Origin of the sequence: Oscillatoria sp. HE19RPO, assembly GCF_024220515.1 — a bacterium.
In the GTDB taxonomy this organism is placed as follows: domain Bacteria; phylum Cyanobacteriota; class Cyanobacteriia; order Cyanobacteriales; family Laspinemataceae; genus Laspinema.
The window spans coordinates 1-41,141 of record NZ_JAMXOT010000080.1 but is presented as its reverse complement, the minus strand read 5'-3'; the positions used below and the strand labels follow the sequence as shown (position 1 = coordinate 41,141).

Sequence of the window (41,141 nt, the reverse complement as noted above, 5' to 3'; positions counted from 1 at the left end):
CTTTTGGGCGCAAGCATTGCGCCCCTACACATACCTTTGAACGTTTGGAGGATTTATATTTTGCGATCGCCTTATAGGGAGTTGTGGAGTAATACCAAATCCGGTTGGTAAAAGTCGGTTTTCCCTTTTAGCCCGCGCAGGCACCGCTTCGTCCGTATAGCCCCACCGTTGACGGGTGCGGGTTTTTACAGACCTTTGACAACCGGATTCCGTATAACCTAAAAAACCATTTCTCCCTCTCCCTCTTCTCCCCCTTCCCTCTCAGGGAAGGGGGTTGGGGGGTTAGGTCACTCTGAGCGATCGAGCAAACATGATATAATCGTAGAAGGGAGCAAGATGCACCCACTCCTGAATTTTAGGTTCAGAATGATTTAGACGGGCCGAGATAGCCAGTTTCAGACTACTGCGCGATCGCCGGGAAGTAGTCCGGATTCACAACTTTCCAGGTACTCGCTAACGCTTCAGCGATCGCACCTGTAATAAAGTCATTGCTCCAATAGCCGACATGAGACAGCGGATTCCAACTGGTTAATACATTCCCCACATTCACCGGCCAATCTGCCGTCACCACCTGTTCATATTCAGGACTCAGGGGTTTGAGCGGATAGGAAATAATATCATTGGGGTCATAAAAATTAACCCATTCACCGACTAAATCCGGATGATAAGTCGATAACTGCTTCGCTGGAACCTGGATGGGACGGTCAAACTTTTGATGCAAACTCCACAGGGCGATCGGACTTCCGAGACTATAAAATAAACTCAAGGTTTCCCCCCGTTCTAACGGGGTATTTTCCATCTGATTCCTCACGGATTCAGGCATCAGCACTCTACTCCCCTGGGTCCGCCGAAATTCCTGAAGATCGTAAAAGTAATTGCTGGCAATCACCGACCCCAAACTATGAGCAACGGTGCAGAGGGGGGCGGTGGGACCCGCTTTTTCCGCTAAAGTTCGCAAACTGTCCGCAACCCTGCCGTGAATCCGATCATACAGACGGCGATCGCGTTCCGAGGTGACTTGATAGGCGATCGTATCTCCTATAACATTGATGAAAAAAAACCGCAACCATTCAAACCGCAAATTCTCTCCCTGCACTTTGTCCCATAACTCCCGTTGTTCCGGTTGCAGCAACGGTGCCCAATAAATATATTCAAACACTAATCGGGATTCCGCTTCTTCTGGGGAAATTTTCAACTCCTGGGCAAATCTTTCAATGATTTTACGGGATAATCTGCTAAAATATTTTGGTTGTTCTAACCTCCCTTCATCCACATCCAGATCTCCCGAACCCATGCCATGAATGACGGCAACGGCTATTTTTTGAACTGACATGATGCTAACCCTTTTGGCAAAATTGGCAAACTTTTCCATATCATAAACGCGATCGCCTTTTTCGTGGGCCTACTTTCGGCTGATATTTGAAATCAGGAACAGGCTTGAACGGCACAGAAATCTCAGGAAATCTCCTCATTTCAAGGGGGTTCAGGGTTTAACAAAATATAAATTCTGACCCGGTGAAGAGGTAGCCCTGAATTGGTGATAAATTTAATGACAAAAAATCGTTATGTCATGTCGGAGTAAATGCTTGCGCCCTCCGGAGGGCGCAAGCATTTACTCCGACAAATACACCTTGACAGGGCTACCCTTCACCGGGTCAGAGTTGACCGAGATGGCGATCGCCCCCTAGCTTACTCTTCTATCTTTAATTCAGCCACAACCCGCAGCACTTCTGCCACCGTCCACGCTTGAGCGAAAGCCCCATTCGGGGTCATCGGCGCATCTCCGTCAAAAATCTCACTGAGATTACCGATACAAGCTTCTAACAAATGATTGGCAAGGGGAGTAAGAAATGTAGCCGCAGTTTTCGGGTCCTTTGTGACACGCAGATAGGCTGAAATATAAGGTCCAATTAGCCATCCCCAGACAGTTCCTTGATGGTAAGCGCCATCCCTTTCCAGGAGGGTTCCCCCGTAATGTCCGATATAATTGGAGTCCGTCGCTGCCAGACTCCGTAATCCGTAAGACGTGAGCAGCGATCGCCCACAAGCCTCAACCACCGCTCTTTGACGGTTCCCCGGTAACGGACTATCGGGTAAAGATACCGCAAAAATCTGATTCGGGCGCAAGGATGCATCATTGCCATTGGCTGTATCAATCACATCGTAACAATATCCCAACCCTTCATCCCAGAAGCGATCGAATCCCGCTAGGGCGCGATCGCCTAACTTCCGATAGTCTCCCTCGGGCTTTCCTAACTTCCGGGCAAACTCCGCCATTGTCCGCAATGCATTATACCACAACGCATTCACCTCTACGGCCTTACCCTGACGCGGAGTCACCACCCACTCGCCCACTTTCGCATCCATCCAAGTCAGTTGCACTCCTGCTTCCCCGGCATAGAGCAATCCATCTGCCGGATCCATCTGAATCTGATATCTTGTGCCTTGTTGATGCCAGTGGATAATCTCTTTCAATACCGGCCATAATTCTTTCAGCAGCTTTTTATCTTTTGTAGCATGATAGTAGGCCCGGATGGCTTGAAAATACCACAGAGTCGCATCCACGGTATTGTAATCCGGGGTTTCTCCATGATCGGGAAACCGATTGGGCAACATTCCCTGATCCACATACTGGGCAAAGGTTTGCAGAATCAATTTGCCAATCTCTGGACGCCCGGTACAAAGGGTTAAACCGGGCAAGGCGATCGCCATGTCCCGTCCCCAATCCCCAAACCAAGGATATCCGGCAATAATGGTTTTGCCATCGGGATTGTCTGGGTAAGGGCGATCGACAATAAAGCGATCGGCAGCCAACACAAGCTCACGCACCCACTCCGGGGATTTTCGGGACAACTGATACACTTTTCCTTTTTTGCCTTTGAGTCCTTTCCCTTTGAGGGCGCGTTTGATTAACTGTTGATCCAACTCCCTGCGAGACTGTAAGGCGCTTTCTACTCCTAAACGGGCATTGCAATCCGTACTCACGGCGATCGCCAAAGATTGTCCCGGTTGTAACTCACCTTGAATGGTTGCCACTTGCAGTAAATCTTCCAGGCAGTCCCCTCCGCGACTCTTTTCCACCGCCAAATCAAACCCATAATGCCACTGATGCGCTGGACTGACTGCGCCTCCAACGGCATACAAATAGAAGGGAACCGCCCCGGGAAAGGCCGTAATACACAGACCCGACTTCACCGACTCCACCTGCATCAACCAGCTATTTTCTTGGGTGGTATGATGGCGATCGCGATAAGTCGCAAACCCTTTCATCGTCAAAGTAATCGGCAAACTGGACCGGCGTAGGGTATAAGAAATATAAGTAGTATTTTCCCCCTGCTGCATCCAAATCCGCTTTTCTAACAACGCATCCCCAAACCCATAACTCCACACCGGAATAGAACCCTCTAAATGAAACCGTTCTATAACCTGATATCCTCGCGGTTCTACCGTCCCATCCGCCCATCGATTCGTAAATAAAGGATAATCTTCACTCCCATAACTCGCCACTTCATCCAGTTTAGAAAACAGCAGGGTATGACCCAAAGGCGGATGAAGTGCCGCCATCAGTAATCCGTGATAGCGGCGTGTTAGCAGTCCGGCAACCGTACCCGATGCATAGCTGCCTGTCCCATTGGTAACCAGCCATTCGCGAGATTCAGCCGTTGCTAACTCGCCACACAGTTCTCGACCCAATTCACTTTTGAGCATCATGTTCTTGCGTTTATTTTGGTTAAATGATTTTGATTTCAAGACTGAAATAGAAACAACGATGTCTTAGAGGCAGTCTTAATATCCTGCCCCCAAAGATCGGGTTATCTCCCCCTACAGAACTTACGCAATTTTTAAAGTTAATTCCTAAAATGTAGAGGCGATTCGCGAATCGCCTCTACATTTTAAGGGGGTTTTTCAACATCTAGCCCTGTCAAGGTGGTAAATTTAATGACGAAAAATCATTGTTTCTTGTCGGAGTAAATGCTTGCGCCCTCCGGAGGGCGCAAGCATTTACTCCGACAAATCAATGCACCTTGACAGGGCTAGTTTTCAACCTCTGGGTAAATCCTGTCCCTATTTTCGTTGGTCCTAGATTTAATCATCTATTTCCTGAATAAATGTGAGAAAAGTATTCGGGACTTGTCCCCTCGCTTCATCCTTCCGCAGAAACGGGAGTCGTTACAGAGTCCGAGGATTTGGGGAAAAACTTTTCTGTGACCCCGGCAGTAACCAGATGAGATAACAATCCCATCGGACCTGCAAACAAGCATAACAGCAGGGAGTGCGCCGTCCAAACCCCGGTTTGCTGTCCTTGCCAATAGATCCAACGACCTACAAACAAGTCCATGACTAAATAATGAGTCCAGCCCGTAGCTGCGGCCCCTTCATTGCCAAAAAACCGGGCAATATCCGCCAGAGTGGGATTAGACATGGCTTGGGCGGTTTCTGCATCCACTTGTCCGAAAAATAGATAAATATACAAGAGGGCGAGGGGGACAAAGGGCAGATAGGATTCCATCACTTTGCGGCTGACTTTCCAATTGGGTAAGACAATCATTAATAACCAGAAGGGCAAGACAAAGAGGTTACCGGCATTAAACAAGAGTTCGAGGTTCATGGTTCGCTGTTTTTTCTCTCAATTTGACAAAATGTTACAGTAAAACCACTGCCGCACAAAATTCAGCGGGAGAAGTTTGGAGGGGCAATCCCCGGGGGTTGCCTCGGACAAAGGGTTCGGTGCATCGAGGCAACCCGTGCTAAGATCAGCGAAAACTGCCGCTTATACCAAATCCGGGACTCGGAGGTCTGCAAAAACCCGCACCCTCAAGGGTGGGGCTATACGGACAAAGCCCGCCTGCGCGCGCTAAATCAGGAAAGTAGGTCTTTGAGAACTGGATTTAGGATTAACGGTCCCTATCAAATTCCAGGAGAAATCTGATGACTGTTCATGATTTATTAATGCTTGTGCTGTTACTTTCCCCCGGTTTAGCGCTTTCTGCTTTGGTGATGGTCGCTTTTGCGGCTGGGGGTTGAGGTCCGGTAAATGCCCTAGAGACGCGATTGATTGCGTCTCTATTTTTTTCTACAGGGGAATTTCCTGGGGATGAAAAGGGTTCTGCTCTAAAATAGAATCGTCCTGTTTCACGGGTCTCACAAGCTACCCTTTGAGATCTGCCTCTGGGGAAGAGGTGACGCCTTTGAACCCGGGGCGATCGCCTCCCCTAGAATTACCTCCAAGGCATTTTGTATCCTCAGTTACAACTTTTGAATCAAGCCTAGGCTAACAGTGAAGAACACTGTTTTGTTAGAATGCACTCTGGTCTTAAAGTTGAGGATAAACCGACAATTGATTGAGCTGAAACTCTTTCTTGCTAAGGATTCCAGTCCAAAACTCCCCTGATTGCCATTCACCTCTTCCTGGGAAATGTTAATTTTTGTAAAAAGCCGTTGTAGGGGTTCCCATTTTGACCAAAGCGTGCTAATATGTCTGTCGAGAGTGAATTCGGTAGTAGCGTTTGTTTCTGGTATTGAGTAGGTATTTCCCTTTTCGTATTGGCAGCTTCTCTCCGAAATCTCAAACTCTACAACTCGTGAATTTTGGAGACATCCCATGTCTATTTATGTAGGCAACCTTTCTTACGAAGTAACCCAAGAAGATTTAAGTGCTGTTTTTGCTGAATATGGTTCGGTCCAGCGAGTTCATCTTCCGACAGACCGCGAAACAGGCCGTCCTCGCGGCTTTGCCTTTGTGGAAATGAAGAGTGAGACTGAAGAAACTGCGGCAATTGAAGCACTCGATGGTGCAGAATGGATGGGTCGCGATATGAAGGTCAACAAAGCCAAACCCCGGGAAAACCGGAGTTCCTTCGGTGGCGGTGGCGGCGGTGGTCGTCGCAACAGTAACTTTTCCTCTAACCGTTACTAATACCGGCGATCGCATCACACAGTAATTCAACCCTTTGAATTCTATCTGAAAACCCTGAGGCACTTGCTCAAGTGCCTCAGGGTTTCCTGTGGGCCGGATCTGTAGTCCGGCGCAAGATGCTCCCGTAGGACTTACGCAGATTTTGAAAATTGCCCCTAAATGTAGAGGCGATTCGCGAATCGCCTCTACATTTAGGGTTTAATGTTAACGATTGCGTAAGTCCTGTCCCACTGATGTCAATTCTATTGGCGTCATAATTTAGACTCGCGACATCACCCTTCTTCCCTTTTAAGTTATCCCCGAATAATTGTAAATTATAGTCAATAAAATAAGTTTAAGAAATAGTCGCGGCTGATTTCTAGGGATAACCCCACTGTACCCTGTCGTTAAAAATCAGAAATCAGCCCCGAAAAAAGCACGTTGAATTAGGGCTTTTCAGCAGCGATCGCCAATTTTGCCCCTTCAATGCGACGCACCCGATCCATGACTGCCACCACCTGTCCATGTTCCACGGTTTTATCCGCTTTTAACACCACCACCGAAACAGGTTCAGCCTTCATGCGATCGCGCACCGCTTGCTCTAAATCCTCCAAGGCAACTGCCTGTTCATCCAGCATCAACACTCCCTCAGCATCAATAGAAATCGTCAATTTCACCGTCTCCGTTTGCACCGCCGCCGTAGATGCCTGGGGCAAATTCACCGGCAATCCTTCGGATTTCGATAAAAACATCGAAGAAATGATAAAAAACGCCAAAATACTAAAAATGACGTCAATCATCGGGACAATATTAATCTGAGCTTGAGCTTCCGGTTCATCGGGTAGACGCATACTTTTGTTCTCCTCGTTCTCTTTCATAACGATGACGATAGAGTAACTCAAGCTGACCCCCAACTTCTTGAATTAACGCAATCTGTCGCACATAAAAACTGCGAAACGTATTGGCAAACAGCAGGGTAAAAATTGCCACCACTAATCCCATCACTGTCGAAACGAGGGCCTCGCTAATCCCCCCGGTTACCCCGGTGGTATCGCTACCTCCCACGTCTCCGAGTCTCAGGGAGCCAAAGGATTGCATCAAGCCTAAAATCGTTCCTAATAACCCCAATAACGGGGCGACATTAATAATCGTTTCAAACACCATATTGAAGCGCTTGAGCAGAGGAAATTCCGCCTGAGCCGCACTTTCTAGGGCCAGTCGAAACTCTTCCGGATTGGGGTCATCTAACTCCAGTGCCTCTAAAAAAATTCGGGCGACTGGTAAATCTGCATTCAGTTGCAGCTTTTTCATCGCCAGATCGGGGTCTTGGCGGTAGAGTTGCAAGACTTCTCGGATCATTCTCCCCTGGCGGCGATTCACCCGAAACCAGAAGAATAGACGCTCTGCAATCAGCGCTAATGCCAGAATTGAAGCAATCAGGAGCGGTACCGAGACTATCCCGCCCGCAGCCATTAAATTACCCATGTCGTTTACGTTCCTCGAACCCACAACAGAAACCCTGGCGGGTCCTGATGCTGTTATTTGATAAAGATTCTCAAAAAGCCTATATCAAATTTAGAGAGTTTGTCAAGAGGGTTTGTAAAATTGAGGTAAAAGAAACCGACGAGGGTTCATATCAAGTCAGGGACGGGAGTTTCAAGGGACTGGCAGATTCTCCCCGTCTGTTTCTCCTCTTTAAAAATTATTGCTAATAAATACCAGTTATTGATAGTCACCCTCAGAGGTGCTTCCCCGGAACTCTGCTCAAACCCCTCGGTCTGTGCCAGAATAAAACAGGCGATCGCCTCATGGAGTATCCATGCTCCTGGACTATCCACAAGATAGGGAGATTCACGCTGTGCGACCGGACCTCAAAGAGTTACCCATCCCCAAAACTGAACTCAAACGATTGAGTGGTTTGGATATTGAAGCGGTTAACCACTTTTCTATCCCGACCCTCCTCAGTTTAGATCCCGGACCCGATTCACCGGGTTTAATTCGCTATTTACTGTTTCTAGTCGCCTTTGCAGTCGGCTTAACCTATCCCGTGGCGATCGCCCTTTTAAATCTCACCTTTCCCTTCCATGGGTTATTCCTGAACACCCAACTGATTGGGGGATTATTTCTCACAAAACTGGTCCAGTTTTTCTGGGTGAAAAAGCACGTCGGCCAATCTCTGCCCGGATTGTTGCATGAAGTAGAGCGATTTAATGATATCATCCGCGTCATTGATATCAACGATCGCCTCGAAGAAGTGGGAAATCCCGACGTTCATTTACGCGATCGCGAACAAGTGATTCAAGCCCTTCAATTAACCAAAGAAGATTTAATTCGCGCCTTAAGAACTGAACGAATTCTCCGCAAACATAAAAGTTTCATCGCCCGAAATCCCGAAATCTTTGCCAACAACTTGACCGCTTTAGCTGCCTTACAAGTCACCGACAAAGCCAGCGAACATGGACGCCTGCTCAATGAAGCCTTGCAAATTGCCCTCAGTGCCCATGAGGAAATTGGCAAATTGTCCCCTAGACCCCCATCCCCTTCTCCTCACAGTCCCGACTCGACCTAAAACCATCATCAGATCCGGCACAGAAAGCCCATCCCTGAGTTTGTTAAGATAGCGAACAGTGCAAGGATACTCTGAGCTAATCCCCCTGACTGGAATGATCAAGTAGCAATTTTATCGATAGGAGCATCACACCGTGCGACGAGATTTACAAGGCTTAGAAATTAGCAAAGGAGAACTCAGACGCCTCAGCGGGGTGTCCGTAGACGAGTTAATTCGACCTTCGACGATGGAAAATCCTAACAGAAGGTCAAATTTTTTATATAAAGAGACGTTACTCATTAGTTGTTTAACCATTATTTTATTTATCGCCCTCTTAGCCTTGGGAGATTGGATTGCCTGGGAAATTAGAGGAGTTCCCCTGGATTTAGCGTTTAATAATGCGCCATCTTGGATTGTTTTGGGAACCCTAGCGAGTACCACCTGCATCGTAGCGATCGCCACCCGGTTTATGTGGCTGAAAAATAATACTCGGAAAGGGGATTCCCTTCTGGGACTTCTCGATGATGTCGAAAATTATAATGATTTAATTAAGGCGATCGACCTCAATGACTCCCTGGAAGATGTGGGAAATCCCGGAGTCCGACTGAGCAACCGCGATGACATCATTGATGCCTTAAAACTCACCCGCCAGGATTTAATCCGCGCCTTAAGAACCGAACGCATTTTAAGAGAAAACCGCAACTTTATCGAACGCAATCCTGAATTATTTGCCAATAATCTAAATGCGATCGAAGCCTTGCAAGTGAGCGACAAAGCCAGCGAACGGGGACGATTGCTGAATGAAGCCTTGCAGATTGCTTTAAATACTCAAGGAGAACTTAGAAAACTCCAAGATAGACGGCATCATTATTAACAGGTTTTTAAATACCACGCAAGAAACTCGCGCTCTCAAACTCTCCGGGTTGGGTTGTTTTTACAGCAATTGGGTTCGAGGGTGTCGCCAGCTTTCTCCAGGAATTGCATCCAATCTGGGTTGAATTGCGATCGCCTGTTCCCCGAAGATGAGAAAATGGCAACAATCGCGTCAAAAATAACCATGAACACTCAACCGAAAATTATCGTTCTCGATGACGATCCCACAGGTTCCCAAACCGTCCACAGTTGCCTCTTGCTGACTCAGTGGGATGTAGAAACCTTGCGCCTGGGGTTGCGCGAGGAAGTCCCCATCTTCTTCGTTCTCACGAATACGCGATCGCTGACCCCGGATCAAGCTGATGCCACCACGCGCCTTGTCTGCCAGAACCTCAAACAAGCACTCGCAGCAGAAAATATCTCCGACTTCCTGGTTGTCAGCCGTTCCGACTCCACCCTCCGGGGACATTATCCCATCGAAACCGATGCGATCGCCGAAGAACTCGGTCCCTTCGATGCACATTTCCTCGTCCCCGCCTTCTTTGAAGGGGGACGCATCACCAAAAATAGTACCCATTACCTGATCATTGATGGGGTAGAAACTCCGGTTCACGAAACCGAATTTGCTAAAGATTCAGTGTTTGGATATCAATATAGTTATCTTCCCGATTATGTGGCCGAAAAAACCAAGGGACGCATTCGGGCCACCGAAGTTGACTGCTTTTTAATCTCGGATTTGCGTTCCTCTGAAACCGGCACAAATCCTTCCCTTCAAGAACGGTTAATGCAGTTATCCGGTAACCGATGTTGTGCCGTGGATGCAGAAAATCAAGGGGATTTGGACTCTTTTGCTACGGAGGCGATCGCTGCTGCCAGTCAAGGGAAACGCTTCCTCTTTCGCAGTGCAGCCAGTCTTCTGACCTCCCTCGCCAATCTCGGACCCCAACCCGTTCCCGCCACCGACATGGGTCAATTTGTGCGCCAAGCCAAACCCGGGGCCATTATTGTCGGTTCTCACGTCAAAAAAACCACCCAACAATTAGAAAGGTTACTCCTAGAAACCTCCGTCACCGGCATTGAAATTGACGTCTCTCATTTACTCGAAGAATCCCCCACCCAACGGGAACAATTATTACAAACCATTCTGGAACAAGTCCAGAAAGCGCACCAGGCGGGAAACACTCCCGTAGTTTATACCAGTCGCCAAGAACTCGTCTTTCCCAATGTCCAAACCCGCTTAGAATTTGGCGTCGCCGTTTCCACCTTATTAATGGATGTCGTGCGCGGTTTGCCTAAAGATATCGGATTTTTAATTAGCAAGGGAGGCATCACCTCCAATGATGTTTTAAGTACCGGATTAGCCTTAACCAGCGCCCGTCTCCTCGGTCAAATTATTGCCGGATGTTCGATGGTTCAAACTCCGGAAAATCATCCTTTATTTCCCAATTTACCCGTGGTTTTATTTCCCGGTAATGTGGGCGATGCTGATGGATTAGTGACGGTTTACCAGCGACTTACTCATGCTTCTTAGCGGATTGCAAAATATAAATCATCCAACCATTCAACTGAAAGGAAGGTATCTGTAGGGGCGCAATGCTTGCGCCCCTACATTGACGGGGCTACTCCGTTGATCCGTCACTACGAACGTTTTGGAGATTTTATTTTTTGGAGTTCCCTTAACAGAAAATTACGAGTAGAATTCCCAGATTTATGACTGCCGGGAAGTCAAATTTCCGGCGGTTACTACTATGAATTTTTGGCATTTGCTACTTTTTCATCCCTATGAATCAAATTCAAGCAATTTCTATGACTGAATCCGGACAACAAACGGCATTTCTATATCAACAAGCTCAGAGGCATCTCCAGGAAGGAAATTCCCACCAGGCAAGGTTACTTTTTCAGGAAATCATCAAACTCCAGCCGGATTTTGCCCTCAGCTATCAAGGGTTAGGAGAAATTTGGCGATCGCAAGGTAATCTGTCCCCCTCTCTGCGATGCTACCTGAAAGCCCTAGAACTCCAACCGGATTTAATCGGTGCGGATTTTTTATTAAATTTAGGCAGTGAATTTTCTGAAAATAACCAGGTAGAAGAGGCAATTTTATGCTATAATAAAGCCTTGCAAATTGACAACAATCATACCAAATCTTACTTAAACTTGGGAGTGATGTGGCGAAAAAAAGGGGAACCAAGCAAAGCCCTAGCCTTATATCAACAAGCCCTAGCCTTGGACCCAAACTTACCATCTGCCTATTTTAACTTAGGCAATGTCTTCCTAGAACAAGAACGGCTGGATGAGGCGATTGTTGCCTATCTTGAAACCTTAATGATTCAGCCCGATTTTGAATCGGCTTATCTGAATTTAGGACAAGCATTAATTCGCAAAAATCGTATAGGAGAGGGTTTAGCCTGTGCGATTCATCTCATCACTCACTCGCTCCTGACAGAGTTTATCCCCTCGGTTTCTGATACTGCTATCTCCTCTAAATTTACCACGTACCGAAATGGTCAATATATAGAAATTAATCTCAAAAGTCCAGTCAAACTCTGGCCCCCCAAAACATATAATAACAGCCTTCATTCCTATTTTAGGTGGGAAATCTATCAGAATCCCGAAACATTTGTCACCTGGATTCCTTCCGGACGCGCTTGGGGGGATTCCTACTCCACCGCAGTGATTAACTCAGAGGGTCGCTTCATCGACCAACTTTGTCAAGGCAGCGCCTCAACCCTGGCTATTTCCGAAAAATTACCCCCACCCACTCCCCTAGAAGGAACGACCGCCTTTTTATCCGTGAGAGGAGGCAATACTTACTATCATTGGATGGCGGATTTATTGCCCAGGATAAAGTTATTAGAGCTGGCAGGAATTAAATTAGAAACCATTGATTTTTTCGTGGTTAATAGTCGTCATTTACACTTTCAGCGAGAAACCTTAAATCTGCTGGGAATACCGAATCACAAAATTATCGAGAATTCTCAATTCCCCCATATCAAAACCCCCAACTTAGTCGTTCCCTCCTTACCGGGAGACGTGGGATTAATGTCTCCCTGGACTTGTCAGTTTATGCGAGAATCCTTTCTACACAAAGCAGCAACCCAGGGACTACAGACCCCCGATCGCATCTATATCAGTCGTCGCCATGCCAGTTATCGCCGCATCCTCAATGAAGATGAAACCATCGCCCGGTTATCCCCCTACGGTTTCGTTCCCATTGTCCTAGAATCTCTCTCCTTTCTCGAACAAGTCGCCTTATTTGCCAATGCCAAAGCCATTATCGCTCCTCATGGGGCTGGATTAACCAATACAGTCTTTTGTAATCCCGGAACTCAACTGATAGAAATTTTCGCCCGAGATATGGTGTCAGTAAACTACTGGGTCGTTAGCAATATTATCGGCTTAGACTATGCTTATTTAATCGGAGAAAGTTTAGACGAGTATAAAACTCCCACATCAATCCCGAGACGGTATTACAATCATCCCCTCTATGAAGATATTCTGGTCAATCTCGATTCCTTGGTCAATCTCATGCACTATTCAGGAATGATTGAGAACCGCAACCGCAGCGACTGCCACAGGACCCATTCCTCCGGGTGACCCCAATTCGTGGCGATCGCCCCCAGTTAAAGCCACCCCAACAATCCCAAAGCGCTCAAGTCCCGTCAAATATGTTAAAATCCATGCGGATCGAAAGTACAATCCCATCAACGGGATGGCAATAGGCAATATTTGGCATGAGTTCTGATACGTCACTCTCTCCTATCGAATCAACCGAATCAACCGTTTCCGAACCGGGGGATCTTCTTTCCACCAACTCGGACAAGTCCATCCTGTCTGAACCGGCAGAGTCCCAAGATAAACCAGCCGAGTCCACTGTTTCCGAACCGGGAGAACCGAAGGAAACCGAACCCGAAGCGATTTCCGAGATCAAGGCGATCGCCCCTAATGCACAAGTTCGGTTTAAAACCCAAGAGGACGGCACCCTCTTACTCCTATTGCCCAACGAAAGTAGCAGTAACGATGCCAATACCACAACCCAGGTGACTTGGACCGAAATTTTACAACAGATTCGACATCGCCTGAATGCAGGCGATCGCTTTTGGCAAGCAGACACCTCCGTGCAGTTAATCGCTCAGGACCGCTTATTAGATGGCAGACAACTCCAGGCGATCGCTGAAGCCCTCGCCGCATCCAAACTCAAACTAGAACGCATCGAAACCTCTCGTCGTCAAACCGCCGTTGCCGCCGTCACCGCCGGATATTCCGTCGAACAACGCACCACGGTTACTCCTTTTAATCCCAACCCCGTCGCCACGGGAAAAGCCCTCGCCGACCCCCTGTATCTGGAAACCACCTTGCGATCGGGCGTCGAAATCCGTCATCCGGGTAACGTCATCCTCGTCGGCGATGTCAACCCAGGCGGATCTATCATTGCCGATGGCGATATTCTAGTTTGGGGACGGTTGCGCGGACTTGCTCAAGCCGGTGCCAATGGCAACGAGCAATGCATCGTCATGGCACTCCAAATGGAACCCACCCAAATTCGGATTGCCGACTGGGTAGCGCGCGCACCGGAACCCCTCCCTGACTTTTATCCAGAAGTCGCCTACGTTTCTCCCGAAGGGATCCGAATTGCCAAAGCTGCTGATTTTTCTAAAGCTCAGTTGGAATTAAAATCTTAAGCGATCGCATTCCACTCAACCAAGGGTTCCGCGATCGTGCTAAATTAAATCGGCTCGTTCGATCGTGACAGCCTTCCAAAAGGTCCGTCGCTTTGCCTCTCTTCTTTAAGATCCGGGAGAGTCAGACACACCAACCGATCCACTAGCAGTTAGTTGTAGAGTCGTCTTCATTACATGAGTCGCATTATAGTCGTCACATCGGGTAAAGGGGGAGTGGGCAAAACCACCACCACAGCCAATCTAGGTATGGCTCTAGCAAAACGGGGCCGCAACGTTGCTGTTGTGGATGCCGATTTCGGCCTGCGAAATTTAGACTTGCTTCTGGGATTGGAAAACCGGATCGTCTACACTGCCGTCGAGGTACTCGCCGGTCAATGTCGCTTAGAGCAGGCATTAGTCAAAGATAAGCGGCAGCCCAACCTATCCTTGTTACCAGCAGCCCAAAACCGCATGAAAGATGTGGTGACCTCGGATCAGATGAAGCAAATTGTCGGCCAATTAGTCGGGAAGTATGACTACATTGTGATCGACTCTCCCGCTGGGATTGAGATGGGCTTTCAAAATGCGATCGCCGCCGCCACCGAAGCCATCATCGTCACCACCCCCGAAATCGCCGCTGTTCGAGATGCTGACCGGGTTGTAGGCTTGCTCGAAGCCAATGGGGTCAGGAAAATTAATCTGATTGTCAACCGCATCAAACCCGCAATGGTCGAAGCCAATGATATGATGTCCGTCGAGGACGTTCAGGAAATTCTCGCCGTTAACCTCCTCGGGGTGATTCCCGACGATGAACGAGTCATTGTGTCTACCAATCGCGGCGAACCTTTAGTATTAGCCGATCAACCCTCCGTGGCAGGAGTTGCCTTCGACAACATTGCTCGCCGTTTAGAAGGTGAAAAGGTTGAGTTTCTGGATATGCGCGTTCCTCAGGACAACTTTTTTAGTCGTCTGCGGAAACGGATTTTCGGGTAAGATAATGTAAGGCTCTACCACACCCCTAGCACCATGATTAGCGAACTTATCGAAAGACTTTTCCCTCGAACTGGCGATGACAATAGTCGCGAGGAGGTCAAGCGTCGTCTAAAACTGGTGCTGGCTCACGATCGCGCTGACCTCGACCCGGATACCGTCGAGGCGATGCGAAAGGAAATACTTCAGGTGGTCTCTCGCTACGTCGAACTCGACCTGGAAGGGTTGGATATTTCCCTGGAAAACAACCAGCGTGCCACAGCCTTAATTGCTAATCTCCCCATCCGCAGAGTCAAAGAGGAAAACCCTTCACCCTCATTTACCCCATCTTCCGCCTCTCCCTCATCCCCCCCATCCCCCCCATCTTCCGAATCTTCCGAATCTCCCGAATCTCCCCTATCTTCCGAATCTCCCCTATCTTCCGAATCTCCCCTATCCCCCCTATCCCCCCCATCCCCCGAATCTCCCCCATCCTAATCCCAACTTCTCCCGGTTGCTTCAGATGGGCGATCGCATCCCCCTCCCAGTTGGCTTCTTGATTGAGGCCCGCTTTTTTTAGTCTAGATAGAACTTACGCATATTTTGAAAACTAACCCTAAATGTAGGGGGGATTCGCGAATCTCCTCTCTCGATCGGCATGATTGATTATTCTCTATCTTTTATCTCATCTGAGCCAAAAGGAACAAGAAACCGGGTTTTTGGCCCAGATTGGGTGGTGTCACCCCAGAGATGATGTGAACAACCCCGTTTCTAACCCCTACTGTACCTCCAGACTAAAAGGGCGATCGGTCGCGGTTAACAACCCAATTTCTTCAGAATATTTCTAAGGAATTGAGAGTCTCATCCAAAATCTAACGGACAAAATGCTTGACAAGATTGCCACAGCAGAGGTGGGAATTGTTTAGATAGCCACCCCTTTTTCCCTTTGAGGTGAGCCTATTTAATCCCGAGACAGTTCTCAACAAAATCCCGAAACCCTACCCTTTTTATTTCTCGTATTACCCGGATTTTTACAAAATTTCGTGAAGACTTGAAATCACCCGTTTGATGGAGATAAGGGGACATTAAACTACAGCCCAGGCAAATCACAGAGGCCCAATCCTAACCCCTTGTAAAGTTTTCATGTTGCTCTTATATTTTTTCTGTAAAGTTAAGACAAAAAAACGAGCGCAGGCAACTCCGGATTTTTACGGAAATATGAAGAAAAGTAAATTTTTTGAAGCCGATAGTTTCTTTTCCTTAAAAGGAAACTCCCTCAGAGCCTTCTCAATCCAGGATTTGAACTGAAATCCCTCAATTGGAGATAGTTTGAGTTAGGATCTAAGGTGGGAAACAATTCACCCAACCTTTAATTCTCAATCTCAATCCATTAAGGGTGTGTCAACAGGTATCCCAGGTTTCTGTGAGTTGCCACACATACTATCTAATGCTTCCACTTTTACTGTCTACCTGGCTCCTGATGGGTTTTGGGGTAGATGAACCCAACATCAAACTCTGCGGGTCCAATTGGCATCAACCCCAACTGGATCGCTCCTCATCTTCTCATCAGTACATCGAAAAACCCATTTCTTCCCACTATCGCGGCAGTGCTAGGGATCGCGATTAACTCCCCTATGGTGTTGCATTTCGCTCTCGATCCGTCGAGTATCCCTGACGAAAATCCCACAGGTTAACCCCTTTTCCCACTGGCCATATCCCTAAAACTGGAGGCGTAGAATCTGTTGACCCTGACATCAGCCCTGATGATACCTCGGTCAAGTCGGCTAACCTTTTTGGATTCTTAAATTTTCAGTAGATCTAGTGAGTTTGAGGTAAAGTAAAGTTAACCCAAACTTGAATCATATATTCTTCCAATCCGATCATGAATCTTTACAGAAACTTTACAATTGCAGCAGCACTGACATCAGCCGCTGCTATAACTTTCTTTAGCCCCTCGGCTAAAGCCTTTACGATTACCTCGACTAACAATACCCAAACTTTGCTGGATGCACTGCTTGGTCAAACCTATGGATTGAGTAATTTCTCAATGATGATCGAGGGCGAGTCAAAAGCAATGGGTTTATTTGAAAATGACCCCTTTGGCTTAGGTTCAGGCATCGTCCTCAGTACGGGTCAAGTCAGCGAAATACCAGGTCTAAATACTGTAGATCGCGAATTGATCACTTCGAATACTTCGAATACTGAGTTGCTCGGTGACCTGAGTACATATTTTTTCCATAAAGACACCCCTGACTTGGTTTCTCTAAAGATCAGCTTTGATGCGGACCAGACCGCTAGTAAGTTATTCTTCCAATATGTGTTTGGTTCTGAGGAATTTGTAGAATATGGAGGGAGTGGATTCAATGATTCCTTTGAGTTGTTGCTCAACGGAACCAATCTTGCCAAGCTGAGTGATGGTAAAAAGGTCACGATTAACAATCTAGTGCCTAAGCCGGAAGGGCCTTTTCACCCGGACTATATCAACAATCCGGCTGGATCTGACACCTTAACTAAACTGGATGGCTTTACCCAAACCCTGACCTTTGAGGGACTACTGCTGCAAAATGCCAGAAATACTCTCACGATTAATATCAAAGATGTTGGAGATGGCCAACTGGATTCCGCTGTTTTCTTGAAAGGTCGGTCGTTGGGAACGGCCCTACCCCCAGACTCGGAGAAAGTTCCAGAACCGGGTTTAGCGATCGCCTCCTTGGTTATGGGGGGTCTCATCCTCCGCAAGGGCCGCAAATCCTCCTCCCGTTCCCAGGACTAAAATACTCTATAAAGCTGACTTGATGGTTAACGGCTGAATCCACCACCGATTGCTCTGACTCTCAGGGTGCAATAACTATTCAGGGGCGATTCTTCTTCGGGTTTCACTTCAGGGCGATCGCACTCCTGGGCATTGGGTCACTCTTGAAGTCACTTTTTCGCTAAAACTATCATGACCCCGGGTAATACCCAGAGGCTCAAGATCTAACCGAACCTTTCCTCTATTCAACCTATCTATTGTCTTCCTATATTTCTAATTAATAATTTGCAATACTTCTAGGCAACGCTCAGAAATATGTCCCGCCCCTTGGTTCTTAGCCGGACTAAAAAAAGTGACTTCAATTCACCAAAACTATCACCAAAAATAGAAGTGTCAGGCGATCCCAATTAGTGATACCCTTGAGGATGGCAAAAATAACGCTAACTCAGAGCGTCAGAGCGGATCCCTTTAGCTAGAATTATCGAGAAAGACCCAAGCATGGTAGCCACCGCAGAAAAAACCAACGTAGGACACATCACCCAAATTATCGGCCCCGTTATAGATGCAAAATTTCCCGCCGGGAATATGCCACAGATCTACAACGCGCTGAAAATTTCCGGTAAAAATGATGCCGGACAAGAAGTTGCCGTCACTTGCGAAGTGCAACAGTTACTTGGTGACAACCAAGTTCGTGCCGTTGCCATGAGCGGAACCGACGGATTAGTTCGCGGCATGGAAGTCGTGGACACCGGCAAAGCCATCAGCGTTCCCGTGGGAACCTGCACCCTAGGCCGAATTTTCAACGTCATTGGCGAACCCGTAGATAACAAAGGGCCAGTCAATGCCGAGCAGAACTTCTCCATCCACCGTTCAGCCCCCGCCTTCACCGAACTCGAAACCAAACCTTCGATTCAAGAAACGGGCATCAAAGTCATCGACTTACTCGCTCCCTATCGTCGGGGTGGAAAAGTCGGTTTGTTTGGTGGAGCCGGAGTCGGCAAAACCGTGATCATCCAAGAGTTGATCAACAACATCGCCAAAGCCCACGGCGGCGTATCCGTCTTTGGTGGGGTGGGTGAGCGCACCCGTGAAGGAAATGACCTTTACAACGAATTTATCGAATCCAAGGTTATTAACATCGATAACCTCAGCGAATCGAAAGTGGCCCTAGTCTACGGTCAGATGAACGAGCCCCCGGGTGCCCGGATGCGCGTCGGTCTTTCGGCCCTAACGATGGCGGAATATTTCCGTGACGTTAACAAGCAAGACGTGCTGTTGTTCATCGACAACATCTTCCGCTTCGTGCAAGCCGGTTCCGAAGTATCCGCCCTGTTAGGCCGGATGCCTTCTGCTGTGGGATATCAGCCCACCTTGGCCACCGAGATGGGTGAACTCCAAGAGCGGATTACCTCCACCACGGAAGGTTCCATCACCTCGATTCAAGCGGTTTACGTTCCTGCGGATGACTTAACTGACCCCGCACCGGCGACCACCTTTGCTCACTTAGATGCCACCACCGTGTTATCTCGGGGCTTGGCATCCAAAGGGATTTACCCGGCTGTGGATCCGTTAGATTCTACCTCCACCATGCTGCAACCCAGCGTTGTGGGTGCAGAACACTACGATACCGCCCGTGCCGTGCAAGCCACCTTGCAGCGCTATAAAGAACTGCAAGACATCATCGCCATTCTCGGTTTAGATGAATTGTCCGAAGATGACCGCTTGACTGTGGCGCGGGCTCGGAAAATTGAACGGTTCTTGTCCCAACCCTTCTTTGTGGCAGAAGTGTTCACCGGCTCTCCCGGTAAATATGTGAAACTGGAAGACACCATTAAAGGATTCCAGATGATTCTGTCAGGAAAACTGGATGACCTGCCGGAACAAGCCTTCTATTTGGTGGGCGATATTAATGAAGCGATCGCCAAAGCCGAAAAAATGAAAGGCTAATTGCTTAAACGCGCGCTCTTGCTAGTGGTTAATAACAATTAGACGCTATTAACCATTAGCTCGGGTGAATTCGCGAGTAACTCTTGACAATTGAAAACTGGAATATGACATTAACGGTTCGCGTGATTTCCCCAGATAAAACGGTCTGGGATTCTCAGGCTGAGGAAGTGATTCTGCCAAGTACCACAGGACAACTGGGTATTCTCAGCGAACACGCTCCTTTGCTAACTGCCCTCGATGTGGGTGTAATGCGGGTTCGTGCCGATAAAGATTGGGTGGCGATCGCCCTGATGGGGGGTTTTGCTGAAGTGGAGCAAAACGAAGTCACCATCCTGGTTAACGGTGCTGAACAGGGCGACAAAATTAACCTAGAAGAAGCTAAAAAAGCTTATTCAGAAGCAGAAACCCGTCTGAATAGCTCGACCACGGGTACCCGTCAAGAGCAAATTCAGGCCAAACAAGCCCTCAAACGAGCTAGAGCTCGGGTCCAAGCCGCAGGCGGCATGGGTTAACTGATTAACGGTTTAACTGATTCAATCAAAATCGATTGGGGTGAAGGCGGCAACAGTCATGACTGGCTGCTTCACCCTTCACCTTTTTTATCCTGTAAATTTTATACCCTAAATTAGACTCCCACACTGTCGAGTAAAGGCTGAATCGTCTCCCAAGTCAGTCCTTGTTCAATATAGTCGGGGTTTTCTGGATTTAAGGGACTTTTAATGCGATCGATTTTAATAATTTTACCCGAGTCCGGTAAGATGGGCACATCGGGATCGAAAGCCGTGGGACGGGTTAAAGAACTGGAAAATCCCTTGAAAATTGTAATTTCATCCTGTTCTTGATCAATTTCTGCCGTCACGATCAAGACTTCCTGGGGACGTTTTTGAGTATATTTTTCGAGACGTTGACCCGCAGAGAGAGTGATTGCCATCGTTCAAGTTTCAGTCGAGTTTAAAATGAGCGGGGATTTCAGAATCATCTGGGGCGATCGCAAGGGGGGAAATCGCCCCTTGCTCTACAACCCGGTCCAAACCAGCCAAAACAGCATTATTGACCCGTTGCCGATCGCCCTTGCTTACCCAGACGAATCAGAACAAAGTAAGCAAAACAAACCACATAAAGGACTAAACCCACCAGTCCCCAAAATCCTAATAAACCGGGGTCGCCATTGGGATGCAAAATTTCTTTAAAACCCCAGGGGGGATCTAGCCAAACTCGGCAGGAAGCGTTATTTAGGAGTGCCGATTGATTAGAGAACGCACAACCTAAAAAGGGGATTTGAATTAAAGTTCCCACTGCCATATAAATGGAAATCGCCCAACGCCAGGAGGTAAAGACCAGCTTTAACGGAGACTGAGGGCGATCGTCCAAATCTTCATTGAGATCGACCCAAAACCACAGAGAAAGCGGAATTAAAAAGCGAGCTGCGAACGCCGAAATAAAGCTCAGAGGCACCGCCCCAATCATCAGATAGACCGTAATGGCAAGTAAGCTCGAAACCCGCCAATAAATTATCATTAACCGCTGAATGGAATCGGCATTCTGAGTCAAAGACCAGATCAGGAGAATCAGCGGCAGGATTACTGCAAATAAGACAGCTAGTCGGTAATCCATCCAGACTAGCGGTTGAAACCAAGGTTGCTCCATTGTGGATTTCATGACCATCGAACGTTAGCATTGTACCGTTGGTCAATAGACGACCCCGGGCGATCGGCTATTTTGAACACCAACAAGCAGAAGCAACTGGACCCTCTAACTAGAGAGTTCCAGTTGCCAAAAAAAAGAAATTGCAATCGAGGTTAAAGCCCTTTATCCAGAGTTATTCCCTTGCAAACTCTAATTTATTCGTCATAGATCCGGCATTCAGCCGCATCCGGGTTGTCATCACAATATTTCTCTAAAGAGCTTTTGGGCTTTTGTTGCCGCTTGTGGGCTGCTTCGGCTTGCACTTCTTCAGCCGCATCCCAGGCTGCTGCACACTCTTGGGAGTTGGCTCCGCTGGTATCGCAGACAGCGCGGGCATTTGCAAGCTCTTGTTCGATTTGTTCTTGGATATTGCTCATAGCTTTTTGTTTTCTCAACAACTTTGGCACTATGGAAACTATGGAAAAGGTTTCCGCTCAATCTTAGCGCTAACTTCTTTGGGTGGGTCTGGTAGAGGGCTGGGAACCAACCGAAGACCTTAGAAGGGGCCTGGTTTGGACAGAACGCTAATTTCTTTTACCAGAGATACAGGAAACCAGGGCTGTGGCATTGTATCCGTTGTTATTTTTTAAGATTCTGCGGTTTGACCCATTCCCCCCTCAGTAGATACTCTACTGTCTTATTCCCTAGAAATGTTAAATTATTTTAACACAAGCCTCGATAGCCTTGCAGATCTAGGCTTGGAGGGGGCGATCGCCACAGGTCAGTTGGTTCATGGAGACGCTTTAGGGCAGTTGGCCCCCAAAAATCCGCTAAAAAATAAATATCTTTAACACTCAAAATTTTAGGACTCTCTCAAAAAGGTGGAACCCGTGGCAGACGAGATGAAGTGGGCAAATGCATTGTCAACCCGTCCTTCATTGGAAGGGGCGGTATTCGAGGTCGTCGAGCGATCGCAGCAGCTATTATCAGCCCCAGCGGATCTGGGCTTTGTATTTATTTCCTCAGCTTTTGCCAGCGAATATTCGCGGCTGATGCCCTTACTGCAAGAGCAGTTAGGGGTTCCCGTTCTCATTGGCTGTTCCGGTAGCGGGATTATTGGGATGGATGGACAACAGGCCGCCCGAGAACTGGAAGAACAGCCCGCCTTGAGTCTAACCTTAGCCTGTTTGCCTGGAGTCCAGGTAGAAGCCTTTCATTTGGATGGGGAAGAACTACCGGATTTAGATAGTCCTCCCGATGCCTGGGTAGAGGCCATTGGGGTCCCCGCAAGTAGTCACCCCCACTTTGTCATTCTGGCTGATCCATTTACGTCAAAAATTAATGACTTATTGCAGGGGTTAGATTTTGCTTACCCTGGGTCGGCTAAAGTCGGGGGATTAGCCAGTGGGGGAGCAATGGGAAACACGATGGCATTATTTAGCGGCGATCGCCTCTATCGAGAAGGGGCCGTGGGCGTGGCTTTGAGTGGCAATATTGTCCTAGAAACCATTGTCGCTCAGGGTTGTAAGCCGATTGGCCATCCCTTTACCGTCAAAGAGTGTGAGCGCAATATTCTCCTAGCCCTCGATGCCGGTCCTTGTGGTTCAGGGGTCTCTCAAAGACCCTTAGAAGCCCTCAAAACCGTGATTGAACACCTCAACGAATCAGACCGGCAGTTGGCCCAGCATTCCTTGTTTATTGGCATTGCCCGGAATGAATTTAAAGATGAATTGGAACAGGGGGACTTTTTAATCCGCAATGTCTTGGGAGTGGACCCCAGAGAAGGAGCCATTGCCGTGGGCGATCGCCTCCGTCCCGGCCAACGCATCCAGTTCCATCTCCGAGATGCCCAAACCTCTGCCGAAGACCTAGAAATGCTCCTGCAACGGTATCAGAGCAGTTTTTCGGGTTCCAGTTCTTCCGTGGGAGCATTAATGTTTGCCTGCCTCGGGCGCGGTGAGCAGCTTTATGGTCAGCCTGATTTTGACTCTCGTCTATTTAGGCAATATGTCGGGAACATCCCCGTGAGTGGCTTTTTTTGCAACGGTGAAATTGGCCCAGTGGGGGGTGGAACCTTCCTTCATGGATATACGTCCGTATTTGGAATATGTCACCCTCTCTAAAAGCTATCCATCCGTCGATTAACTGAGTGTTCGCTCACCCCTTAGGGGAAACGCCATCGCAGTTATCGATTTCTTGAATGCTGAGTTGGGCTGACCGTAATTACCTTCCTTCAACGGAGGGAACCGCTGCCAATTGGTGAAAGTCTTTCACCTCTTTTCTAAAGTCAATTTAGAAAATTAAGAGCTGGAAACGGTTTGGCCCCGATTTCTGGGGGAGTTTTTACTTTTTAAATCCCCTATCACCGGGATAAAAACAGTAAAATTCCCTAAATTCACGGAGATTTTAGGAGACAAAAATTAACAAAAAATTTCATGTTCAAACCGAACATTTAGTTGATTTGTTTTGTGCTATGTTAGCGATTAGCAGATAAAAATTCTGCTAATTTTACCTTCGTCTAGGCAACCCGCATTGATCCGGGAGTTTAAATTTTAAAAAATAAAAAAACTCTAGGATTTGCATCCATTTATTGGATGTCTGGCTTTTCTTTCCCATCCATCCCATGCTGTGGATTTGTCTGCCAACCCTCCCTTTTTCATCCAAATCTGGGCGGTTGAGACTAAGTTCAAGACAATCCAATGGGAAACAAATGAGCAAGTTTCCTCATCGAAAATTTTATGAAGATTTGGCCTGTCCAACCTGCGATGCTCGCGATCGCATTATTAGGACCTCTCGGGTGGAGTACCAGCGCGATCGCGCAAACCCTAAGCCCCTTAAACCTTGACGCTCCCACCCAGGACTGTCAAGCCTGCTTACTCGATCGCCTGACCACTCCCACCCTGGGTTTCCCCCTTGCTCCCAATCATACCGACCTCTCCCGGACCAGTCCGGAAATGAGGTCCCAAACCTCTGATAATCCCACCGGGCAAAACGTCAGAGCAAAAACTCAGCAACTTCAGCAGCGCCTACAAACCCTGCAAGAAGTGCCACTGCAACAAATCTATCTCGGAGCACCGGGAACCAGTTCTAATACCCCCACCGCTTATGGGGGACGCTTTGGCAGTGTGGGAGTCGGCTTAAGTTATCAAGAACGAACCCGTTACACCGACAAAGCCGATGGCACCGCAGGTCTCGTCGTCAGTTTTGGAAATCCCCAAACCGTCGTCGGCTTCGATGTGGGGGTCAGCGCCTTAGACCTCTCAGACTATGGCGATCGCGGTTCCTTTAACTTCAAAGTACACCGCGCCCTTCCCGGTGACCTCGCCGTAGCAGTTGGACTCGAAAACGCCTTAATCTGGGGCTTTTCCGATGCCGATACCAGCCTTTACGGAGTCGTCAGCAAGCGATTTCGCCTCACCGAAAATAGCCAAGACCCCTTTAGCCGACTGTCCGTCTCTGCCGGAGTCGGAAACGGACGCTTTCGCACCGAAGACCAAGTGCAAGAAGACGAAGGGAGCATCGGCGTATTTGGTAGCGTTGCCGTGCAAGTCATCCCCCCGGTCAGCGTTTTTACCGAATGGACGGGCCAAGACTTAAACATTGGAGCATCAGTCTTGCCCTTTCGCAACTTACCCATAGTCATTACCCCAACCCTAAGCGACATCACTGGAACCGCTGGTGATGGCACTCGCTTTTCAGTCGGAGTTGGCTACGGAATGTCCTTTTTTTAACCCAAATTCAGGAGGGTGAACGTGAAAATTCTCTATTTCTTACTCAAAACTGGTCTGTGTCTCAGTCTGCCTCTCGGGTTTTCCCTAGCGGCCACTCTGATTGCCCCGATTCCAGTCCAAGCAGAAACGAATCAATCGGATAGTACCGGCGCGGGTTCAAATTCCGGCACCATAATCAATAGCAACTCCAATATCAAAGTCACCACCACCATTATTACCAACCAATCCGATAGTACCGGGGGAGTCATTGGCGGCGGGGGTACGATTATTCGAGAAATTACCATCTCGATTACCCGAATTTTAATCGACGGCAGTTTGAGCAACCTTTCTGCATTTCCCACCCCAACCCCTTCCGGGGAAAGCACCACAACCACAACCCCAACACCAACCCAAACCCCAACCCCCACACCACCTCCCACCATCGAACAGGTTCCGACCCCGGAACCGGCACCGGTTCTGGAAACTACGGTTCCTGAACCCACCCCTGAACCCCCACTGCCCACAGCCCAAGCGCCAGAACCCCAACAATCTGCTCCCGTTTCCACAAATCAATCGGATTCCACCGGAAATACTCCCACAGAAAACCCGGTCCCCGTATCTGTGGAACCCCCACCCCCCGCGATTCAAATTTTGGAACTCCCCCTCGGACCGCAACGGTTTGTCATGCTGGTTCCTCCCGGTAACAATGGACGCGGCAATGCTTTCGGAACTCTAGTGGCATTAGGGAACTTAGGCGAACTTGCTCCCATGCGCCTTTTATCAAGTTGGTCCTGGGGTAGCTGGGGGGGAATGCTCGTCCGAATTGGCAATCAGCGCGTGTTTATTAGCCTTGCTGGGATTTCTCCGGGTTCCTCTGAAAATAACCCCGTGTTACCGGGTGGCATGGCCAATGGAGCCTTTAGCTTCGTGGGCGTGGTCACAGGGGCCTGGTTTGACCCTCCGGTTGCCGAAGGATTCCGCTACACCATGACCTCGGATTCTCTGTTTACCGAGATTCAAGACTTCCCCACAGGTTTCCCCAATCCGTTTACCGTCTCCGTCAATGGTCAAGAATTGGGTGAATTTGGTCCTGGTGACTCGGTAGATTTTACCCAGTTTCCTGGCGGTGGGGTCAAAGAGTTTACCATCACGGGTCTAACGCCCTTAGTCGATCCAGAAAACCCCATCGCCTTCCCTTTGAAAGTTGGGTTTGATACCGAAACCGCTGATTTTACAATGGCTGCGATTCTCGATCCCGAAGCGGTAGCGTTCTATGAGGAAAATCCCGTCGGGCCGCAACCTTTCACCTTTAATATTCTCAGCGATGGTGCCCAGAGGGAAATCGTCCCGGCTGCTACATCGGAAGTCTTGCGCGAAAATGCCGATCGCATTGCTCAAGGAATCACCGATTCTAGCAAACGTCAGCAATTCTTAAGCACTGTCGCAGCGGTGGAAACCGATTTGAACAAATTATCCTCTACCTTCCAAACTTTACTCCCCGTTGGTGGTGGACTAAATGCCACGGGATTAAATCCATCCATGACTTCAGTGGCAAGTCTGCGTCAGTCCCTACCCCTGTTGCTGGAACAGTTGGCTAATCTCTCGGATAATGCGTCTGAATCCGAGGCAATGGCGATCGCCAATATGATCAACGAAGTCGAAGGCATGACCAGCTTACTCGAAGCAGTCACCCCCATGCTGTCTCAGATGCGAGATTCCATGGCCATTGCTCGCTAGGACAAGAACCCCGGTTTCTGTACCAGAAACACAGGATTCTAAGGTTAACTAATCCGCCCAGGACTTACGCAATCCATAACCTTAAACCCTAAATGTAGAGGCGATTCGCGAATCGCCTCTACATTTAGGGTTTTTTCTTTAAAAAGGCGTAACTCATGTTGAATATTCCCACTCATGCTGATTTAGACAAGACCAAGGTCCCGTGGTTGTCCATTGCCACAGGTTGTTGTGAATCCGCCCGATCGCCATTTTGCAAATTCCCCCCGGCACTAAAGCGTTGAAAATAGCGGCGGACCTGGGGTGGAAACTCGGGAAAATCAAAACTGCCATCTCCACAAGCAATATCCGCCCAAAAATAACGTAAAGTTGGGGCAAGAATGGACGCTTGAGACTTGGGTAAATTCAGCGGGGAACCCATGAGTAACTGCATCATAAACGGATGAGAGCGATCGCCCATCCATTCTCGCGACAGTTCCAACAATTTTGGCCATCCCGGGACCGACTCAATCCGATGGGTGCAAATATCTAAACAATGCTGACCTTCTTTATCCGTGCGATAGTGAAACACCCGGTAGGGATGAGGATGACTGACTAAAGAACCAGTCGTGATATCATAGATGCCATGATCCGAGGCGACATCCTGGACGTGCAAATGTCCCGTTAACACCAGCTGTACCCCTGCCTCCTGGAGCATTTCCACCAGAGTCGGTGCATTGTCTAACATATACCGCTGTCCCATCGCGTGTTGGGATTGTCCCGGTAAATGTTCTAAAACATTATGGTGAATCATCACCATCACCTGTTCCTCTGGAGTGACCCGATCCAATACCCCTTGCAACCATTGCAATTGCTGTAAATCCAGCCGCCCGAGTTGCTTGCCATTTTCATCAAATTGGTTAGAATTAAGACCAATTAGCCGGACTCCAGGTAAGACCTCATGGCTGTAGTAAAGTTGCTCGGGATTCTGATAACCAAATTGACGATAATAATAGGGAAAATCAGCCAGACCAATCGACTTTTTATCTGCGATCGCCACGGGCACATCATGATTTCCCGGAATGACATAAGCAGGAAATGGCAATTTTGTCAAGCAGTCTGCTAACCATTCATGATTGGCCGGTTCTCCATGCTGAGTTAAATCCCCAGGGAGGAGTAAAAAATCCAGATCCAGTTGAGCTAAATGGGCCAGGGCAGCTTCTAAAGCCGGGATACTCACTTCAACCAAATGAAACCGGCTGGGGTGATCTAAAATCGTTTCCGGGACAGCAACGTGCGGATCGCTGATCGCGGCAAATTTAAAATCTCGGACTGTTTTCTTTGCCAAAATTTTCCCAGTCATAAGTTATAAAATAAAAAACGCAGAGTTGAAAAAACAGAGGGAATCAAAAAATGGCTATCAATTTCACAAGGGATTGACCTCTACTTCAGGTTTCTCAGGACCATTAAAATTCGGAGTGCATGGCCCAATTCCGGTGTTTTCTTCTGGGTTTGATAGCCTCCAAGAGGAACTCAACTGGAGTTTAAACTGTATTTAGTTTACCAAGGAAAGCAATGAGTGACGCTGAAAATCCCACCAACAATAACCCAGAACCGATCGCACCCCAGGAATTGAACCAGATAGAACCGGCGTCTCAACCGGGCAGTCCCATCGTCAACCCGGAGATCTCCCCCACGGATTTAGGTCCAGAAGAAGACTGGGAAACCGTAGAATTTCCCAATGCCATCAGTATTGATGCCTTATTGGTAAACAGTGAAGAAGAAGCACCCAGCGCCGAGGTCCTGAGAAATACAGAATCCATCGGGGAGGCGATCGCCCGCATCAATACCCCCTCTCTCTCCTGTGCAGCGTCACCCGAAGCGGTCCTTGTCGAACAACTGCAACAGGAAAACTTGGAACTCGATGGCAGAGTCGAACAACTCGAAACCCTGCTACATGAATGTAGACAATCCTTACAACAACAGCGATCGCAAGCCTTAGATCGCCAAAAACTCTTAGACCGACGTACCCTAGAACTCAAAAGTATCACCGGACAAATCGAGCAGTTGTCGGAACATATCCAATCGGCAACCAAACAAATCCAACAGCAGCAACAACAAATCGCCGCCCTAGGGACTCAACTGCAAACCAGCCAAGAAATTAGAGCGAAACTGGAACGGGAATGCGCCCTGACCCAGCAACGGTATCACGAACAGTCCCAGATTTTAGTTCAAACCCAAACCACCTGTCAGGACCTGCGAGCTCGCCTGCATCGCCAGCAACGCCACACCTTGCAATTTAAAGCGGCCCTGGAAAAATGTATTGAGACCCCGTTAGAAAAAGCCAGTGCGATCGCCTCCCTGCGGCAGTCCACCCTAGAAGAACCCACAGATGTGGTCGAAACTGGGGCAAAAGAAGCGATCGCCAACCCCAATCCCCCCAACACCACCCTCTTCCCAAAAGCGGACCCCATCAAACCTTGGTCCATTGCGGATTCCGATTCAGTGGAACCTAGGCAGCAACCCGTCCCCGAAGTCAAATCCGCCCCAGACTTATCAAAAATTCGCCTGCCTTTGTCCGCCAAGGCAGAGCATTTGCAACCCTTACCCTCCCACATTCCAACCCAGGAACCCCTCCCTGAGCAACCTTCTGCTCAGAACAAAACCCCATCCAAACACTCAGAAAATGAGCAACCCGTCTGGGAGGATTTAGACTCATTGATTGAGAAGCCCCATTTAGAACCCAAACGCGATCGCCCGGTAATTTTGGCCCCCGCGACTCCTGCCTTATCCCTGCATCTCCCCTCAGTCCCCGTGGTTTCTCCCTTAACTGACAGAATAGGCGATCGGGCTACCGACTCCAGTAGCAAAGGTTCTCAACCCCCCGCCCCTGTCCAACCCGAACCCCTCCTCACCGGCAACAGCGAGGTCCAACTGTTGTTACAAGCCAAAGCCTTCTCGGAACAATCCCAAAGCCAGACTCCAACGCCAGTCCAATTGCCTGGGGAATCCCCTCAAACGGGGCAGGAACAGGCCAATTCAGGGTCTAACACCACCGGAGGCTCAAGCGAATCCAGTTGGCCTGCACCTGTTGTTTATCCCGTGCGATCGGCCCAGAAAAAACGCAACTCCTTCTCAGCAGTAGAATTACCCAGTTTTTCCAATAAAAAATAACCCGATTGACGGGGGTTAGAACCCTAGCCCTGTCAATGTAGTAAATTTAATGACGAAAAATTGTGATTTTCTAGGGGCGCAATGTGCAGGCCCTCAATTGGTAATCAATTGAATGACGAAAAAGAGTGATGGAACCTAGGGGCGATTCGCGAATCGCCCCTAGGTGGGCGCAAGCCTCGAAGCCCCTACAAATACACCTTGACAGGGCTAGGGTTCAAACCCCCGTCAACCTTCACCCACTCACCCCTTCTTCTACAGTTTGATTTTTTTTGCCCAGATTCCAGCGTTTTAACTCACCCTGGGGCCGTCCCAGTCCATCGGTTAGGGCATAACTTTTAGCCAGTAACCACAGCCATAACCCTGGAAATCGGGGTTCCAATCCCGGTTGAATAGTGCGGGCAAACCCAGGCAACCAACCCAACACCCAACCCAAAAAAGAAATCAGAGTAAAGTACAGATAACTGCCCACCCAGCGCAGCAAATCTTTCGGTCCCGCTAGTTCCCAAATCCATAACAACAGGGATGGGTTTTGCCAAGCGGCTTTCAGGGCTAATCGATGAAACGTTAGCCAGTCTACGCGGTCTTTAATAAACGTATCCGCCACGGATCCTGGTTCACTAGCTAATACCCCAAAAAATGTATTCAACATGGAGTTAATCCGTTCGGGGGGTAAGAACCGACCCGTTGGCACCATCATGCCTTTAGAAAACAGCCAAGTTACGGCAACATTGCTTTGAAAGGCGCGAATTTGGTTTAAGTGGCGCGACTGCAATAAATCATGTTTGAGGGCCGTATCCAGCAGAGTGGTTAACCGGGCCATATTGCGGACCAGGGAACCAAATCCGGTGAAGACTAGGGGAGATTGTAAAGAGGCGGCATCCCCGATCGCCATCAATCGATCGACTGCCACCCGGCGATCGTGACTCGCCACACTAAAATAGCCCGGAATATAGCCAAAAGTAGCTTTTTTCCACTCTAGGCGATCGAGATCGCACCGTCGATACTCCGGCAGAATGGTAAAAAAGTCCTCATACATCTCTAGTAACGAACCCGGGTTATCGGGGTGAACCTGATGGTAGTGGAACAAATAAAAGGTGAGTTCCGAACCCGCCGCCGGGAATAACTCCCAAATCAGTTGTCGTCCCCGAGAAATGTCCCCATGACTGTTAAGAACATCTCCATATTGGGAATCCCAGACCCCGGGTTCAAACCCATCAGCAATCACCGCCCCCACCGTGGGACAGACACTATCAAAGGTGCGACTGCCATTGAGTTGCCAGGCGATCGGGGAAGCCGTTCCCATTGCATCCACCAACAGACGACCCCCAGCGACTCGTTCCTCGCCAGTGGGTAGATGTTTTGCCTTGACCACTGCTTGCTGGGGTTCAATCTCAACGGTGAGAAATTCCGTTTCATCCCAAATTTCTCCCCCCGCTTCTCGGAGTTTGGTGCCACACAGTTTCAGCAGTTTTTCCGCATCGATCGCAATATTCAAAACCGTCGGGGTATGCAGAATGGCCGCTTTACATTGGGGGGGATTGTTGGCATCAAAGAATTTATGAAACCCATCTTTATATTCACAGGCAATCACACTTTCAAATTCTGCCGGGGTAAATAAACCCAAGTCAATCAAATTTTGAAATTCCCCCCGGGAAATGTTCCATTCCCGGTTCATCCGACCAAACGGTAAGCGTTCCAACAACAGAACCCGATACCCCAGTCGCGCCATGACTGCGGCATGAATCACCCCCAAGGCCCCGCCAATATAAATTAAATCGTAGGGGGGAGGTGTAAAAGAGTCACTTTGCGGTTTTTGAAACACCACCTGTTTGGGTTGTTGGGGATTGCGAACACCTTCGCGCCACCGTTGTTCCCACCAATAAACCCGATTGAGATCGTATTCTCCGTTGGGAATTTTTTGAAAGTATTTAACCGTGAGAGGGTAATCTTTAGCTAACGCTTCAAAGATAGTTTGCTCAGATAAGTTGATTTCCGGGGGTTTGGGATAGTGGCAGGGAAACCGATCTCTGATCTGGCTAGTCAATCCGGCTATGATTTGTTTTTCCCTGGAAATGGGTCGTTGAGACCATCGAAAAACTTTCAGGTAGGCGGTTCTTTGAACCGTCCAGGTAAAGATCGACAGTTCCGGCGTCTCTCCAGGTTCGGTGGCGAATGAGTTAGGTTCTTGACAAAATTCGAGTCTTATGCCATCACGGGTCAGGAGTTTTTTTCCGGAGTCCGGAGTGAAGTCCTGGTGCAACCAAGTTTGAACGGCTGCGATATCCGGTGTGGGAACTTCTAAATAGAGGATTTCTTTCATGATCAGCGATATTTACTCCGATAAATCGGCTAAAAATAGGGTTGACAAGGGGGAAAAGTGCGCTAAGATTCCGGTTACAGAATTAAAATTCCTTAAAAAAAGTTAAGAAACTCATCCTATTGATTGATACCCAGGAGATCTGCGGATTAACCATGAATTATCCCATTCCCACGAGTCCACAAGAACTGGTTGCGCTGCGGCAACAGCCCATTGATGAAGAATTAGTGGCATCAGCGATCGCGGGGGTGATAAAAATCGCACGAGCACAGGGGAAGTCCTTGGAGGAAGTGACGGCAGAGGTTCTAGCCGACGACTCCCTACTTGACTTACATCAGCGACGGTGGCTGAGTGAATTAGTCTCTCAAGCCTGGGATAGTCTAGGGTAGCTAGAAATCCCACCCACCTTTACCCTATTTTAGGTCGCAGGATGACCGAAGCTCTCCCTCATCGGATCGGGGATGTCCAGAGGGGAGGACCCTTATTCTTGCGGTTTACCCTGCAGTCGCCCTAGCCTTCTTCCGAGATAGCGATCCGTTAGAATAGCTGACTTTAGTTGATTGAACAGACTTCTGGGGTTCATGTCAACTGCAACCGGCCAGAGTGCTACAGAATACCCGCGATCGCCCTTCTGGTGCGATCGCGGGTATAATTTTATCCCCCATTCAGCATAAAATCATCTCCAGTTCATTCGTTCATTCGACAAGATCCAACCTTGGATAAACTATTACGCCTCTCCACCCTGATCGATCGCCTGAATGAATATATCGGACGGTTCATGAGTGGGCTCGTCCTCCTGATGGTCCTCGTTGGCGTCTGGAACGTCATCGGTCGCTATCTCGGACGTGCAGTGGGTCAAAATTTGACCTCCAATGCCCTAATCGAGACCCAATGGTACATTTTCGACCTGATTTTCCTCTTAGGTGCAGCTTATGCACTCAAACATGACGAGCACGTTCGGGTTGATGTTTTTTATAGCAGTTGGTCACCCAAGCGGAAAGCCTTATTAGACTTAATCGGCACCCTGTTATTCCTGATCCCCTTTTCGATTTTGGTGATATTTTTCTCTTGGAATACCATCGCCGCCTCTTGGGCGATCGGCGAAATTTCCCCAGACCCCGGTGGATTACCCCGCTACCCCATTAAAGCTGTTATTCTAATCAGCTTCTTCCTGCTCATTCTCCAAGGAATTTCCGAAGCCATTAAAAAGTTTGCGATTTTCCAAGGCTGGCTACCCCCCCATCAGGAACATCATGAATCTGAGCTATGACTATCAATGGCTAGGCCCTGCCATGTTTGCCGGGGCCTTATTCCTCTTATCCTTTGGCTATCCCGTCGCCTTTTCTCTCGGTGGCGTCGCCATCCTATTTGGTCTACTCGGGATGGCTTTGGGTGCTTTTGATCCAGTCCTCCTAAATGCGATGCCCTTGCGAATCTTTGGCATCATGGAAAACTATACCCTCCTCGCCATTCCCTACTTTATTTTTATGGGAGCGATGCTGGAAAAATCCGGCATTGCCGAAAACCTCTTAGAAACAATGGGGATTCTGTTCGGGCGTTTGCGCGGGGGATTAGCCCTAGCTGTCGTCTTAGTCGGGGCCTTATTAGCCGCCACCACCGGCGTTGTCGCTGCAACAGTCGTGGCGATGGGATTAATTTCTCTACCGATTATGTTGCGATATGGCTATAACAAACAACTGGCAACCGGAGTCATCGCCGCCTCGGGAACTCTCGGACAAATTATCCCCCCTTCCGTTGTATTAGTAGTGCTTGGAGATCAGCTAGGGATTTCCGTTGGGGATTTATTTATCGGGTCATTAATCCCCGGATTAATGATGGCCGGAGCCTTTGCTTTGCACGTTGTCATTATTGCCTTTTTGCGCCCTGATTTAGCCCCCGCCTTGCCCGCAGAAGTTCGCACCATGACCGGGACAAAATTATTGATTCGGGTCGTCACCGTCATGATTCCGCCGACTCTGTTAATTTTACTCGTTCTCGGTAGCATCTTCTTTGGAATTGCCACCCCCACCGAAGCCGGGGCCGTCGGTGCATTGGGTGCCCTCGCCCTAGCCGGGGCGAACCGTCAACTCAATTGGACAGCCCTGCAAAGGGTCTGTGATATCACCCTCCGGACCACCACAATGGTGATGTTTATCCTGGTGGGATCAACCGCATTTAGCCTAATTTTCCGAGGTTTACATGGGGATAGTTTCATGTTTGATTTACTCACCAACCTGCCAGGAGAAACCACTGGGTTTTTGCTGGTTTGTATGCTGACGGTTTTCATCCTGGGATTCTTTATCGATTTCTTTGAAATTGCCTTTATCGTGATTCCCCTGTTTGTCCCCGTCGCCCAAACGTTAGGTTTAGATTTAGTCTGGTTTGGGGTCATTTTAGGCGCAAACCTCCAAACTTCTTTTCTAACTCCCCCCTTTGGATTTGCCTTGTTTTATCTGCGCGGGATTGCTCCACCGGAAGTCACAACGGGGGATATTTATCGCGGGGTTATCCCCTTTATTTTGATTCAAGTGTTTGTCTTGATTTTGTTGATTGTATTTCCGGGGATTGTCAGCTTTTTACCCTCTTTCTCTTGAGATTTTATCTTGAACTGGATGGCGCAAAAAACACCCCTTTTGGGGTGGCTAAAACCGTTAAAACTTGTTGAATCAGGACTTACCCCATCTTGAAAATAAAAACCCAAATGTAGAGGCGATTCGCGAATCGCCTCTACATTTGGGGTGGATTATCAAAATATGGGTAATTCCTGTGAATTTAGTTCAGGAATCTTTGATTAACTTAAGGAAACCGAACTGCGGGAATAGGAAGCTCGAAAACTCGGATGAACTTTGCCTTGAATGCGATTCCAGTAGTTGGAAATATCGCTAGATAGACCCACTTCAGCCGCCACTCGACCGAGCATAGCCTGTTGCCGTTTCTTAATTGAACGGCCATTGGAAAGGGCCAAAGCCCGAGCTTTTTCTTCTAAATTCGCGACCCATAATTGATCCACAGGGGAGGTGGGAATGCAGGCGGGAGTTTCATAGCTTTCTTTGACAACCACCTGGGCAGTACCTGTAGAATAGGTGGCACCGCGATACATCAGTTCAGCAGGTGGTTCTTCCATCGGATACGTGAGGGCATTGCTTAAGCGCCAGTGTACGCCCCGATATTGACCTGTTAGTTCCAGAGGGGTCTTGTTGGGGGTGGGAACGGGGTTGGATTCATAGCTAATCCCACGATAGGTAAGTTTCATGCGCGTCTTCTACTCCTAAAACAGCTTCGTGATTGAGTAAGCCGCGTTCCTTCGGGACAACTCCCTACTTCCGTCCCTGCCGGGGACCTAACAATCAGGTAGTTCGCAAAGCCGGTAGAGATGAACGTATCAATAAATTCTGTATTAATTTTTACAGTTTTTCAAATCGGTGTCAAGTATTTCAGGATAACTTTACAAAACTTGAGCAAACTGGGGATGGGGAACAAATCACCCTGGGGTGATTTGCAAGTGGTTCAGCCGGAAAAAAGACACCCTCGGCAGGTGTCTTTTTTAAATTCAAATCAAAGCGACTCAGACTAATTAGTGCGCCGATCCGTTCCCGTGATAGTTATCAGAATCGTAGAAGCCGTTTTTGGTGCCAAAAAACAGGCAAGATACGATAAAAACAATGCTGAGAATCGGCAGAATTACTTTAATATCCATAAATTTCCAGAAACAACAAAACCAGGATGAATGAAACCAAGCATGACTATTGTAGAACCTGAATGGCTGGCCCGTCCATCAACCGAAGTCGCACCGGCTTTAATCGGTTGCACGTTAGTCCGGCAACTGCCCGATGGACCACAAATTCGGGGGACGATCGCCGAAACTGAAGCCTACCAACCGGGAGACCCCGCCAGTCATGCCTACCGAAGCCGTACCCCACGTAATCAGGCCATGTTTGGACCCCCGGGAACGATTTATGTCTATCTGATTTATGGGATGTACCACTGCCTGAATATTGTATGCGATCGCCCAGGGGTTCCCAGTGCAGTCCTGATTCGCGCCTTACAACTGGATATCATGCCACAGGGACTCCAGAAGAAGGAAAAGTTATCTAGGATTGCCGCAGGACCCGGGAAACTCTGTCGGACCCTGGAAATCGATCGCAGTTTGAACGATCGCCCCTTACAGCCTGGGGGTCCTTTGTGCTTGGAACATCGGACCCCAGAATTTCAGCAGCAGTTAGACCAAGGGACCCTGAGCTTAGTTCAAACCACCCGGATTGGGATTTCCGTAGGCACCGACTTGCCTTGGCGGTGGTACTTGGCAAACAGTCTCTCCGTCTCCAAATTGTAAAGATTTGATGACGCCACACAGAAAACCCGCACCCTGAAGGGTGGGGCTATACGGACAAAGCCTGCCTACGCAGGCTGAAGAATAAAGTTTAGGGTATTCCCACAAATAAATTGCTATTGCATCATAAGGTTAAGCACCTAAACAAGACTCTTTTAGCCCGCGCAGGCACCGCTTCGTCTGTGTAGCCCCACCCTTCAGGGTGCGGGTGTTTTGGATATTTTATGTTTTGGAGTTCCCTTAGCCCGCGCAGGCACCGCTTCGTCTTGTGAGCCTCCACCCTTGAGGGTGCGGGCCTGAGTTTAAATCTCCAAAGGTACTCCGCGCTCAGTAAATTCCACAGTCTCAATCTGCCACTGGGGATTTTCCGTTAAGGTTCTCTCCAGACTGCCGAAGAGGGAAAACCGCTCACAGCTAGACAGGGAGACAAATTGCCGTTGAGTATTGGGGTCCGCCCGCAGATCCACCGTGGCCACTCCCGTGGTGTTATCCACCGTCACCCGATAACCGACGATATTAAAATCGACTGTCCCGGCATTTTGGATGACTTGACCCACTGCCGCCTCAATCGGGCGATCGGCAGGAACTGACACCGTTTGCGGCAGCAATTCTTGACACTGGGAGTCAACTTCGTAAATCGTTACGTTGGCTGTAGCTACCGACTGGGGTTGTTGGGTATCCGGAGAAACCGCCCCATTGGACGGGGATGAGGGCATCCCTGGGTCCGTGGTGGTGGGTGGGGCACCACAGCCAGCCACGGACAATAAAATCACAAGAGTGATGCCAATGATCGGCTGGGCTATATATTTTTTGAGGATAGAATTCGAGTGAAAAACTTCTTGCATGGCTACTACATGGACTCGCCGCCACATTATTTCTTTGGCTGATTTTGTTTCTTCAGAATACGATACGGTGCTGCAAACTGCCGCGAGTTTTGGGGAGGTCCTCTCCCGACGGATGAAAAAAGTGCCGACCCTGCAAGGGCAGGTGGTGGCTAATTTATTCTTTGAACCTTCAACTCGCACCCGTAGCAGTTTTGAACTGGCAGCCAAACGACTCTCCGCAGATACCTTGAATTTTGCCCCCGGGTCCTCTTCCCTGACGAAAGGGGAGACGATTTTGGATACGGCTAAAACTTATTTGGCAATGGGAACCGATTTGATGGTGATTCGCCATCGGGAGGCGGGAGTCCCCCAGGCGATCGCCACGGAAATGGACCGACTGGGTTCCCGGGTGGGGGTCCTGAATGCTGGAGATGGACAACATGAACATCCCTCCCAAGGATTGCTGGATTTGTTTACCATTTGCTCCCTGCTGGATCGGGACCGTCCTCGCCTGGAACTGTTGCAGGGTAAAAAAATTGCGATCGTTGGGGATATTCTCCATTCGCGGGTGGCGCGATCGAATATCTGGAGTCTGACGGCAGCCACGGGGGCTGAACTGCATCTGGCGGGACCTCCGACCCTCCTGCCTCAACTGTTTGCAGATATGGGGGTGGGCAGAGCCGGTCAGTTGTCGTTACATTGGACGGTAGAAGAAGCCCTGGAAAATGCTGATTTTGTGATGACTCTGCGATTACAAAAAGAGCGGATGAGCCAGCATCTTTTGCCGAGTTTGCGGGAGTATCATCAGCATTATGGGATTACCCGCGATCGCCTCAAACTCTGCAACCCGAATGTGAAACTATTACATCCGGGTCCCGTGAATCGAGGGGTAGAAATTAGTTCCGACCTGATGGATGACCCCCAGTTTAGCCTAATTTCTCAACAAGTGACCTCTGGGGTGGCGGTCCGCATGGCGTTGCTCTATCTGATGGGGGGCGGCAAGGTTCAGTAGAATGGAGGTCTTTGCACTCAGGGATTTTAAACTGAGTGGGAAGTGATACACAATCCGGTTGTTAAAGACCTATTTTAATCTTGTAGCCTGCGTAGGCAGGCTTCGTCTGTATAGCCCCACCCTTGAGGGTGTGGGTTTTTATAGACCTTTGAAAACCGAATTCGGTATGACCCCAAGAACGTGCATCAACTATGACCAACCCAACCTTATCAACCCCGGTTCCGGATGCGATCGCTTCCTCAAACAGCGATCGCTTTGCTCTGACTTTCGCCCCCTTATCGTTAGAGGAAGTTTATGCCCTAGCTGATGACCCTGGCAATGGGGCGGTGGTGGTCATGAGTGGCATGGTTCGCAATCAAACCGATGGGAAACCCGTGGTTGCCCTGGAGTATCAAGCTTATGCACCAATGGCGGTGGCAGTTTTTCAGCAAATTGCTGCCTCAATCCGGTCCAGTTGGCCCGATGTGAAGCGGGTGGTGATTTTTCATCGTACCGGGCGCTTACAAATTGGCGAAATTAGTGTTTTAGTGGCGGTGGGTTGTCCCCATCGCCGGGAAGCCTTTGAAGCCTGTCAGTATGCGATCGATACCCTCAAGCACAATGCCCCTATCTGGAAAAAAGAACATTGGGCTGATGGTTCTAGTTCTTGGGTCAGTATTGGCGCTTGTGAAGCCCAGGACGAATAAGGGAATTGCAAAATATAAATCCTCCAACCGTTTAACTGAAAGGAAGGTATCTGTAGGGGCGCAATGCGCAGGCCCTCCGGAGGGCGCAAGCATTGCGCCCCTACATTGAGGGGGCTACTCCGTTGATCCGTCATACGAACGAACGTTTTGGAGATTTTATTTTTTGGAGTTCCCTAACCAGAACTCGACTTGTCTCGACTTGTTAAAATGGGATAGGAGTGTTCAAACTTGTGGTCTGGGGTTTTCTGGGATAAACGGTTCTGAGCGATCGCTGAAAATTAAGAACCCGGGGAAACAATTGACCCGTTCAAGAGTCTTGCACTCTATAGAGACAAAACTAAAAGTGCCACTCACCCAACTCCCGGAAACGGGAACTTTTGCTAGGATAAAAGCGTCTCCAGTACCTGGAATGTTATAGCAATCATTCCAACCCCATCAGCACCCTTTCGACTGGAAGGGGCTTCGGGCAATCATCCGGAACTTAAACGCTGACACTGCCAATCAAGCCGTTACCGGGTAAACAGTTGATGAATACCCCCGTAATTCGGATGATGTCAAAGTCTGAATTGCCAGACTCGTCTAAAAGGCGGACATCACGGTAGCGGTCGGCAAGGAGAACACATAAGGGTTTCGGAGAGTTCCATCGGATGATTATTTATGATTGATCCAGGAAAAAAACTCTCCACATTCTCGCCGTAAATGACGGGGTTTCCGACCCGTTTTTAACAGATGAGTTACACTCCTTCTACATCCTGGCAAACGGGTGAGGCCACTAATTCTCCAGCCTCAGTGCAACCAGATAAACTGTCAAATTACGATTTAGTCCTGCGCTGTCAGGAGGGCCTCAGCCCTGACCGGTCGGCGTTCGCTGAACTGCTACGCCGTTATCAGTCTCATGTGGATAAAATTTTGTACCACTTGGCTCCTGATTGGCAAGACCGGGCAGATTTAGCACAGGAAGTTTGGATTCGGGTTTACCGCAATGTCAAACGGTTAAACGACCCGGTTAAATTCCGGGGTTGGTTAAGCCGAATTGCTACGAATTTGTTCTACGATGAGCTACGCAAGCGCAAGCGGGTGCGCGACCCCCTGTCTTTAGATGCCCCTCGGATGTTAGAGGATGGGCAAATGGATTGGGAAATAGCTGCCGATGAACCCGGTCCGGAAGATGACTTGACGACCCGCGAATTTTACGACCAATTACGCGCCGCGATCGCTGATTTACCTGAAGTATTCCGCACGACTATTGTCCTGCGCGAAATTGAAGGATTAGCTTACGAGGAAATTGCTGAAATTACCGGCGTTTCTCTCGGCACCGTAAAATCGAGAATTGCCCGCGCCCGTCAGCGTCTGCAAGTTCAACTTCAAACTTATTTGGACAGTTAGGCGTCGGGTTGCGGTATTGGAAACGCAATTTTCTCATGTAACTTAACGTTGTATTTCTCAACGTTAGACGCCCAATCTATTCAGATATGATTATTAGTAAACAAGCTTGCAGTTGTGATTATTATTCAGGGTGCATTATCCAGTTTAATTTGGTGGTGGTGTTGACATGAATCCTAACTATGAATCCCATCACGCTCCCAAAAAACAAGCCCTAGGGGGTTCACGATCTTTTAATTTAACCGATCGCAATCAGCCAATGGCACTATGGAATTCCGTGACCCCAGATTCAGCCTTGATCGATGCTCACAGCGCCGATCAATTTGAATTACTCAGCGCTTACCTCGACGGCGAAGTCACTGACACCGAACGTCAACAAGTAGAGGTCTGGCTCGAACAGGATGCCTCACTGCGAGACTTACATTCGAGACTCTTAACCCTGCATCAGGGATTGACCTCCCTACCGGCACCACCGCAGACTCAGCCTGTAGATGCTTTGCTCAAGGGTGTCTTTAGTCGGATTGACGAAATCGAACAACCAGAAGCCGTCACGCCTCTGGTTGTCGATCGCCCAATTGCCGCTATTCCTGCAGATAGATTTGAGTTACTCAGTGCCTACCTCGATGGTGAGGTGACTGAAACTGAACGTCAGCAAGTGGAAAGCTGGCTCTCCAGTGATGCCTCACTGCGAGATTTACATTCAAAACTCTTAACCCTGCA

Annotated in this window: 37 protein-coding genes and 1 riboswitch; of the genes, 24 read left to right on the top strand and 13 right to left on the bottom strand. The window is 48.7% G+C overall.

From position 1 onward, the window contains the following. Positions 1 to 400 precede the first annotated feature (400 nt). The 3 genes from NG833_RS08380 to NG833_RS08370 all read right to left on the bottom strand — a co-directional run bounded on the left by NG833_RS08380 (position 401) and on the right by NG833_RS08370 (position 4,609). Positions 401 to 1,333, bottom strand: coding sequence for a hypothetical protein (locus NG833_RS08380; RefSeq protein WP_254564837.1), 933 nt, complete (start codon positions 1,331 to 1,333; stop codon positions 401 to 403). A gap of 356 nt (positions 1,334 to 1,689) precedes the next feature. Then, a complete protein-coding gene (locus tag NG833_RS08375) occupies positions 1,690 to 3,708 on the bottom strand; it encodes an amylo-alpha-1,6-glucosidase (protein ID WP_254564839.1) in 2,019 nt (672 codons plus the stop codon). A gap of 436 nt (positions 3,709 to 4,144) precedes the next feature. Then, entirely contained in the window at positions 4,145 to 4,609 is a 465-nt protein-coding gene (locus NG833_RS08370; protein ID WP_254564836.1) for an ABA4-like family protein, read from the bottom strand. A 993-nt stretch (positions 4,610 to 5,602) separates the two neighbouring features. On the opposite strand from NG833_RS08370, the gene NG833_RS08365 reads away from it, so the two are divergent. Next, complete coding sequence (locus tag NG833_RS08365) at positions 5,603 to 5,917, top strand: RNA-binding protein (RefSeq protein ID WP_254564835.1); 315 nt, start codon at positions 5,603 to 5,605, stop codon at positions 5,915 to 5,917. Positions 5,918 to 6,342: 425 nt separating this feature from the next. Here NG833_RS08365 and NG833_RS08360 read toward each other — a convergent pair whose 3' ends face one another. The 3 genes from NG833_RS08360 to NG833_RS08350 all read right to left on the bottom strand — a co-directional run bounded on the left by NG833_RS08360 (position 6,343) and on the right by NG833_RS08350 (position 7,734). Beyond that, a complete protein-coding gene (locus NG833_RS08360) occupies positions 6,343 to 6,747 on the bottom strand; it encodes a biopolymer transporter ExbD (RefSeq protein ID WP_254564834.1) in 405 nt (134 codons plus the stop codon). Then, on the bottom strand, positions 6,731 to 7,381 hold the full coding sequence (locus NG833_RS08355; protein WP_254564833.1) for a MotA/TolQ/ExbB proton channel family protein: 651 nt from the start codon (positions 7,379 to 7,381) through the stop codon (positions 6,731 to 6,733). Before NG833_RS08355 ends, NG833_RS08360 begins: the two co-directional genes overlap by 17 nt. A gap of 146 nt (positions 7,382 to 7,527) precedes the next feature. Further along, on the bottom strand, positions 7,528 to 7,734 hold the full coding sequence (locus NG833_RS08350; protein WP_254564832.1) for a hypothetical protein: 207 nt from the start codon (positions 7,732 to 7,734) through the stop codon (positions 7,528 to 7,530). Positions 7,735 to 7,754: 20 nt separating this feature from the next. On the opposite strand from NG833_RS08350, the gene NG833_RS08345 reads away from it, so the two are divergent. The 11 genes from NG833_RS08345 (at position 7,755) to atpC (ending at position 20,158) form a co-directional block, all read left to right on the top strand. Next, positions 7,755 to 8,465 (top strand): hypothetical protein, encoded by a 711-nt coding sequence (locus NG833_RS08345; RefSeq protein ID WP_254564831.1) that lies wholly within the window; start codon positions 7,755 to 7,757, stop codon positions 8,463 to 8,465. 133 nt (positions 8,466 to 8,598) lie between these two features. Further along, on the top strand, positions 8,599 to 9,318 hold the full coding sequence (locus tag NG833_RS08340; protein ID WP_254564830.1) for a hypothetical protein: 720 nt from the start codon (positions 8,599 to 8,601) through the stop codon (positions 9,316 to 9,318). A 183-nt stretch (positions 9,319 to 9,501) separates the two neighbouring features. Beyond that, entirely contained in the window at positions 9,502 to 10,848 is a 1,347-nt protein-coding gene (locus NG833_RS08335; RefSeq protein ID WP_254564829.1) for a four-carbon acid sugar kinase family protein, read from the top strand. Between the two features lie 251 nt (positions 10,849 to 11,099). Then, positions 11,100 to 12,914 (top strand): tetratricopeptide repeat protein, encoded by a 1,815-nt coding sequence (locus NG833_RS08330; protein WP_254564828.1) that lies wholly within the window; start codon positions 11,100 to 11,102, stop codon positions 12,912 to 12,914. Between the two features lie 137 nt (positions 12,915 to 13,051). Continuing rightward, on the top strand, positions 13,052 to 13,999 hold the full coding sequence (minC, locus tag NG833_RS08325; protein WP_254564827.1) for a septum site-determining protein MinC: 948 nt from the start codon (positions 13,052 to 13,054) through the stop codon (positions 13,997 to 13,999). Between the two features lie 174 nt (positions 14,000 to 14,173). Continuing rightward, entirely contained in the window at positions 14,174 to 14,971 is a 798-nt protein-coding gene (gene minD, locus NG833_RS08320) for a septum site-determining protein MinD (protein ID WP_254564826.1), read from the top strand. A gap of 33 nt (positions 14,972 to 15,004) precedes the next feature. After that, the gene (minE, locus tag NG833_RS08315) at positions 15,005 to 15,445 is read left to right on the top strand and encodes a cell division topological specificity factor MinE (protein ID WP_254564825.1); all 441 of its coding nucleotides are present in this window, start codon (positions 15,005 to 15,007) and stop codon (positions 15,443 to 15,445) included. 949 nt (positions 15,446 to 16,394) lie between these two features. Continuing rightward, positions 16,395 to 16,574 carry a hypothetical protein gene (locus NG833_RS08310; RefSeq protein ID WP_254564824.1) on the top strand — a complete coding sequence of 60 codons (180 nt, stop codon included), beginning with the start codon at positions 16,395 to 16,397 and terminating at the stop codon, positions 16,572 to 16,574. Between the two features lie 255 nt (positions 16,575 to 16,829). Next, positions 16,830 to 17,720, top strand: a complete 891-nt coding sequence (locus NG833_RS08305; protein ID WP_254564823.1) for a choice-of-anchor L domain-containing protein — start codon at positions 16,830 to 16,832, stop codon at positions 17,718 to 17,720. Between the two features lie 477 nt (positions 17,721 to 18,197). After that, positions 18,198 to 19,646 carry a F0F1 ATP synthase subunit beta gene (atpD, locus tag NG833_RS08300; protein WP_254564822.1) on the top strand — a complete coding sequence of 483 codons (1,449 nt, stop codon included), beginning with the start codon at positions 18,198 to 18,200 and terminating at the stop codon, positions 19,644 to 19,646. Between the two features lie 104 nt (positions 19,647 to 19,750). Next, positions 19,751 to 20,158, top strand: coding sequence for an ATP synthase F1 subunit epsilon (gene atpC / locus NG833_RS08295; RefSeq protein WP_254564838.1), 408 nt, complete (start codon positions 19,751 to 19,753; stop codon positions 20,156 to 20,158). A gap of 113 nt (positions 20,159 to 20,271) precedes the next feature. Here atpC and NG833_RS08290 read toward each other — a convergent pair whose 3' ends face one another. From NG833_RS08290 to NG833_RS08280, 3 genes are all read right to left on the bottom strand, one after another. Continuing rightward, positions 20,272 to 20,577, bottom strand: coding sequence for a hypothetical protein (locus tag NG833_RS08290; RefSeq protein ID WP_254564821.1), 306 nt, complete (start codon positions 20,575 to 20,577; stop codon positions 20,272 to 20,274). Positions 20,578 to 20,693: 116 nt separating this feature from the next. Further along, positions 20,694 to 21,305 (bottom strand): DUF3177 family protein, encoded by a 612-nt coding sequence (locus NG833_RS08285; protein ID WP_254564820.1) that lies wholly within the window; start codon positions 21,303 to 21,305, stop codon positions 20,694 to 20,696. A gap of 182 nt (positions 21,306 to 21,487) precedes the next feature. Further along, positions 21,488 to 21,709, bottom strand: coding sequence for a Calvin cycle protein CP12 (locus NG833_RS08280; RefSeq protein WP_015149967.1), 222 nt, complete (start codon positions 21,707 to 21,709; stop codon positions 21,488 to 21,490). Positions 21,710 to 22,174: 465 nt separating this feature from the next. Here NG833_RS08280 and NG833_RS08275 point away from each other — a divergent pair, with 465 nt between their 5' ends. The 3 genes from NG833_RS08275 to NG833_RS08265 all read left to right on the top strand — a co-directional run bounded on the left by NG833_RS08275 (position 22,175) and on the right by NG833_RS08265 (position 26,719). Beyond that, positions 22,175 to 23,395: an FIST N-terminal domain-containing protein gene (locus NG833_RS08275; RefSeq protein ID WP_254564819.1), complete on the top strand. Its 1,221-nt coding sequence runs from the start codon at positions 22,175 to 22,177 to the stop codon at positions 23,393 to 23,395. Between the two features lie 615 nt (positions 23,396 to 24,010). After that, a complete protein-coding gene (locus NG833_RS08270; protein WP_254564818.1) occupies positions 24,011 to 25,003 on the top strand; it encodes a hypothetical protein in 993 nt (330 codons plus the stop codon). 21 nt (positions 25,004 to 25,024) lie between these two features. Further along, positions 25,025 to 26,719 (top strand): hypothetical protein, encoded by a 1,695-nt coding sequence (locus tag NG833_RS08265; protein WP_254564817.1) that lies wholly within the window; start codon positions 25,025 to 25,027, stop codon positions 26,717 to 26,719. 172 nt (positions 26,720 to 26,891) lie between these two features. On the opposite strand, the gene NG833_RS08260 is transcribed toward NG833_RS08265, so the two are convergent. Beyond that, the gene (locus tag NG833_RS08260; protein WP_254564816.1) at positions 26,892 to 28,058 is read right to left on the bottom strand and encodes a metallophosphoesterase; all 1,167 of its coding nucleotides are present in this window, start codon (positions 28,056 to 28,058) and stop codon (positions 26,892 to 26,894) included. A 212-nt stretch (positions 28,059 to 28,270) separates the two neighbouring features. On the opposite strand from NG833_RS08260, the gene NG833_RS08255 reads away from it, so the two are divergent. Next, complete coding sequence (locus NG833_RS08255; protein ID WP_254564815.1) at positions 28,271 to 29,869, top strand: hypothetical protein; 1,599 nt, start codon at positions 28,271 to 28,273, stop codon at positions 29,867 to 29,869. A 232-nt stretch (positions 29,870 to 30,101) separates the two neighbouring features. On the opposite strand, the gene NG833_RS08250 is transcribed toward NG833_RS08255, so the two are convergent. Next, the gene (locus NG833_RS08250; RefSeq protein WP_254564814.1) at positions 30,102 to 32,189 is read right to left on the bottom strand and encodes an NAD(P)/FAD-dependent oxidoreductase; all 2,088 of its coding nucleotides are present in this window, start codon (positions 32,187 to 32,189) and stop codon (positions 30,102 to 30,104) included. A gap of 152 nt (positions 32,190 to 32,341) precedes the next feature. Here NG833_RS08250 and NG833_RS08245 point away from each other — a divergent pair, with 152 nt between their 5' ends. The 3 genes from NG833_RS08245 to NG833_RS08235 all read left to right on the top strand — a co-directional run bounded on the left by NG833_RS08245 (position 32,342) and on the right by NG833_RS08235 (position 34,780). Then, positions 32,342 to 32,575, top strand: a complete 234-nt coding sequence (locus NG833_RS08245; RefSeq protein ID WP_015149974.1) for a hypothetical protein — start codon at positions 32,342 to 32,344, stop codon at positions 32,573 to 32,575. Positions 32,576 to 32,901: 326 nt separating this feature from the next. Next, positions 32,902 to 33,456, top strand: a complete 555-nt coding sequence (locus NG833_RS08240; RefSeq protein ID WP_254564813.1) for a TRAP transporter small permease subunit — start codon at positions 32,902 to 32,904, stop codon at positions 33,454 to 33,456. Next, positions 33,440 to 34,780: a TRAP transporter large permease subunit gene (locus NG833_RS08235; protein WP_254564812.1), complete on the top strand. Its 1,341-nt coding sequence runs from the start codon at positions 33,440 to 33,442 to the stop codon at positions 34,778 to 34,780. Before NG833_RS08240 ends, NG833_RS08235 begins: the two co-directional genes overlap by 17 nt. Positions 34,781 to 34,977: 197 nt before the next feature. Here NG833_RS08235 and NG833_RS08230 read toward each other — a convergent pair whose 3' ends face one another. Next, on the bottom strand, positions 34,978 to 35,439 hold the full coding sequence (locus tag NG833_RS08230; RefSeq protein ID WP_254564811.1) for a DUF4278 domain-containing protein: 462 nt from the start codon (positions 35,437 to 35,439) through the stop codon (positions 34,978 to 34,980). A gap of 40 nt (positions 35,440 to 35,479) precedes the next feature. Continuing rightward, positions 35,480 to 35,568: riboswitch (Glutamine riboswitch) on the bottom strand. 357 nt (positions 35,569 to 35,925) lie between these two features. Here NG833_RS08230 and NG833_RS08225 point away from each other — a divergent pair. Further along, positions 35,926 to 36,519 carry a DNA-3-methyladenine glycosylase gene (locus NG833_RS08225; protein WP_254564810.1) on the top strand — a complete coding sequence of 198 codons (594 nt, stop codon included), beginning with the start codon at positions 35,926 to 35,928 and terminating at the stop codon, positions 36,517 to 36,519. A gap of 299 nt (positions 36,520 to 36,818) precedes the next feature. Here the strand turns inward: NG833_RS08225 and NG833_RS08220 are convergent, their stop codons facing one another. Continuing rightward, positions 36,819 to 37,361: a GerMN domain-containing protein gene (locus NG833_RS08220; RefSeq protein ID WP_254564809.1), complete on the bottom strand. Its 543-nt coding sequence runs from the start codon at positions 37,359 to 37,361 to the stop codon at positions 36,819 to 36,821. On the opposite strand from NG833_RS08220, the gene NG833_RS08215 reads away from it, so the two are divergent. The 4 genes from NG833_RS08215 to NG833_RS08200 all read left to right on the top strand — a co-directional run. After that, a complete protein-coding gene (locus NG833_RS08215) occupies positions 37,360 to 38,352 on the top strand; it encodes an aspartate carbamoyltransferase catalytic subunit (protein ID WP_015149921.1) in 993 nt (330 codons plus the stop codon). The genes NG833_RS08220 and NG833_RS08215 overlap by 2 nt on opposite strands. Before the next feature lie 191 nt (positions 38,353 to 38,543). Next, on the top strand, positions 38,544 to 39,038 hold the full coding sequence (locus NG833_RS08210) for a molybdenum cofactor biosynthesis protein MoaE (RefSeq protein ID WP_254564808.1): 495 nt from the start codon (positions 38,544 to 38,546) through the stop codon (positions 39,036 to 39,038). A gap of 729 nt (positions 39,039 to 39,767) precedes the next feature. Beyond that, positions 39,768 to 40,424 (top strand): sigma-70 family RNA polymerase sigma factor, encoded by a 657-nt coding sequence (locus NG833_RS08205; protein WP_254564807.1) that lies wholly within the window; start codon positions 39,768 to 39,770, stop codon positions 40,422 to 40,424. 166 nt (positions 40,425 to 40,590) lie between these two features. Further along, positions 40,591 to 41,141: anti-sigma factor family protein (locus NG833_RS08200; RefSeq protein WP_375293891.1), on the top strand; the 551-nt coding region annotated here is incomplete at its 3' end.

Excerpts from the sequence above, each read along its gene's own strand:
- NG833_RS08335 (WP_254564829.1), top strand. The coding sequence starts at position 9,502 with ATGAACACTCAACCGAAAATTATCGTTCTCGATGACGATCCCACAGGT.
- minD (WP_254564826.1), top strand. The coding sequence starts at position 14,174 with ATGAGTCGCATTATAGTCGTCACATCGGGTAAAGGGGGAGTGGGCAAA.
- NG833_RS08220 (WP_254564809.1), bottom strand. The coding sequence starts at position 37,361 with ATGCAAGAAGTTTTTCACTCGAATTCTATCCTCAAAAAATATATAGCC.
- NG833_RS08270 (WP_254564818.1), top strand. The coding sequence starts at position 24,011 with ATGAAGATTTGGCCTGTCCAACCTGCGATGCTCGCGATCGCATTATTA.
- minC (WP_254564827.1), top strand. The coding sequence starts at position 13,052 with ATGAGTTCTGATACGTCACTCTCTCCTATCGAATCAACCGAATCAACC.
- NG833_RS08360 (WP_254564834.1), bottom strand. The coding sequence starts at position 6,747 with ATGCGTCTACCCGATGAACCGGAAGCTCAAGCTCAGATTAATATTGTC.
- NG833_RS08380 (WP_254564837.1), bottom strand. The coding sequence starts at position 1,333 with ATGTCAGTTCAAAAAATAGCCGTTGCCGTCATTCATGGCATGGGTTCG.
- atpD (WP_254564822.1), top strand. The coding sequence starts at position 18,198 with ATGGTAGCCACCGCAGAAAAAACCAACGTAGGACACATCACCCAAATT.
- NG833_RS08310 (WP_254564824.1), top strand. The coding sequence starts at position 16,395 with ATGCTTCCACTTTTACTGTCTACCTGGCTCCTGATGGGTTTTGGGGTA.
- NG833_RS08235 (WP_254564812.1), top strand. The coding sequence starts at position 33,440 with ATGAATCTGAGCTATGACTATCAATGGCTAGGCCCTGCCATGTTTGCC.
- NG833_RS08225 (WP_254564810.1), top strand. The coding sequence starts at position 35,926 with ATGACTATTGTAGAACCTGAATGGCTGGCCCGTCCATCAACCGAAGTC.
- NG833_RS08280 (WP_015149967.1), bottom strand. The coding sequence starts at position 21,709 with ATGAGCAATATCCAAGAACAAATCGAACAAGAGCTTGCAAATGCCCGC.
- NG833_RS08290 (WP_254564821.1), bottom strand. The coding sequence starts at position 20,577 with ATGGCAATCACTCTCTCTGCGGGTCAACGTCTCGAAAAATATACTCAA.
- NG833_RS08215 (WP_015149921.1), top strand. The coding sequence starts at position 37,360 with ATGGCTACTACATGGACTCGCCGCCACATTATTTCTTTGGCTGATTTT.
- NG833_RS08285 (WP_254564820.1), bottom strand. The coding sequence starts at position 21,305 with ATGAAATCCACAATGGAGCAACCTTGGTTTCAACCGCTAGTCTGGATG.
- atpC (WP_254564838.1), top strand. The coding sequence starts at position 19,751 with ATGACATTAACGGTTCGCGTGATTTCCCCAGATAAAACGGTCTGGGAT.
- NG833_RS08255 (WP_254564815.1), top strand. The coding sequence starts at position 28,271 with ATGAGTGACGCTGAAAATCCCACCAACAATAACCCAGAACCGATCGCA.
- minE (WP_254564825.1), top strand. The coding sequence starts at position 15,005 with ATGATTAGCGAACTTATCGAAAGACTTTTCCCTCGAACTGGCGATGAC.
- NG833_RS08305 (WP_254564823.1), top strand. The coding sequence starts at position 16,830 with ATGAATCTTTACAGAAACTTTACAATTGCAGCAGCACTGACATCAGCC.
- NG833_RS08355 (WP_254564833.1), bottom strand. The coding sequence starts at position 7,381 with ATGGGTAATTTAATGGCTGCGGGCGGGATAGTCTCGGTACCGCTCCTG.
- NG833_RS08260 (WP_254564816.1), bottom strand. The coding sequence starts at position 28,058 with ATGACTGGGAAAATTTTGGCAAAGAAAACAGTCCGAGATTTTAAATTT.
- NG833_RS08370 (WP_254564836.1), bottom strand. The coding sequence starts at position 4,609 with ATGAACCTCGAACTCTTGTTTAATGCCGGTAACCTCTTTGTCTTGCCC.
- NG833_RS08250 (WP_254564814.1), bottom strand. The coding sequence starts at position 32,189 with ATGAAAGAAATCCTCTATTTAGAAGTTCCCACACCGGATATCGCAGCC.
- NG833_RS08245 (WP_015149974.1), top strand. The coding sequence starts at position 32,342 with ATGAATTATCCCATTCCCACGAGTCCACAAGAACTGGTTGCGCTGCGG.
- NG833_RS08365 (WP_254564835.1), top strand. The coding sequence starts at position 5,603 with ATGTCTATTTATGTAGGCAACCTTTCTTACGAAGTAACCCAAGAAGAT.
- NG833_RS08210 (WP_254564808.1), top strand. The coding sequence starts at position 38,544 with ATGACCAACCCAACCTTATCAACCCCGGTTCCGGATGCGATCGCTTCC.
- NG833_RS08205 (WP_254564807.1), top strand. The coding sequence starts at position 39,768 with ATGAGTTACACTCCTTCTACATCCTGGCAAACGGGTGAGGCCACTAAT.
- NG833_RS08375 (WP_254564839.1), bottom strand. The coding sequence starts at position 3,708 with ATGCTCAAAAGTGAATTGGGTCGAGAACTGTGTGGCGAGTTAGCAACG.
- NG833_RS08275 (WP_254564819.1), top strand. The coding sequence starts at position 22,175 with ATGAAGTGGGCAAATGCATTGTCAACCCGTCCTTCATTGGAAGGGGCG.
- NG833_RS08230 (WP_254564811.1), bottom strand. The coding sequence starts at position 35,439 with ATGAAACTTACCTATCGTGGGATTAGCTATGAATCCAACCCCGTTCCC.
- NG833_RS08330 (WP_254564828.1), top strand. The coding sequence starts at position 11,100 with ATGAATCAAATTCAAGCAATTTCTATGACTGAATCCGGACAACAAACG.